This is a genomic window from Vicinamibacteria bacterium, from assembly GCA_035570235.1.
Taxonomy (GTDB): domain Bacteria; phylum Acidobacteriota; class Vicinamibacteria; order Fen-336; family Fen-336; genus DATMML01.
This window is the reverse complement of record DATMML010000059.1, coordinates 1-57,671: the sequence shown is the minus strand read 5'-3', so window position 1 is coordinate 57,671 and position 57,671 is coordinate 1. Positions and strand designations below refer to the sequence as shown.

The 57,671-nt window shown below is 67.5% G+C and carries 38 protein-coding genes (1 of these 38 running past the window's edge); 17 read left to right on the top strand and 21 right to left on the bottom strand.

What is annotated here, in order from left to right:
- The 8 genes from VN461_10875 to VN461_10840 all read left to right on the top strand — a co-directional run.
- Positions 1-2,094, top strand: the 3' portion of a protein-coding gene (locus VN461_10875; protein HXB55279.1) for a hypothetical protein. The gene continues 42 nt to the left of window position 1, outside the view; the window shows 2,094 of its 2,136 coding nt (coding positions 43-2,136); the start codon falls outside the window, past its left edge; it ends in the stop codon at positions 2,092-2,094.
- A 314-nt stretch (positions 2,095-2,408) separates the two neighbouring features.
- The gene (locus tag VN461_10870) at positions 2,409-7,934 is read left to right on the top strand and encodes an MG2 domain-containing protein (GenBank protein HXB55278.1); all 5,526 of its coding nucleotides are present in this window, start codon (positions 2,409-2,411) and stop codon (positions 7,932-7,934) included.
- 6 nt (positions 7,935-7,940) lie between these two features.
- Positions 7,941-10,391, top strand: coding sequence for a penicillin-binding protein 1C (gene pbpC / locus VN461_10865; GenBank protein HXB55277.1), 2,451 nt, complete (start codon positions 7,941-7,943; stop codon positions 10,389-10,391).
- Between the two features lie 49 nt (positions 10,392-10,440).
- On the top strand, positions 10,441-11,394 hold the full coding sequence (locus VN461_10860) for a GDP-L-fucose synthase (protein ID HXB55276.1): 954 nt from the start codon (positions 10,441-10,443) through the stop codon (positions 11,392-11,394).
- Positions 11,352-12,836, top strand: a complete 1,485-nt coding sequence (locus VN461_10855; protein HXB55275.1) for a glycosyltransferase — start codon at positions 11,352-11,354, stop codon at positions 12,834-12,836. The genes VN461_10860 and VN461_10855 overlap by 43 nt, the downstream gene beginning before the upstream one ends.
- Positions 12,837-12,847: 11 nt before the next feature.
- Positions 12,848-13,597: a class I SAM-dependent methyltransferase gene (locus tag VN461_10850; protein HXB55274.1), complete on the top strand. Its 750-nt coding sequence runs from the start codon at positions 12,848-12,850 to the stop codon at positions 13,595-13,597.
- Between the two features lie 46 nt (positions 13,598-13,643).
- A complete protein-coding gene (locus VN461_10845) occupies positions 13,644-16,109 on the top strand; it encodes a YfhO family protein (protein HXB55273.1) in 2,466 nt (821 codons plus the stop codon).
- A complete protein-coding gene (locus VN461_10840; GenBank protein ID HXB55272.1) occupies positions 16,106-16,855 on the top strand; it encodes a class I SAM-dependent methyltransferase in 750 nt (249 codons plus the stop codon). Before VN461_10845 ends, VN461_10840 begins: the two co-directional genes overlap by 4 nt.
- Here VN461_10840 and VN461_10835 read toward each other — a convergent pair.
- From VN461_10835 to VN461_10820, 4 genes are read right to left on the bottom strand one after another with little or no spacing between them, the layout of a single operon-like run.
- Positions 16,852-17,361, bottom strand: a complete 510-nt coding sequence (locus tag VN461_10835; GenBank protein ID HXB55271.1) for a redoxin domain-containing protein — start codon at positions 17,359-17,361, stop codon at positions 16,852-16,854. The two genes, VN461_10840 and VN461_10835, sit on opposite strands and share 4 nt — an antisense overlap.
- A complete protein-coding gene (locus VN461_10830; GenBank protein ID HXB55270.1) occupies positions 17,358-18,239 on the bottom strand; it encodes a hypothetical protein in 882 nt (293 codons plus the stop codon). Before VN461_10830 ends, VN461_10835 begins: the two co-directional genes overlap by 4 nt.
- Positions 18,236-18,997 carry an ABC transporter permease gene (locus tag VN461_10825; protein HXB55269.1) on the bottom strand — a complete coding sequence of 254 codons (762 nt, stop codon included), beginning with the start codon at positions 18,995-18,997 and terminating at the stop codon, positions 18,236-18,238. Before VN461_10825 ends, VN461_10830 begins: the two co-directional genes overlap by 4 nt.
- Complete coding sequence (locus VN461_10820; GenBank protein HXB55268.1) at positions 18,994-19,953, bottom strand: ABC transporter ATP-binding protein; 960 nt, start codon at positions 19,951-19,953, stop codon at positions 18,994-18,996. Before VN461_10820 ends, VN461_10825 begins: the two co-directional genes overlap by 4 nt.
- A gap of 413 nt (positions 19,954-20,366) precedes the next feature.
- Here VN461_10820 and VN461_10815 point away from each other — a divergent pair, with 413 nt between their 5' ends.
- A complete protein-coding gene (locus VN461_10815) occupies positions 20,367-22,775 on the top strand; it encodes a YfhO family protein (GenBank protein HXB55267.1) in 2,409 nt (802 codons plus the stop codon).
- On the opposite strand, the gene VN461_10810 is transcribed toward VN461_10815, so the two are convergent.
- The 15 genes from VN461_10810 to VN461_10740 all read right to left on the bottom strand — a co-directional run bounded on the left by VN461_10810 (position 22,764) and on the right by VN461_10740 (position 41,100).
- Positions 22,764-24,446, bottom strand: coding sequence for an HAD-IA family hydrolase (locus VN461_10810; GenBank protein HXB55266.1), 1,683 nt, complete (start codon positions 24,444-24,446; stop codon positions 22,764-22,766). The genes VN461_10815 and VN461_10810 overlap by 12 nt on opposite strands.
- 44 nt (positions 24,447-24,490) lie before the next feature.
- Positions 24,491-25,246, bottom strand: coding sequence for a class I SAM-dependent methyltransferase (locus VN461_10805; protein ID HXB55265.1), 756 nt, complete (start codon positions 25,244-25,246; stop codon positions 24,491-24,493).
- Entirely contained in the window at positions 25,247-26,227 is a 981-nt protein-coding gene (locus tag VN461_10800) for a glycosyltransferase family 2 protein (protein HXB55264.1), read from the bottom strand.
- A gap of 7 nt (positions 26,228-26,234) precedes the next feature.
- Complete coding sequence (locus tag VN461_10795; protein HXB55263.1) at positions 26,235-26,960, bottom strand: WbqC family protein; 726 nt, start codon at positions 26,958-26,960, stop codon at positions 26,235-26,237.
- 141 nt (positions 26,961-27,101) lie between these two features.
- Complete coding sequence (locus VN461_10790; protein HXB55262.1) at positions 27,102-28,031, bottom strand: methyltransferase domain-containing protein; 930 nt, start codon at positions 28,029-28,031, stop codon at positions 27,102-27,104.
- 359 nt (positions 28,032-28,390) lie between these two features.
- Positions 28,391-28,966: a prepilin-type N-terminal cleavage/methylation domain-containing protein gene (locus VN461_10785; GenBank protein HXB55261.1), complete on the bottom strand. Its 576-nt coding sequence runs from the start codon at positions 28,964-28,966 to the stop codon at positions 28,391-28,393.
- 230 nt (positions 28,967-29,196) lie between these two features.
- On the bottom strand, positions 29,197-29,736 hold the full coding sequence (locus VN461_10780) for a prepilin-type N-terminal cleavage/methylation domain-containing protein (protein HXB55260.1): 540 nt from the start codon (positions 29,734-29,736) through the stop codon (positions 29,197-29,199).
- A gap of 183 nt (positions 29,737-29,919) precedes the next feature.
- On the bottom strand, positions 29,920-30,513 hold the full coding sequence (locus VN461_10775) for a prepilin-type N-terminal cleavage/methylation domain-containing protein (protein ID HXB55259.1): 594 nt from the start codon (positions 30,511-30,513) through the stop codon (positions 29,920-29,922).
- A 97-nt stretch (positions 30,514-30,610) separates the two neighbouring features.
- The gene (locus VN461_10770) at positions 30,611-31,153 is read right to left on the bottom strand and encodes a prepilin-type N-terminal cleavage/methylation domain-containing protein (GenBank protein ID HXB55258.1); all 543 of its coding nucleotides are present in this window, start codon (positions 31,151-31,153) and stop codon (positions 30,611-30,613) included.
- A gap of 111 nt (positions 31,154-31,264) precedes the next feature.
- On the bottom strand, positions 31,265-32,674 hold the full coding sequence (locus tag VN461_10765; GenBank protein HXB55257.1) for a sigma-54 dependent transcriptional regulator: 1,410 nt from the start codon (positions 32,672-32,674) through the stop codon (positions 31,265-31,267).
- Positions 32,675-32,684: 10 nt separating this feature from the next.
- Complete coding sequence (locus VN461_10760; GenBank protein ID HXB55256.1) at positions 32,685-35,114, bottom strand: YfhO family protein; 2,430 nt, start codon at positions 35,112-35,114, stop codon at positions 32,685-32,687.
- On the bottom strand, positions 35,111-36,742 hold the full coding sequence (locus VN461_10755) for an ATP-binding protein (GenBank protein ID HXB55255.1): 1,632 nt from the start codon (positions 36,740-36,742) through the stop codon (positions 35,111-35,113). Before VN461_10755 ends, VN461_10760 begins: the two co-directional genes overlap by 4 nt.
- A 47-nt stretch (positions 36,743-36,789) precedes the next feature.
- The gene (locus VN461_10750; GenBank protein ID HXB55254.1) at positions 36,790-37,992 is read right to left on the bottom strand and encodes a type II secretion system F family protein; all 1,203 of its coding nucleotides are present in this window, start codon (positions 37,990-37,992) and stop codon (positions 36,790-36,792) included.
- Between the two features lie 68 nt (positions 37,993-38,060).
- On the bottom strand, positions 38,061-39,185 hold the full coding sequence (locus VN461_10745) for a type IV pilus twitching motility protein PilT (protein HXB55253.1): 1,125 nt from the start codon (positions 39,183-39,185) through the stop codon (positions 38,061-38,063).
- Between the two features lie 52 nt (positions 39,186-39,237).
- A complete protein-coding gene (locus VN461_10740; protein HXB55252.1) occupies positions 39,238-41,100 on the bottom strand; it encodes an ATPase, T2SS/T4P/T4SS family in 1,863 nt (620 codons plus the stop codon).
- A gap of 223 nt (positions 41,101-41,323) precedes the next feature.
- Between VN461_10740 and VN461_10735 the strand changes: the two genes are divergently transcribed.
- From VN461_10735 to VN461_10705, 7 genes are all read left to right on the top strand, one after another.
- Entirely contained in the window at positions 41,324-44,548 is a 3,225-nt protein-coding gene (locus tag VN461_10735; GenBank protein HXB55251.1) for a fused MFS/spermidine synthase, read from the top strand.
- 260 nt (positions 44,549-44,808) lie between these two features.
- Positions 44,809-45,471, top strand: coding sequence for a tetratricopeptide repeat protein (locus VN461_10730; protein HXB55250.1), 663 nt, complete (start codon positions 44,809-44,811; stop codon positions 45,469-45,471).
- Positions 45,472-45,536: 65 nt separating this feature from the next.
- Positions 45,537-46,541 (top strand): hypothetical protein, encoded by a 1,005-nt coding sequence (locus VN461_10725; protein ID HXB55249.1) that lies wholly within the window; start codon positions 45,537-45,539, stop codon positions 46,539-46,541.
- Positions 46,542-46,568: 27 nt separating this feature from the next.
- Positions 46,569-48,368, top strand: a complete 1,800-nt coding sequence (locus tag VN461_10720) for an acyltransferase family protein (protein ID HXB55248.1) — start codon at positions 46,569-46,571, stop codon at positions 48,366-48,368.
- 62 nt (positions 48,369-48,430) lie between these two features.
- Positions 48,431-49,573 carry a dTDP-4-amino-4,6-dideoxygalactose transaminase gene (gene rffA, locus VN461_10715; GenBank protein HXB55247.1) on the top strand — a complete coding sequence of 381 codons (1,143 nt, stop codon included), beginning with the start codon at positions 48,431-48,433 and terminating at the stop codon, positions 49,571-49,573.
- A gap of 2 nt (positions 49,574-49,575) precedes the next feature.
- The gene (locus VN461_10710) at positions 49,576-50,304 is read left to right on the top strand and encodes a glycosyltransferase (GenBank protein ID HXB55246.1); all 729 of its coding nucleotides are present in this window, start codon (positions 49,576-49,578) and stop codon (positions 50,302-50,304) included.
- A complete protein-coding gene (locus VN461_10705; GenBank protein HXB55245.1) occupies positions 50,301-50,840 on the top strand; it encodes an acyltransferase in 540 nt (179 codons plus the stop codon). Before VN461_10710 ends, VN461_10705 begins: the two co-directional genes overlap by 4 nt.
- 58 nt (positions 50,841-50,898) lie before the next feature.
- Here the strand turns inward: VN461_10705 and VN461_10700 are convergent, their stop codons facing one another.
- On the bottom strand, positions 50,899-54,030 hold the full coding sequence (locus tag VN461_10700) for a fused MFS/spermidine synthase (protein HXB55244.1): 3,132 nt from the start codon (positions 54,028-54,030) through the stop codon (positions 50,899-50,901).
- A 151-nt stretch (positions 54,031-54,181) separates the two neighbouring features.
- Between VN461_10700 and VN461_10695 the strand changes: the two genes are divergently transcribed.
- Positions 54,182-56,533, top strand: coding sequence for a hypothetical protein (locus VN461_10695; GenBank protein ID HXB55243.1), 2,352 nt, complete (start codon positions 54,182-54,184; stop codon positions 56,531-56,533).
- On the opposite strand, the gene VN461_10690 is transcribed toward VN461_10695, so the two are convergent.
- The coding region (locus VN461_10690; protein ID HXB55242.1) for a hypothetical protein at positions 56,476-57,671 on the bottom strand (1,196 nt) is incomplete at its 5' end. The genes VN461_10695 and VN461_10690 overlap by 58 nt on opposite strands.

The window sequence follows — 57,671 nt, the reverse complement described above, 5'->3', positions numbered from 1 at the left end:
TGGGGAACGCCCGGCCTCGTGCTCTTGAGCCTGGTCGTGGCCCTCCTGTTCGTGGGATTCATGCTGGCCGCCACCGACGGCCATTTCGTCCCCCAGGTCGTCGACCTCTACGTGATCTGCCAGTACGCGGGGGCCATGGCGGGGGGGCACCCCTTCCAGTACAACCCGGGCGAGCCCCCCTCTACGGGCGCCACCAGCCTCCTCCACACCGCGGTCCTGGCCCTCGCCCATGCTCTGGGAGCGCGGGGCGAGGGCCTCATAGCCTTCGTGATCACCGCCGGGGCCGGGCTCTACCTGGGCTCCGTCCTCATGGCCCGAAGGCTCGGCGCCCTGCTGGGAGGGAACCGGGAGGGCCTGCTGGCGGGGTTGCTCGTGGCCCTCGGCGGCCCCGTCGTCTGGGGCTTTCTCTACGGATCCGACATCGCCCTCTTCATGTTCCTGTCCCTTTGGCTGTTCGAGAGATGGCTAGGGGCGTGGGCGGGGAGCGGGTGGCGATCCTACGCGGCGGCGGGATCGCTGTTGGCTCTGGCTCGCCCGGAGGGGCTGCTCATCGGCCTCCTCCTAGGCTCGGCGTCACTCGTCAAAGCGTCCCTCGCCAAGAAGGAGAGCCCCCTCCGACGGGATCCTCCCAACTGGTTGCCCTGGCTGCCGGCCGCGGTCGGCCTCGGCATGCTGTTCTTCCAACGAGGGCTCACCGGGTCCTGGCTGGGCACCTCCGTCATCGACAAGTCGCTCCTCGCCAACTACACCACCAGCGACGCCCTGGCCCTCGTCGCCGAGTACGCGGTGGATGTCATCCGAGGCCTTCTCCTCGGCTTCTACCCTTCCCAGGCACCGATCGGCTTCGCCCGGGGCTGGGCTCCCTTTTTCTTCCCGCCCTTGGCCCTCCTCTTGATCCTCCTCGCCGCGGCCCACCTTCCAGAGCCGTGGCGCCGACCGGTGCGGGTGTGGCTGGGCGTGGTTGCCATTGTCTTTGGCCTCGTGGGCCCCAACATCTTCATGGGGGTCCACTTCAACCGCTACCTTATGTGGGCTTTCCCGGGCCTCCTGGTCCTCACCGCCGTTGGCCTGGGGCTCGCCGTGCGCCTCCTGGCCCGCGGCGATAGCGCCCTCGAGAGCACCCTCTTCCGCACCGGAGCCAGCCTCTTCGTGCTGCTCGGGCTCCTGTCCACCCTCCGCTTCGGGGCGCTCTACGGGGAGATGGCGGGGGAGGTCTACCGGCGGGACGTGATGACGGCCGAGTGGATCACGCACAACCTGCCGAGGGGCGTGGCCATGGCCAACATCGCCACCAGCCTCGAGTACCTCACCGGGCATCGCAACCTCAACCTACATGGCGTCACAAGCCCCGCGTTCTTCGGGAACCACACCGCGGAGCGAGAGGCCGGGGTCTTCGAGGCCTTGGGGCGGCTCCCCGCCTCGGAGCGCCCTCCCTACCTGATCACGACCAGCTCCGTCCAGGAGGGATCGGCGCTCATGCGGGAGCTCGTGGAAGGCCCTCCCCTCCACCAGTCGAGCAGCCTCGGCGACGAGCTGTTGATCTTCCGCATGCGCTACGACCTCGTGGGCAAGAACGGGCGCATCTTCCTGCCCGAGACCCTGCGGGCGGTGGCAGGCCTCCAGGAAACGGACCGGCTGAACGTCTGCGACGCTCGCGACGAAGCCAACCACGGCTACCGCTTCTCATCCCATCTAGGCAACATCCGCCTCCACGGCACGGTGCGGATCGATGCCTATGCCCTGCCCGGAGGCAGTGAGATCGTGGCGGATGCGGGCCGGGCCATCATGGGTGAGGAATCGTTTCAGATCGCCACCCAACGCGGCCGGGACCTGGTGGTGGTGATGCGCACAGCCTCCGCGGTTCAGGCCGCCAGCATGCGCGCCTCCGGGAGCGGAACCTACGAGATCGAGTTTCCCGAGGCCGGCCTGATCGTCCAATCCGGCGGGCAAACGCTGGCCCGGCTAGCCATCCGGACCCGGCCGGGCTGGAACGAATACGTGTTCCGGCTACCCGGAAGCTTCCTGGGAGAGGGGCACACGGCCCTCCGCTTCTCAGGGCGCTACGGATCCTTCTACTACTGGTTCTTCCAGTAGTTGAGCCCTCGGATGCTCTGGCCGGTGAGCGCTGCCCCCTCGATCAGCGCTCCTCTTCCTCCCCGAGTGGATTCCGTGCCGGAGCCTGGGGTCCACCATAAAACCCTCGAGTGTCCGGGCAGGAACGCCCCCGAGTGTCACCGCAGACACGAGTCGGTGGCGCGCAGGCCCTAACCTCTTCCCGACCGCGACCTGGACAGGCGACGCACAGCGCACGGATCTTGCTTCCACGAGATGACGGGCTGAGAATACCGTCTCACCGGCACAGCACGCGGGGGTGATCGATGCGCGGTCCGTCACGAGCCGTCTGGGTGGTGTCCTGCGTCCTCCTGGGCCTTGGGGGTTGCGGTCGCGGGCAGAAGAGACCGGGGACTCGCCGCGCGCTTTCCGAGGCGGAGCGCGCGACGATCGCCGCCTTCACCCAGGGGGCGATTTCCCGGGAGAGCGCCATCCGGGTCCAGCTGGCGGAAGCCGCGGTCGACCCCGCCCAGCTCAACACTCCCCTCTCGGACTCGCCCTTCAAGTTCGAGCCCGCTATCAAGGGCGTGGCGGTCTGGACCGCCCTCAACCAGATCGAGTATCGGCCAGCCGATCGGCTCCCCGACGGGCAGTCCTATTCCGCGGCCCTGGACCTGTCGCGGCTCCCCAAGGGCAAGGTGCCCCTTCCGCGCTTCGAGTTCGACTTCTCGACCATGGCCCAGTCCTTCGAGGTGACCCTTGACGGGCTGGAGGCGACCGACGCCCAGGACAACAAGAAGCAGAAGCTGACGGGCAAGCTCGTCACCGCCGACGTCGAGGATCCGGCCCGGGTTGAGCAGTTGCTGCAGGTGACCCACGACAAGCAAGCCCTCAAGGTCGAGTGGACACACGATCCGAACCGCAGGACGCACGGCTTCGTCGTCCGAGGCATCCAGCGCGGCGAGGATCCCTCCAAACTGCAGCTGCGCTGGGATGGGCACGTCATCGGGGTCGAGAAGCGGCAGGCTCAAGAGGTGGCCGTGCCCGGACTGAACACCTTCAACCTGGACCAGGCCCGGGCGGTTCAGGGAAAGGAGCAGTACCTCGAGCTGCGGTTCACGGACCCGCTCAAGACTCCCCAGAACCTCAACGGCCTCATTCAGATAAGACAACACGAGGACCTTCGCTTCGTCATCTCGGGGAGCGTGGTGAGCGTCTACAGCGCCCGCAGCTTCCGCGGGGACCAGAGCGTGCGGGTAGCGGCCGGCATCCGCAACGCCGTCGGATACCGGATGAAGGAGGGGCGCGAGCTGAGCGTGAGCTTCGAGGCCCTGAAGCCACAGGTCCGCTTCCTCGGGAAGGGCGTGATCGTGCCGACCTCCACCGGCCTCACCATCCCCATCGAGGCCGTCAACCTTCGCGCGCTGACCGTGGAGGCCATCCGAGTGCCCGACGTTGCCCTGCCCCAATTCTTCCAGGTCAACGACTTGCCCGGGGATCATGAACTGAACCGGGTGGGCCGCGCGGTCTGGAAGAAGACTCTTCCTTTGGACATCACGCCCGACAAGGAGAATCGCGCGGTGTCGGTGGGCCTCGACCTCACGCCCCTGACCAAGGCCAGCCCCGGTGGCCTCTACCACCTGACCCTGTCCTTCCGGCGCCCCGACATCCTCTGGCCGTGCGAGGGTCCCGCCGCGACCCTCCCCGAGCCTCCGGACCGAGCCCCCTCGACGGACGCCGAGGAGGCGAGCTTCTGGGACTCGTGGGAGGAGGGGGGGGACTGGAACAGCATGTACGAGAACCGGGACAACCCCTGTCACCCCGCCTACTACCGCCCCTTCTACGACCACAACGTCAGGGTGGGCCGCAACGTCCTGGTGTCCGACATTGGCCTCTTGGCGAAGGGGGGCGAGGACGACCTGTTGACGCTGGTCGCCACCGACCTTAGGACCACGGCACCCCTCTCCGGGGCCGAGGTCACTCTGCGCGACTTTCAGCAACAGGTCGTGGCCACAAGCAAGACCGGTAGCGACGGGATGGCCCGGCTCAAGACCGAGCGCAAGCCCTTCCTGGCCGTGGTTCGCAACGGCGACCAGACCGGGTACCTACGCCTGGACGACGGCACCGCCCTCTCCATGGCCCACTTCGACGTCGCCGGCGCGAAGGCTCCGAAGGGGCTCAAGGGTTTCCTCTACGGTGAGCGGGGCGTCTGGAGGCCGGGGGACACCCTGTACCTGGGCTTCATCCTCGTCGACCCCGGGAAGCGATTGACGGGAGCCCACCCTGCCCGTTTTGAGCTGATCAACAGCCGGGGTCAGCTCGTGAAGACCCAGACCCGGCCGGGCTCCTCCGACGGTTTCTACACCTTTGAGGTCGCGACCGCCCCCGACGCGCCCACGGGGACCTATACCGGCCGCGTCACCGTGGGCGGCGCGACCTTCGACCGGGCCCTCAAGATCGAGACCATCATGCCTAACCGGCTGAAGATAACCCTGGACTTCGGAAAGGACTCCTTGAGCGCCGGATCGCGCCTGTCCGCGGTCCTGAAGTCCATCTGGCTTCACGGGGCCCCCGCTCGGAACCTCAAAGCGGACGTGGAGCTGACGCTATCCACCACCACCACGCGCTTCCCGCGCTTCGCCGACTATGCCTTTGACGACCCCACCCGCAAGTACGAGACCGAGAAGCAAAAGGTCTTCGAAGGCCAACTAGACGACACCGGAGCGGCCAAGGTCGACGCCTCCATCACGGCCGAGAACGTTGCTCCCGGCAAGCTCACCGCCAACTTCGTGACCCGCGTCTTCGAGCCGGGGGGGGCCTTCAGCCTCGACCGCTTCAGCATTCCCTACTCCCCCTACAAACGCTACGTCGGCATCCGCGCCCCCAAAGGCGATCAGGCGCGCGGCATGCTTCTCACCGACACCCGGCACGTGCTTGACGTCGTCACCGTGGACGCCGATGGCCAACCCAGCGGCGACGGCGAGGTCGAATTCAAGCTCTACAAGCTGGGCTGGCGCTGGTGGTGGGAGAAGGGGGAAGAGGATCTCACGACCTACGCGGAATCCAGCGTCCAGACGCCCCTGCAATCGGGGGTCGTCGCGCTCAAGAACGGCACCGGGAGCTGGGGTTTCGAGATCAAGTACCCTGACTGGGGACGCTACCTCATCACCGCCCTGGACCGCGAAGGGAAGCACCGCACGGCCAAGGTCGTATACATCGATTGGCCAGGCTGGGCTGGCCGCGGGCAGAAAGAGATGGCGGGGGGGGCCAGCGTGCTCGCCTTTGCCGCCGACAAGCAGGAGTACAACGTCGGGGACACGGTGACGCTGGCCCTGCCTACCCCCAAGAAGGGGCGCGCCCTTGTCAGCCTCGAGTCGGGCTCGCGGGTGCTGCGCATGGCGTGGCTCGAGGCTACGGGCACGGACACACGCTTCACCTTCCTGGCCACCCCCGAAATGGCCCCCAACGTCTACGCCCACGTCACTCTGCTTCAGCCGCATGCCCAGACCGGGAATGACCTCCCCATCCGCCTCTACGGAGTGGCGCCGGTGAAGGTGACCAACTCCGACACGCGCCTCAAGCCGGTGCTGGAGTGCCGCGATGTCTGGTCTCCGGAGGCCACGGCCGCGGTCACGGTTCGGGAGGCCACGGGCCGGGCTATGACCTACACCCTGGCCGTCGTCGACGAGGGCCTGCTGGGGCTCACGCGCTACTCCACCCCGAACCCGTGGGATTACTTCTATGCTCGCGAGGCCCTGGGCGTGAGGACCTGGGACCTCTACGACCACGTGGTCGGAGCCTACGGGGCGGCCATGGAGCGGATGCTGGCCATCGGCGGAGGCGACCAGGGGACGCCGGCCAGCGCCAAGCGCGCCAACCGCTTCCCGCCCATGGTCCGCTTCCTGGGCCCCTTCCCGCTGGCCCGCGGGGGCACGAACAGCCACGCCATCGAGATCCCCAAGTACGTGGGCGCGGTGCGGGTGATGGTCGTGGCCGGGCACGAGGGCGCCTTCGGGGCGGCCGAGAAGTCCATCTTCGTCCGCCGGCCCCTCATGATCCTGGCCACCCTCCCCCGGGTGCTCGGCCCCGAGGAAGACGCCGCCCTGCCCGTTTCCGTCTTCGCCCTGGAGCCGAGCGTCAAGGACGTCACCGTGACCCTCACGACCTCCGGCCCCCTCACGGTATCCGGCCCGGCGACGAAGAAGGTCTCATTCAAGGCCCTGGGTGACGAACTCGTTACCTTCCGGATCAGCACCAAGCCGGCCCTGGGGGTGGGGAGCGCGGTGATCCGCGCCGTGGCCGGCGCCGAGCGCGCCCAGCAGACCATCGAGCTTGACGTGCGCATGCCGACCCAGCGCACGGTGAGTGTCATCGGCTCCACGCTGAAACCCGATGAGACCTGGCGCCCGGCCATCGTCCTTCCCGGCCAGCCCGGGACCAACGAGGTGACCCTGGAGGTCTCGCGCGTGCCCCCCCTGGATCTCGGGCGCCGCCTCGAGTATCTCGTGCAATATCCCCACGGCTGCATCGAACAGACAGTCTCCGCCGTCTTCCCGCAGCTCTTCCTCGGCAAGCTCCTGGAGTTGTCGCCGGAGAAACGGGCCCGCACCGAGGCCAACGTGAAGGCAGGCCTTGAGAGGCTCAAGCAGTTCCAGACCTCGGTCGGCGGCTTCGGTTACTGGCCGGGGGACAACGACCCCAACGATTGGGCCACCAGCTACGCGGGGCATTTCATGCTAGAGGCCCAGAAGGCCGGCTATCTCGTCCCCGCGGGCGTCCTCGATCAGTGGACGGGGTTCCAGCGCCGGCGCAGCCGCGGCTGGGTCGCCGGGCCCGGCCAGGCGGAGTTGACCCAGGCTTATCGGCTCTACACCCTGGCCCTCGCGGGGGCGCCGGAGCTCGCCGCCCAGAACCAGCTTCGCGAGCGGGGCGAGCTGGCGGTCACCGCCAAGTGGAGCCTGGCCGCCGCCTATCAGCTGGCCGGGCAGCCAGAGGCGGCGCGGGCCTTGGCCCGGGGCGCGGGCGTGACCATCCGGCCCTACCGGGAGCTCGGCTACACCTTCGGCTCGGACCTGAGGGACCGGGCCATGGTCCTGGAGGCCCTCGTGACCCTGGGATTGGCCGAGCAGATCGGGCCCCTCGTCAAAGTCCTGTCGGAGGCGCTCAGCAAGAACGAGTGGCTGAGCACCCAGGAGACGGCCTATGCCCTCCTCGCCCTGGCGCGGGCCACCGGCGACACCCGGGGCGGCCCTCAAACCACGTTCTCCTACGCCTGGAACGGCGGGGCTCCCGTGGTGGTGACGTCGGGCTCGCCTCTCGTGCAGCGCGCCCTCGTCTCCGGAGGAAAGCCGGAGGCGACCCTCGTGGTCCGCAACACGGGCCCCGGCCAGCTCTATCCCCGTCTGATCCTCTCCGGCCTGCCCCTGGTCGGTCAGGAAACGTCGGCCAGCAACGGCCTCAAGCTCGAGGTCTCCTACCTGTCCCCCGCGGGGACGGCCCTCGACCCCACGCGTCTCGAGCAAGGGACCGATCTCAAGGTGGTCGCCAAAGTCACGAACTTGGGCTTGCGGGGCGACCTCCAGGAGCTGGCGCTCACCCACCTTTTCGCCTCCGGGTGGGAGATCCACAATGAGCGGCTGGACACCTTCCGGCGCAGCCCCCCCTCCCCCTTCGAGTTTCAGGACATCCGGGACGACCGCGTCTACACCTACTTCGGGCTCAAGGCCGGCGAGACCAAGACCGTCGAGGTCACGGTCAACGCGAGCTATCTCGGGAAGTACTACTTGCCTATGGTCGCCGTGGAGGCGATGTACGACGCGAGCCTGAACGCGCGCGTCCGGGGGCAGTGGGTGCAGGTCGTGGCCGCGGGTATCAACCCCTAGCCGACGGTGGAAAACCGGACCATCCTCGTGGTCGGACGGCGGGCTTGGGCGGGGCTGCGCCTGCTCTCGGGGCGGCGTTCCGGGAGGCTGGTCGGGGCTGCCCTCCTCGGCCTGGCCCTCTTCGGGCTCGTGCCCGTGGTCCAGTTCACCGACCCCCTTTCCACCGTGATCCTGGATCGCGACGGCGAACTCCTGGGTGCCTCTTTCGCCGCGGACGGACAGTGGCGCTTCGGGCTGGCCCGAACGGTCCCCCCGCGCTTCGTCACCGCCATCATGCGCTACGAAGACCGCCGCTTCTTCTACCACCCCGGCGTGGACCCCCTGGCCATCGCCCGCGCCATCGTTCAGAACCTTAGGAGCGGCGGGGTCGCCAGCGGGGGCAGTACGCTGACCATGCAAGTGGTCCGGCTCTCGCGAAAGGGTCAGCCCCGAACGTATCTCGAGAAGATCATCGAGGCCGTCCTCGCCCTCCGACTGGAGACCGCCCTCTCGAAGGAGCAGATCCTGGGGCTCTACGCGGCCTACGCGCCCATGGGGGGGAACGCGGTGGGGATCGATGCCGCTGCCTGGCGGTACTTTGGCCACGAGGCCGCGCGCCTGTCCTGGGCGGAGACGGCCATGCTCGCCGTCCTCCCCAACTCCCCGGCCCTGATTCACCCCGGTCGAAACCGCCCGCGGCTGCTGGCGAAGCGCAACCGTCTGCTGGAATCCCTGCGGGATACGGGCAACATCGACGCCTTGGGCTGCGAGCTGGCCAAGCAGGAGCCCCTTCCGCCCGCCCCCCAGCCCCTCCCCACCCTGGCGCCGCACCTGCTCAGCCGCGTCCAGGCTGCCTCGGCCTCGCCCACCAGACGGTGGAAAACCAGGGACGCGAGCCCGTGGGTCCATACAACCCTCAAGAGAGACGTGCAGGCGCGAGCCGCCGAGATCCTGGCCCGACATCACCGGGCCCTCGAGGAGAACGGGGTCAGAAACGCGGCCGCCCTCATCGTCGAGGTGGAGACCGGACAGGTAGTGGCCTACCTCGGCAACCTCCCCCCCGCCGAGGGGGACGACCACGGAGAACACGTCGACGTCATCCCGGCACCGCGCAGCACGGGAAGCATCCTGAAGCCTCTCCTCTTCGCGGGCCTGCTCGAGGCCGGTGAGGTCCTGCCGGGTCAGCTGATTCCCGATGTGCCGACCCACGTCGGGGCATTTCACCCTGAGAACTTCGATCACGCGTACTCGGGCGCGGTGCCCGCGGAGCGGGCCCTGGCGCGCTCCTTGAACGTGCCCGCCATCCGCATGCTGCGCGGCTACGGGGTCGATCGGTTCTGCGCCCTGCTCCGGCGCCTCGGCATGACGACCTTGAGCCGGCCCGCACGCGACTACGGCCTGGCTCTGATCCTGGGCGGCGCCGAGGGCAGCCTCTGGGACGTGACCGGCATCTACGCCGGGCTGGCCCGCGCCGCGAACGGCTCCGCCCCCGGCCCGACGCGGGCGGCCGTCTTTCGGCCTCCTTCCTATCGGGCGGGGGGCAGGGGTGAGGTCCCCTCTCCCGGGAACGACGAGCCCCTGCATGCGGCCGCGGCCTATCTCACCCTCAACGCCATGCTGGAGGTGGAGCGCCCGGGGGACGAGCAGGCTTGGCGGGCCTTCGCGACCTCCCAGCGGATCGCATGGAAGACCGGCACCAGCTATGGGTTCCGGGACGCCTGGGCGGTGGGGGTCACGCCCCGCTACGCGGTCGGTGTGTGGGTGGGGAACGCGGATGGGGAGGGGCGGCCGGGCCTCACCGGTTACTCGGCGGCCGCGCCTATCTTGTTCGAGCTGTTCAACCTGCTTCCCCCCGCGGGCTGGTTTCCCGAGCCCACGGCCGGGCTCGCGGTCGTCGACGTCTGCGCGCAGAGCGGCATGCGGGCGGGGCCCCACTGCTCGTCTTTGCGTGCGCAGCTCGTCCCCCACCTTGGCCTCGGCTCGCCCCCCTGCACGTACTGCCGCCTCTTGCACCTCGATGCCGGCGGGTCATGGCAAGTCCACGCCGACTGCGAGCCCTTGGCGTCGATCCACAACCGGGCTTGGTTCGTCCTGCCCCCTACCCTCGAGACCTACTACCGGCGGCGACACGCCGACTATCACCCACCCCCCCCTTTCCGGCCCGACTGCCGGGCCGCCCTCGACGCCGCGGGGAGCGCCTCTTTGTCCCTGGTGTACCCCCGGGAGAACGGGCAGATATACGTGCCCGTCGAGATGGACGGCGCCCTCGGGCGCGTCGTCTTCGAAGCCGCCCACCGCGATCACGAGGCCCAGATCTTCTGGCACCTGGACGACGAGTACCAAGGCGAGACGCGCGACGTGCACCAGATGGCACTGGCGCCGCCGCCGGGCCGCCACGTTCTGACCCTCGTGGACGAGACGGGGGAGACCGTGCGCCGCAGCTTCACCGTGCTCTCGAGAAGCGGACCGGGGCCCTGAGCAGTCGCGTTGTCACGTCCTAGGGCCCGTGGTACTTTCAAGCCGCGGCATGAACCTCGCAGGAAGGCGCATCGTCGTCACGGGGGGCGCCGGCTTCCTGGGAAGACATGTTGTTGCTGAGCTGGGGCGGCGCGGGGTCACGGAGGTCGTGGTTCCGCGGCGGAAAGACTACGACCTGGTGGAGCGGGAGGCGGCGCGGCGGCTGCTCCAAGAGACCCGCCCCCATCTCGTGCTGCACCTGGCCGCGCGGGTGGGCGGCATCGGCGCTAACCGCGAGAATCCGGGCTCCTTCTTCTATGACAACCTGATGATGGGGGTGCAGCTCCTGGAGGAATGCCGCCTGCAAGGGATCGAGAAGGTCCTGACCGTGGGCACGATCTGCGCCTATCCCAAGTTCACCCCCGTGCCCTTCCGGGAAGAGGATGTCTGGAACGGCTACCCCGAGGAGACCAACGCCCCCTACGGGCTGGCCAAGAAGATGCTGCTCGTGCAGGGCGAGGCCTACCGCCAGCAGTACGGGCTGGACGTCATCCACCTCCTGCCCGTCAACCTCTACGGTCCCCACGACAACTTCGACCCCGCGTCCTCCCATGTGATCCCCGCCCTCATCAAGAAGTGCGAGGAGGCCCTCGCCCAGGGGGCGGGCGCCATCGAGGTGTGGGGAACGGGCAAGGCCTCGCGGGAGTTCCTGTACGTAGAGGACGCGGCCCGTGGGATCTGCATGGCGGCCGCCGACTACAGCGGCCCCGAGCCGGTCAACCTGGGAGCGGGATTCGAGATCACGATCAAGGACCTCGTAGAGCTGATCGCGCACCTGGTCGGCTTCAAGGGCCAGATCCGTTGGGACCCCAACAAGCCCGACGGCCAACCCCGCCGGTGTCTCGACATCTCGCGCGCCGAGCGGCACTTCGGCTTCCGCGCGACCACCGGCTTCGAGGAAGGCCTACGGAGGACCATCGAGTGGTACAGGAGAGAGCGCTTCTCCCCGACCCCCGGGCCCTGAACGATCCCCTCCTCGAAGAGGTGCGGCGTTTCTACGAGGAGAACCACGAGGGGATCGAGGCCTCGCGCGAGCGGCACCGCTACTACTATGAGTACCTGACGCGCGTGCTGCGGGTCCGCATCCCCGAAGGCCAGCGGATTCTCGACCTCGGCTGCGGATCGGGACACCTTCTGGCCGCCCTCAAGCCCTCGCGGGGGGTGGGAATCGACATCTCCGCCCCGGGCGTGGAGGCGGCCCGCCGCGCCCACCGCGGCCAGAACCTGCATTTCTTCGAGGGTGACCTCGCCGACCGTCGGCTTCTGGCCCAGGTGGGCGGGCCGTTCGACACGGTATTGCTCCTGAACGTCGTCACCCACCTGAGCGACGTGCAGCGGGCGCTGGAGAACCTCCACCCCCTCTGCCATCCCCGCACCCGGATACTCATCTACAGCTACAGCCGGCTCTGGCAACCCTTCCTGAGGGCGGCGGAGGCGATGGGCCTCAAGCACCGCCAGCCCCCGGAAGCCTGGCTGCCGCCCGAAGAGATCAAGAACATGTTGTCCCTCGCCGATTTCCAGGTGGTGCGGGACGACATGCAGATTCTTTGCCCGGCCGGCATCCCCCTCCTCGCCGACGCGGTCAACCGCTTCGTGGGCCATCTGCCCTTGGCCGATCTCTTCTCCTTGATGTTTGGCATCATTGCCCGGCCGGCCCCCGACCGCTTCCGGCCCGCGCACACCTCCGAGCCCAGCACCAGCGTGATCATCCCCTGCCGCAACGAGGCCGGACACATCCGGCCCCTAGTGGCGAGCCTGCCCCGCCTGGGACCCAACAGCGAGTTCATCTTCGTCGAGGGCAACTCCCAGGACGACACGGAAGCGGTGATCCGGGAGGTCATCCAGGAGAATCCCGCCCTGCCCCTCCGCCTCCTCAAGCAAACCGGCCGGGGCAAGGGCGACGCCGTGAGGCTGGGCTTCGGCCAGGCCCGGGGCGAGGTCCTGGCCATCCTGGATGCGGACATGGGGGTGGCCCCCGCGGACATGCTCAAGTTCGTGGAGGCCCTGGCCCGGGGCAAGGGCGAGCTGATCAACGGCTCCCGCATGGTTTATCCCATGGAAGGCCGCGCCATGCGCTTCCTGAACCTGCTCGCCAACAAATGCTTCGCCCTTCTCTTCTCCTGGCTCCTCGGCCAGCAGGTCCGGGATACCCTCTGTGGAACCAAGGCCCTGTACCGTGAAGACTACGAGCGGATCTCGGCCAACCGCGCGTTCTTCGGGGACTTCGACCCCTTCGGGGACTTCGACCTCTTGTTCGGGGCCTCCCGCCTCAACCTGCGGATCGCGGACCTGGCCGTGCGCTACCACGAACGCCGCTACGGCGAGACCAACATCTCCCGCTTCCGCCACGGCTGGCTCCTCCTCCGCATGAGCCTCTTCGCGGCCCGGAAGCTGAAGTTCATCTGAGGGGGTTGCCCGTGGGCCCAAGCAAAGACGCGGACGGGCGCCTCGCGCGGGAGATCGAACACCACCGCAAGATCGCGGAGAGGGCGGAGATCATCTGGAACTGGGACAGCCCGGCCGGACGACGACGTGCGGAACGAAGGGCGGCCCTGTTCATACGCCACGCCCAGCTGGAGCCGGGCCGCCGGGCCCTCGAGCTCGGTTGCGGAACCGGGGTCTTCCTGGAGCGGGCCGCGCGGAGCGGGGCCGAGATCCGGGGCATCGACCTGTCCGAAGACCTGCTCGCCAAGGCCCGGGCCCGCCTGGCCAGCTGCCCCAACGTCGCCCTGGACCAGGGCAACGCGGAGGCCATGCCCTATCCGGACGCTCACTTCGACGCCGTGTACGGCAGCTCCGTGCTCCACCACCTGGACCTCGACCAGGCTCTCCGCGAGTCCCACCGCGTTCTCAAGCCGGGGGGGCGAGCCGTCTTCGCCGAACCCAACATCCTCAATCCCCAAGTGGCGGTTATGTTTCACCTCGGGCTCACCAAGGAATACTTCGGGGTCTCGCCGGACGAGATGGCCTTCTCCCGCTTCCGGGCCCGGGCCAGCCTGCAGAGGAGCGGCTTCTCCGAGATCCAGGTGGATCCCTTCGACTTTCTCCATCCTGCCACCCCCGCCGCTTGCCTCGGGTGGGTGGATGGGCTCGGTTCTCTTCTCGAACGCGTGCCCCTCGCGCGCGAGGTCGCGGGATCGCTGCTCCTCCGGGCCCGGAAACGCTGATGGCGGCAGGGCCCGGTCCCGACCGCCCAAAGCTGCCCCGCCGGCCGTGAGGGACGACCTGCCCGTCGGGGGGGCCGAGGGGGAAGCCGCCACCTTGAGGCGGCCCGGGGTCGTAGGGGGCGGGGAGAGCCCACCCCTGGCCGCGCTGGCCCTTCTTGGCCTTGCCCTCTGGCTCTTCCGCGAAGCCGTTTTCCTGGGCGGTGTCCTCTATAAGCGGGACATCCACCTCGTCTGGCATCCCCAGATCGAGGCCTTCGCGCGGGCGGTAGTGGCGGGCTCCTGGCCCCTCTGGGACCCCGGCCCCGCTTTCGGTCAGCCCCTTCTCGCCGACCCCGCGGCGCAGATCCTTTACCCCTTGACCTGGCTCAGCCTGCTCCTTCGGCCCTGGTGGTACTACACGGCCTTCGCCGTGGTCCACGTGGTCGGCTCTTCCCTGGGCATCTATGCACTCTGCCGCCATTGGAGGGTCTCCCGGGCGGGCGCGCTTCTGGCCGCCGCGGTGTGGATGCTCTCGGGGCCATTTCTCTCCCTCATCGATCTCTGGCATCACTTCGCGGGCGCCTGCTGGATCCCCGTCGTGGTCCTCGCCGCCGATATCGCATTCGAGTCCGGACAAGCCCGGCCCGTGCTCTACCTGGGCCTCGCCCTCGCCGCCCAGATCCTCGCCGGCTCCGCCGACATGTGCGCCATGACCGTCCTCCTCTTGGCCGGCCTCGCTTTGGCCCGTCATCTACGCGGGCCGTGGTCTTCCCGGCGAGCGCTCGCCATAAGGGCGGCCATGGCTTACATCCTCGCCCTCGGCCTCTCCGCGGGCTTGTGGCTGCCCGCTCTCGACGTGCTCACCCGCTCGGCGCGCCGCAGCCTTCCCCTGGCCGTGCGGACCTATTGGTCGGTCCACCCGCTGGGGCTCCTGGAGACGCTCGTGCCTGGCCTGTGGAGCAGCCTCCCCCTTCGGGCCGACTGGAGGGCCCTCCTCTTCGAGTCCCGCGAGCCCTTCCTCAGCTCCCTCTACTTGGGGCTGCCCGCCCTGGGGCTGGTCGGAGCCGCGGCTGCCGCCGCCCGCCCCTCCCTCCGCCGGCTTCTTCTCGCCGTGCTGGGAGGGACCCTGCTCCTGGCCCTGGGCCGCCACACGCCCGCCTACGACATCGCCCTGACCCTGCTCCCCCCCCTCAAGATCCTTCGTTACCCGGTCAAGGCCATGACCGTGGCCGCCTTCGCCTGGGCCCTCCTCGCCGGCCTTGGCTACGACGTCTGGCGCGACCCACGTCTGGCCTCTCCCCGTCGGTGGACACTCTTCGTCGTCGCTCCCGCTGCCCTTTTCCTCCTCCTCGACCTGGGCCTGGTCCTCAGCATGCACTTCCAGTCCGCGGCCTGGATTGCTCGCCTGCTTGATCCCGCTCTGACCTTTCCCCCCTCTTCCCCCCTGGCCGCCACGGAGGCCAAGCTCGCGGTGGGCGTGGCCCTGGCCCTGGTGTTGGTGGTCCTCTCCCTGTTCCCCCGCCGCCCCCCGGCGCTGGCCGCGGGCCTGGCCCTCCTGGCCGTCACGGAGCTCGCTCTCTATCATCGTCATCCCGTCGCCGTCGCGCCGGTCGCGCTTTACACCCATCGCCCGGAAGTCCTGGCCGCTCTGGGCTCAGGGTCGGCGACGCGGGTCTACGTGTACGACTACAGCCTTGGGAAGAGCGGTGCGCCGGGGGAAAGGGAGAGCGAGCTGCGAGCGCTCGAGCGGGTCCCCGCGGGATGGACTCTGGACGCCGCCTCCGCGCTGGGGATGCAGTTGGCGCTCGCCCCGCAGACCGCGGGGCGATGGGGACTGCGCTCGGGCTTCGAGATTGACTACCGGGGGCTGCATCCGGAACCGCTCCGCCGCTTGACCCTCGCCCTTCGACAGGTGGAAGGGACCGCGGCCCAGACCCGACTCTTGGAGCTCGGCAGCGTCACCCACGTGGTGGCCTCCCACCCCGAGGCCTTCGCAGCCCTGACGCCGGGGCCCGTCTTTCCGGGCCTCTTCAAGGGGCCGATCCGGGTGTTCCAGGTACCCGACCCCCTGCCGCGGACGTACGCGGTCGGAAACGCGCGGATCACCCAAGATCCCGAGGGCCTGCCCGCCCTCCTGGACCCGAGCTTCGATCCCCGTCACGAGGTCATCTTGCCGGAGGGCCTCCCCTCCCGGGCCCTCGCCTCCTTCTCGGGCGTGAGCCGCATCGTTCAGGAGCGGCCGGACCGGGTCCTCATTGAAGCGGACCTCAGCGAGCCGGGCTTCGTGGTGCTCGTGGACTCCTACGATCCCGGGTGGCAGGCGTGGCTGGACGGGCGCCCGACCCGGGTCCTGCGCGCGAACACGTCCTTCCGGGCGGTTCAGGCCCCGGGGGGCCGCCACCGGATCGAGTTTGTCTACCGGCCGTGGGCGGTTAAGGTGGGCATCCTCCTCGCCGGAATCTCCCTCGCCTCCACCGTGGCCGCCCTCGTGGTTCTCCGCGGGGAGTCCTCCAGCCGAGAGGCCAGCTCGTGAGTCGCGAACGCCTCGAGGAACACCGGCGCGTGTGGGCGGACAAGCCCGTTCTGGCCCAGGTGTACGGCGTGTGGTTCGAGGCCCTACTCTCCGAGCTGGCTCCGGGACGGGCCCTGGAGGTCGGGGCCGGGCCCGGCTTCCTCCGCGAGTATGCCCGCCGCCAGAGGCCAGACCTCGCGTGGATCGCCGCCGACCTTATCCCGGCCCCGTGGAATGACTTGGCCGCCGACGCCCTGGGGCTGCCGCTTTGCGGGGGCACGGTGGGGAGCGTGGTCGGTCTCGACCTCATTCACCACCTGGCCTCGCCCCGCCGGTTCTTCCAGGAGGCAGCCCGGGTGTTGAGCCCCCGCGGGCGCATTGCCGTGGTCGAGCCTTGGGTGACCCCGCTCTCGTTTCCCATCTACCGGTGGCTTCACGAAGAGGGATGCACCCTGGGGCTTGATCCCTGGGACCCCTTCCACCTCAAGGAAGGAGAGAGCAAGGTCGCTTTCCAGGGCGATGCGGCCGTGGTCCGGCGTCTCGTGGTGACCACCTCCCCAAAAGAGTGGCTGAGCCTGGGGTTCCGGCCTCCGCGGCTCCGGATCTTGAACGGCTTTGCCTACTTGCTGAGTCTGGGGTTCAAGAAGGGATCGATGCTGCCCCGCCGCGCCACCCCGTTTCTCCTCCGGCTGGACGAGGGGCTGCGGGCGGTGGCCCCCCTCTCGGGCATGCGCGCGCTCGTGGTCTGGGAGCGGGCGGCCGCCTAGCGCCGGAAGAACTCCCCCAAGCGGATGGGGTCGATGACCCCCAGCGCGAGGTCGTCTATTTTGCCGCCCTGACTCACCCGCAAGGTGAGGGGTGCCCGATTGACCTTGAGGCTCTTGAGAAACTCGCGCCCGGGCGCGCGGACGACGGGGAAGGCAACCTGGACGGCGGTGAAGAAGCCGGGCGGCTCCTGGTCCATGAGCACGCCCACAACCCGCAGGTGGGGCGGCCGGCGTTCGAAGGCCCGGTTCCACTCCGGGATCATCTTGTGGCAGCTGGGGCATCCGCTCAGGAAGAAAAGCAGGACCGTGCTCGAACCCCGGGGGAAGTCCAAAAGCTGGGTGGAGCCGTCGATGCCGTCGGCGGAAAACGTGGGGATCACGTCCCCCACCGAGGGCGCGGAGGGCGGAGCGGACGCGGGGGGACTCGGGCTGAATTGGGCGTTCCCGCTCCCCGATAGGAGAGCTAAGGTGAGGCCTGCCCAGGCAAAAATGGTCGCGGTCCTCATGGCGTTCTCCGTGGCTGGAAGTCCGTCCTCCAGAGGGGGGACTCTTTAGAGACAGTGACCTGCCCCTTCTCAGAATCATAATCGAAGGCGAGCCCGGCGGGATCACGGCGGGACGCGGGCTCGACGCCCAGCGCCCCGAGCTCTCCCAGTGACCGCGGCCGCCTTCCTGCTCGTCGCTCGAATTCCTGGACCATCGCGGTCAGGCGATCGGCCTGGTCCAGGGCATCTAGGATCTGGAGGCGGATGAAGGCGTTCGATTTGATGACCCCTTCTTCCGCCTGGTCATACATTTGCTTCCACATTCGCCGCGACGTCTCCCGGTCCCCTCCCTTCGCGAGGAGATCGGCGGCCAGGGTCCGGAACCAGAACGGCGCCCCCGGGATGTGCGAGGCCTCGTCCAGGATGTCCGCGGCTTTGTGGGCGTCGTGCAGGTAAAGGAAGTAGAAGAACCCCAGATCCTGGCTCAGCCTCCAGACGGTGGGGAGGGCCTTTGTCCCGCGCTCGAGAACGGCGATCCCCTGCTGCGGGTTGCCCGCCCCCATCGGGGGCGGCTCGGACAGGAAGATGGCGCCGTAGTGGTACGCGATCTCCAGTCGCTTATCGAGGGTGGTCGTGATGTCGATGAGCGGGTAGAGCAGGTCGAAGCGCTTCCCGCGCTCGAAGATGTGCTGGCCGCCAAAATACTGCACGGTCCGCAACCAGTAGATGTCGGCCGCCAGGGCTTCGAATCCCGGAAAAAGGCGGCGCACCTGCTTGCCCGACCACAAGTAGAGCACTTCTTCCTGGGCGCGAAATCCACCCGTGAGGGAGTCGAGCCGATGCTGGGCCAGCGGGACCGCGGGCAGGAGGGCGAGAACGAGATACAGGCGCAGCTTCAAAAGTCTCGGGACCGAAAGACCTTGAGGCCCAGGCCGAGCACGAGACCAATGTAGGCCAGGGCATAGAGGGTCACAAAGCCCAGGACGCCCAGAGGCACGGGGTCGCCGTAGGCCACGCTGTCCTTGAAGTCGAAGTTCCGAAAATTGGGAAGCCCGTAGTACAGCGCCTCCGTCAGCCAGGTCGGCGCCCCGGGAGCGACTTCCTTCATGTTACGAATGACGTCGGAGAAGCGGCCCGTGACCACCAGGGCCAGGGTGCAGACCGCGGCCAGGGTCGAGGAGGTCAGGGTCGAGAACAGCAAGGCCAGGGAGGTGACCAGGAGAAGGCCCAGGTAGATGGGGTAGATGGCCTCCAGGAGCCGGGGCTCCGGCCGGCGACCGGTCAGGAGCAGGGTCAAGTACAGCCCCAGGGCCATGGTTCCCAGGTTCACGAGGAGGGTGAAGCCGAGCCCCACGAATTTCCCGAGAAAGAGTTCATCCCGATTGAGCGGCTTGGCCAGGAGAGGATAGAGCGACCGACGCTCGATCTCCTTGCTCACGAGTCCGACCCCGATGAAGATGGCAATCAGGGTCCCAAAGATGTCCATGGCGGCCAGACCGATGTCCTTGATGATCTTCTCGTCCTGGCGTATGGAGAGTTCACCGAGCAGGAGCCCGGAGAGGGTCATGAGGATGGCGAAGAAGACCAGGTTGTAGAGCACGCGCTCGCGCACCGTCTCTCGAAAGGTGTTCGCGGCGACGGCGATCAGGCGGTTCAATCCCCGAACCCTCCTACCGGCACCTCGTGGTCGGCGGCCATCTCCTTGAAGAAGTACTCCTCCAGGGACTGCCGGATGGGCGAGACGCCAAGGATTCTGCCCCCCGACCGCTCCACCGCCCCCACGATCGCCCCCAGCCGGTCCTCGGCCACCTCCAGCCGCCAGCGTTCCCCGACCGCACTCTTGGCCACGAGTCCAGTCTGCGCCTCCAGGACGCTGCGGTCGACTCCGGTCACCAGGACCTCCATTGCGGAAGTGGTCAGCTCGAGTATCTCGTCGAGCCGACCTTCCCGCAGCAGCCGCCCCCCCCGGAGAAGAGCCACTCGATCGCACAGGGTCTCCGCGTCGGACAGGATATGGGTCGAGAAGAAGACCGTCTTACCCCGTTGCTTGAGATCCAGGATCAGGTCCCGGACGAGCCTCCGGCCCATGGGGTCCAGCCCCGACATGGGCTCGTCCAAGAAAACGAGGTCGGGCTCGTTCATGAGGGCCTGGGCAATGCCCGTCTTCTGCACCATCCCCTTGGAGAACCGGCGAAGGGGCAGGTCGGCCGCGCGCGCCAAGCCGAGAAGGTCCAGGAGCTGCCGGGCTCGATCCCGCCGGACGGCGGCGGAGAGGCCGAAGAGACGCCCGATGTAGTCGAGGTATTCGTGCGCGGTCAGATAGTCGTAGAGATACGGGTGCTCGGGAAGGTACCCCACGCGATAACGCCATGCTCGCTCGGACAGGGGCGACCCCAAGATGAAAGCCGAGCCCCGGTCGGGGTGCAGAAGGCCCATGAGAACCTTGAGGGTCGTGGTCTTACCCGACCCATTGGGTCCGAGATAACCGAAGACCTCTCCCTGCTCCACCTTCAGCGACAAGTCCAACAGGGCCGGCCGATAGATCGGACGAAGGTGCCCCACCCGATACGATTTGCTCAGGCCTTCGATCTCGAGGACGGTTGTCCCGGGCATTGTCTTCCGGCCCCGGCTAGGGGAGCCGGGGGCCGATCGGGTGGAGGGTGACCCGATGGCGCGCCCGGCGCGACGTTTCTTCGGGTGCGTCCGGCCGCGGCCCCACGAGTCTTCGTGTGCCGGGCCGGTGGTGGTGGCGATGGCGCGGCACCCGTAGCAGGTTCGGCCTCCAAAAAAAGGCGTGGAGCTGAGTATAGCGTGAGCGAAGAATGGCGCCAAACCGTCGTCCAGCAAGGCACCGTCTCATAGTTTGGTAGACTGACACGCCACCGGTGGCCCGCGCTTCCGGCCATGTGCGATGTGGTGTGCGTTGTAACGTGGCCTAGTGTCCGGTGGCTCGAGACATGTCACCGCGGACGGTCACTCTGGCCGCGGTGGATCGGAAGAGTCCCCGGAGGTCTCTGGCTTGATCGATGCTTCCACGACTCCCCAAGGGTGAGACGCTCCTTTCCAGGGTGGGGACGGCCGCGGTGGTCGGCGGCGTATCCTTTCTCCCCTTCGTTCAGGGAGTACTCTCGGGCCGGAGCTTCTACTTCCGAGACCTGTCGCTCCATTTCTTTCCCCTGCGCCGTTATTCGGTGGAGGGCCTACGCGGCCTGGAGCTGCGCTTCTGGAACCCCTTCGTGCACCAAGGAGTTCCCCTCACCGTCCCCACCCTCTCCTATCCCCTCGACCTCCTCCAAGCCCTCCTCCCCGACGAACGCGGCTTCTCCCTGCTCCTCGCCCTCCATGTTCCGCTCGCGGCCCTGGCCTTTCTGGCCCTGGCCCGCGGTCTCGGCCTGTCCCGACCGGCAGCCGGCGGCGCCAGCATCGTCTACGCCCTGGGCGGCTTCTGTCTCTCGGCCCTCAACCTTTACGCCTACTTGCTCGCGGTGGCCTGGGCTCCGCTTGTCATCCTCGCCTTGCTCCGCGCTTCGCAGGGCTCTGCGCGGCACGTTGCGGGAGCGGCGCTGCTCGTGGCCATCATTCTTTCCACCACCGCGCTCGAGGTCGTCGCGCAGGCTCTTCTCTTCGCCCTTGTTCTCGCCGCCTCCTCTCGGCCGCGCCCGGGATGGCTGCGGATCGGATCGGCCCTGATCCTCGGAGGGGGTCTGGCCGCACCGACCCTCCTGCTGATGAACGACCTGATGAAGGGTAGCGCGCGCGGCGCGGGGTTCCCGATCGACGTCGTGCTCGCCCACTCGATCCACCCTCTGACCCTCGTACAGGTCGTCATCGGAAATCTCTACGGCGACCTCGGCAACTTGGCCAACCACTGGTGGGGGCAGAACTTCTTTCCCCTCGGGTTTCCCTATCTGCTCAGCCTCTACCTGGGGCTGGCCACGCTCTGCGCGGCGGCGGTGGGCGGGCTCTGCGGCCGGGCGTATCGCGGCCGGATCCTGATCCTGGCCTTTCTGGCCCTCGTCGTGAGCTTGGGTCGCTGGGGGGGCCTTCGGCTCCTGGTGGAGGCGGTACCCGTTCTGCACCGCGGGCGCTATCCTTGCAAGGCCTTCTTCACTGTTCATCTGGCGGTGGCCCTCCTCACCGCCCTCGGACTCGAAGCCCTCGCTCGCGGAGAGCGGCGGGCCTGGCGGGCCCTGGCGGGACTGGCGGGGGGGCTGGGGGTCGTTTTTGTGGCCCTGCCCGCGGTGTCTTGGGCCCGGCCGGACTGGGCCCGGTGGTTTCTCGGCGGCTTCTTCCCTCCCGACTACGCCTGGGCGCTCCGGGTCGACCGCCTGCGGCTGATTCTGCACGACGCGGCCCTCGGGGGGTCGGTGTCGCTCGCCGCGGGTCTCCTGGCCGTGTTGGTCTTGACCCAGCGGCTGGCCCCCCTTAAGGGCGTCCTGGCCGCGGGCGCCCTCATCGCCGCCGACCTGCTGCGGACGGGCGCGGGCCTGAACCCCATGGTCACGCCCGCCTTCTACGAGCCGAGTGCCCAGGTCGCGGATCTGGCCCCCCTCCTGCGCGCAAGGGGACGCCTCTTTACGTGCAACGTCGGAGAGAGCCCGGCCTACCCTCGGGCCCGCGCGGAAAGGCCGGAGGACCACGAAATCTGGACCTTCGCCACCCTCCGGGACACCCTGACTCCGAACTTCAACCTCCGGCTTCTCGTCCCCACGGCCTTGAGCCCCGATCTCACGATGTCCGTGCCCGTGGACCGGGCTCTCTCACCTCAGGCCGAAGGCTGTTTCTTCCTTCCCGGAATCATCGACCGGCTGCGAGAGGCGGGAGTCGCCCACGTCCTCAGCCTCGACCCCCTCGAGCATCCGGCGCTCGAGCCACGCGCGCTCCTGGCCCCCGAAGCCATTAGGCCCCTGGAGATCCATCTGTACTCGGTGCGGGACCCTCTCCCCTTGCGCTTCGTGGCTCACCGCGTCCATCCCTCGAGTACGCGGGAGGAAGCGGAGCAGTGGGCGCGCGGGCCCGGCCTGCAAATCGAGGGGGCGGTAGCGGTGGAAGGGAGGGGACTCGAGACGCCCCAGGCGGAGGGCCGCATACTCTCCATCCAGGAATCCTCGGAGCAGATCGTCATGGAGACCGAGGCCGACCGTCCGACGATGGTCGTGGTCCGGGATGGATACGCGCCTGGTTGGACGGCAACGGTGGCCGGCTCTGCGGTCCCCGTCCTCCGGGCCAACGGACGGTACCGAGCGGTGGCCATACCGGCGGGCCAGAGTCACGTGGTGATGACCTATCGGCCCCCCTCTCTCCGGAGGGGGCTGGCGGTGGGCCTGGCCGCGGCCCTGGTCATTGCCTTCCTCGGATGGCGGCCATCGTCCTCCCGACCCCCGGCGCCGGAGGCAGGACCGCCGTCGGGGATCCGCCCGGACCTATCCCGATAGGCCGGCCGGCGACGCCCCCAGAAAGGGAAGGAGGCCCTGCAGGGTGTCAATGACCCGGAACTCTGGGCCGTCCTCGGAGAGCTCTTTGAAGATCGAAGGATCGAAGTTGAAGAATCCGCCCGCCCGGCGCAGCAGGTAGCAAGCGCCGTAGCCCGCCCGAGCCGCGCCCAGGACGTCCCGGTAGGGATTGTCCCCCACCATGACCAAGGCCCGGGCCGGGATCCCCAAGCGCTCCGCGACCACCGCGAAGCCCTCCGGGCTCGGCTTCTCTGCCCCCGCCTCCCGCGAGTAGACCACGACGTCAAACCAAGCCGAGAGACCCGACGCCTCGAGCTTCAGCCGCTGGGACTCCGGAGGGTTGTCGGTCAGGACGGCGAGCTTGAGACCGCTCCGCTTCAAGCTTGCCAGGGTTGGCGCCACGTCCGGGAAAACCGGAGGATGGTGGGGGACGCTCGCTCGATAGAGTTGAACCAGCTGGGCTGTGAGGTCGGGTCCCAGCGCGAAGCGTGCCTTCAGCTCGTCGAAGAGCTGGGCGCGGGGGCCCTCTTCCACGAGCCGGGCCGCCTCCAAGAGAAAAAGCCCCCGCTCCGGCAGCTCGTCGGGGAAGGCCTCGTGGAGGCGCTCCAGCTTGCCGAGGATCCACCTCTTGTGGTGGATAAGGGTGTCGTCCACGTCGAAAACGACCGCTCTTGCCGGCTCGACCGCGGCCGACACGGGGTCGATCCAGAACTGATCCAGGTAGCGCACCATCCGCCGGCCCGAAGACGGGGGCGGGCGCAGGCCTTCCCGGAGCCGACGATCCACGAAACCGCAAAGATGGAGGGCGGGGTTGAAGCCCGTCCCACACCAGTGCACAGCCGAAGTGCCGATCCGCGGGTTGACATCCGAGAAATAGAGCTTCCCCCGCTCCCGGATGAGCTGGACGTTGAAGAGCCCCCGGGCTCCCTTGGTCTTCACAAGCTCCGTGAACCGCCGCATCAGCGTCTCCACCGCGGGGTCTTCCGCGGTCTCGCTGATCACCGCGAACCCCCCCGAAGTGCGAGCCCTTCGCCGTACGCCGAATCCAGAGTCCTCGCCCGCGCCGTCGAGAGCGAAGTCCACCGACAGCTCTTCGAACCGCTCCAGATAGGGCTGCCAAAGGTGGCTCTCTGCGACCTCGTCCACCTCCCGGCCCTCGAGGTCCCGCTCCGACCGCAGCACCAGGGTCCCCCGGCTGCCCCACCCCGCAATCGGCCGCCCGATCAGCGGAAAGGGGCGGGCCTCCCGGCGCAAATCGACGACGGGCAGGGTGGGCAGCCCCGCCCCGCCGAGAAACTCGTAGAGCTCGCGCTTGTTCCCGGCCAGCCGCAAGAAGCCGGGATCCGACACCCCCACAAAGACTCCCCGCGCCGCGAAGGGCTGCCGGCCCTCGGCCAGAGCTAGGAGCTCATGCTGGGTGGAGGGAAGGACGATACGTACCCCTTCCCTCTCGCAAATGCCGAGGAGCGCGGCCAAGAAGTTCTGGGTGTCGGCGATCCGCGGTACCGGATGGAAGCTGTCCGCAAAATACCGGCTGATGCTCTCCTCAAAACAATCCGCGAGCACAACCCGGACGGCGGCCGACTCGCGGAGGCAGCGGATCAAGCCCAGGCCCTGGAATCCTCCGCCCGACACGACCAGGGCGGAGAACATGCCTTCCCCAGCTTCTGGAGCTCCCCCCCCGCCTCCCCTCTCCTTCAAAGGCTGGTCTCGAGATAGATCGCGTTCGAGATCTCGGGATAGGCGACCCCGACCCTGAAGAACGCCTCCCGGACCTCCGGGCTGAGCTCCAGGGCCTGCAGTTGGGCGGTGGTCAGACATTTCAGAAAGACGCCCTCGGTTCTTCGTATCCGAAGCCCGGCATCCTTCACCAGCGCGGTAATCGAGTCGAGATCGAAGTACCGCCGGTGTCCGAGCTGGAGGTCGTAGGGGCTCAGCTGGTGCACGTCGTCGAGGAGACCGGCCGCGTTCCCCAGCATCCGATGCAGGGACCGGGCGTTGGGCACGACAATGATGATGGTGCCGGGCGGCTTCAGAAAGCGCGCGTAGCGGCGGAGGACGAGCAGGGGGTCTTCCACGTGTTCGAGGACAAAGCCCATCTCCACCGCGTCCACGGGGGAAGCGGGCTCGTACTCCTCGAAAAGGGCGTTGACCACGGCCGCGTTCGGCGGCAAGGGCGTGCTCTCCCGAAACTTTTGGATGCTCGCCGGGGAGCCCTCCACGATCGTGTACTCACGGAGGCCTCGCCCCAGCGACTTGAGGATGGCCCCGCTGACCACCTGGTGGCCGATGCCCAGGCTGACGAGGGAACGCGTGTTCTGCGTCTCCAGCGCCCGCACCATCCGCTCCGCGTACCACGAGAGCATCCAGAGGTTCTCTTCGTGGAACCTGAACGCGGGACCGTACGCGCCTCCGAACTGGTCGAGCTCGTGCTTCCCCATGTCCGCCGGCAATCACCCCTTCCCAGGGGAGGGGGCTCCCGTCTGGCGCTCTACCCGGCGCACAACGTAGAGGGGCCGGCTCTTGGTCTCGTTGAAGACCTTGGACAAGTAGAGCCCGATGACCCCCAGGAAAGCGATGATGACGCCCCCCAGGAACCAGATGGAGACCATGAGCGAGGGCCAGCCCATGGAGATCGCCTCCGGGCGAAGCAGCTTCCAGGCGGTCAGGGTCAGGCCGGCGAGGAGGGCGGTGGCCGCGATCCCCACCCCGACGAGGAAGATCAGCCGCAGGGGGTAGCTGGTGAAGGAGGTTATGGCTTCCACGAAGAGGCCGATCAAGCGGGAGGGCGTATATGTGGAGGGCGTGGATCGCTGGCCCTTTTCGACCGGATAGGGCACCTGCGTGAAGCCGAGCCAGGCATAGCTACCGGCCAGGAACAGGTTTCTCTCCGGAAGGGTGAGGAGGGCGTCCACGTATTTCCGGCTCATGAGCCTGATCGTGCAAGGGTTCTCGGGAACATGGGTATCGGAAAGAACGTTGAAGAGCTTCCAGAAGACGGCTCCCGCGTACCTCTTCAAGGCGCTGCCCTTGCGGTTGGTGCTCACCCCGAAGACCACATCCGCCCCCCGGCGGTCGAACTCCGCGGCAAAGTCGGAGAGCCATTCGGGTTGCTCCTCGAGGTCGACGTCCAGGATGAAGATCCTCTCTCCCCGCGCGTAGCGCAGCCCCGCGACCGCGGCCGGGTGGTGCCCGAAGTTGCGCGAGAGCTCCACCAGGACCACCCGGGGGTCCAGGCGCTGGATCCCCCTCGCGATCTCGGCGGACCCATCGGGGGAGCCGTCATCCACGAACACGATCTCGAAGGACCTGCGGAGAGCCTCCCCCGCGGCCACCGCCCGGCGGTGGAACTCCGTGACCGTCGCCTCGGAGCGGTAGAGGGTGGTCACGATGCTCAACTCCGGAGCGCGGCCGGCGATCTCTGGCTCCGTCAATTCCGCCTCACTCATCGCCCCAGATGTACCGCGGCGCCTCCGGCCCCTTCATGAAGAGCAGGTCGAGCAACGAGACGTAGGGGTCGTAGGGCGGGTGCAATTGCTCGTAGGCAGGGTACTCGTAGCTCATGTACTCCAGAGTGACGCCGGCGGCCCGCACCTTCTCTTCGTCGATGTAGTCGCGGGCGGAGGGCCCACTGATGTAGTGATCCGCACCAACCTCGCTCAGAAGGGCGAGGAGCCGGTCCGTCTTGGTGCCGGAAACCTTGAGTTCCGTCGAGCGTAGGAAGCGCGTGTGCTGGATGCCCAGCTCCCGAGCCAGGGCTACGGTGGTGTCGATCGTGAAGTCGGCGAGGAACTCGTCGCGCCGACGGTAGAACGACTCGACCAAGGGGGCGTATTTCTTGAAGTAGGGGGCCCGCCCGTACGCGTGGAGGAGGGTCGTCCAGTGACTGTGCGCCCAGGGGCGGTCCCAGCACATCCTGACGTCCCGGATCGGGGTTTGTTCGGCGCGGAGCCCCCGCTTCAGCACGGGGACGGTGAGCCACTGCACTCCTTTCGCCGTCTTGACCCGGTTGCGGTTGCGCCAGCCCCGCTGGTCATACTGGACATCGTCGAAGAACATGAAGACGTTGGCCTTGTGAATCTGATGGAAGTAGCCACGCCAGGGGATGTATGAGGGCTGCAGAATAACGCACTTAACAGAGGTGCCGGTCCCACCCCCCGCGGACATGCTAGCCGGCCGCCTTTCCGCCCGCAATGCCCGACGGGCGGGCGGCGGGGGAAGGATGCTCCGCTCCGGGCGGGTTCCGGGCCCACCGTTCGCCGACGCCCAGATCGTGCGCCGAACCCGCTCTCGTGACCCCCAAGGTCGTCATCGTTCGGCAGGTCGCGTGGCTATCGCCACCAGAGACGACCCGAAGGGCAAGGGAAGCATCCGCAACCAGTAACGCTCCAGGCGAAGGATCGTGCGCAGCAGGTCGTTGAGGACGGGCACGATGGAGAGCTCCGCACTCCGCCGCTCCATGACCGCCTGCCTCCCGCCCCGGAGTCGGCGTCCCAGCCAGCGCAGCACCACCAGCATGGGGACGAGGGTGGCCATGAAATGACTGATGAGCTGGGTCTGGAGGCCCGCCTTTTCCAGCTTCTCGCGAAGTTCCCGCCGCCGGTAGCGGCGGCGATGATGAGCGATCTCATCCGTCTCATCGAAAAGGAAGGGGTGGGCGGGCACGGTGAGCACCAGGGCGCCTCCCGGCTCGAGTACGGAAGCCACCCAGTCCAGGGTCCCTTGATCGTCATCAATATGCTCGAGGACGTCGAACATCCCGATCATCGGCTGGCCGGGCCCCAACGGAGGGAGCCGTCCCTCGTCCACGAGGAAAAAAGGCAGGTCGATCCGCTCACGCGCAAGTTGAAGCCCTTCCAGATAGGCATCGCAGGCCCCCGCAACGGGGACCCCGGCCTCGGAGAGGAAAGCCAGCAAGCCCCCGCTTCCGCAACCGATGTCGAAGAGGGGCCGGCTTCGAAGGTCGGGGACGGTTCGCGTCAGGGCATCCAGGATCACCTCGCGCCGGACAACGAACCAGAAGTGCTCCTTTTCTACTTGGGAGAGCAACGGGAAGTAGTGGGGGTCAAAGCCCGGAGTGGCATTGGCCCCCGAAACGAGGCGTAGGATGCCGTCCTTCTGCGCGAAACGGGCCCTGCAGTGGCCGCACTCCACGTCTCCGGCTTGGGGGTAGGTGAGAGAGGCCCGGCAGCTTGGGCAAACGAGGGGTATGCTCGCGATCGACCTCCGTTCAGCCATGCCGGCCAGCCTCCCCAAACCCGATTGGGGCCCAACTCCGGGCGCGAGCGAGGTGGCCGCACGAGCCTCGGCCGTTCGTCCGTTCCGGATCAAAGGGGCTCCAAACCGATGCTGCCTGAACAAGTCCGCGGTGAAAGCCTCTCCGGCGACAGGGTACCTGAGAACGCTACCCGGTACACGATACCGCTCGTGGCGGGGAACGGGGGGCGACCGCGAGGGGCTACCATCCCCAACGGAAGAATTCTTGGGACGAGAACGGAGCCGCCCCAGCTCCCGATACCAGGGCGGTTGGCTCGCAACAAGCAGGGAATAACTCACCAACCGACCATCGGTGACCGGGGCCGGGCCGCCGCCCCTCTTTACTGGAGGGGCGTGCAGGTGGTGATGTTGATCCCGGGGCCGGCCACCTGTCCGGGCATCGCGCCCGACGGGGTGTAGCACAGCAACCCGCTGGAATCACCCATGAAACCTCGAACGCCCGTCTGCCCGACGCTCACAGGCGTAGCGCCGTAGACGTAAGCGGCAGCGCTTGTCGGCGAGGCCGTCGGGGGCAATGGAGCCGGCACTGCGCTCGGGTTATAGCTTCGGGTGTAACCCGACTTGGGGGTCACGGCCGCGATCTGACTGTCGATGAACGTCGGCGCGTTGCTCGGATAGCTGGGGATGCAACCGCCGCTGGGCTTCACCAGACACGTCAACTTACCATCGTAGAAGCCCGCGTTGGACGACTGGTAAGCCGCCTGAGCGGAGATGAGCGTCCGTGTGTCGCCGATCGTCGCCGACTCGTTGGCGGATACGCGAGCCCTGAGCAAGCTGGGGATGGCGATCGCCGCAATAATTCCGATAATCGCGACGACGATCAACAGCTCGATCAAGGTGAACCCTGCTTCCCTCTTCTTCCTCATTGCGCTCCTTTTCAGGCTGGCGACCAGCACGACCTCTGACTCCTGCAAGGACAATGCCCGCGGAGGATGCCCGTAAGTCATTGATTCGCAGCGACCTGATATGGCGAGCGGCGCCACGATTGTGACATTTTTTGACGAGGCAGTAAACACACCGATTTTCGGTGGCTGGCTGAGCCAGCCCTGGGTGGGCCGGGCTGGCGTTGGAAGGGAGGGAGGGGTGTGAGCCCCCTCCCTCCCTTTTTTGGACTGGTGGCGCCCGCTTACTGGAGGGGCGTGCAGGTGGTGATGTCTATCCCGGGGCCGGCCAACTGGCCAGGCATCCCGCCCGACGGTGTGTAGCACAGCAGGCCGCTCGAATCGCCCATGAAGCCCCGGACGCCCGTCTGCCCGACGTTCACCGGGGTAGCGCCGTACGTGTAGGCAGCAGCGCTGGTCGGCGAGGCCGTCGGGGGCAGAGGAGCCGGCACCGCGCTTGGGTTATAGCTTCGTGAGTAACCCGATTTGGGGGTTGCGGAGGCGATCTGGCTGTCGATGAACGTTGGCGCGTTGGTCGGATAGCTAGGGATGCAACCACCGCTGGGCTTCACCAAGCACGTCAACTTCCCATCGTAGAACCCCGCGTTGGACGACTGGTAGGCCGCCTGAGCGGAGATGACCGTTCGTGTGTCGCCGATCGTCGCCGACTCGTTGGCGGATACGCGAGCCCTGAGCAAGCTGGGGATGGCGATCGCCGCGATAATCCCGATGATCGCGACAACGATCAACAGCTCGATCAGAGTGAATCCTGTTTCCTTCTTCACTGGTACCTCCTTCTCTGAAAATGCCGCATAGCACGAACTCCCGCTTTGCAAAGACAATGCCCCTCAACCAGAGCCGTAAGTTGTTGATTCAACGAAGCCGCGCCGAATTTCGGAACTCAGGGCCATGACAATTTGTGGCCAGGGCAGGGGTCTCCACCTGCCAAGTCGCGGCATGACGACGGCCTACTGAAGGGGGATGCAGCTCGCGACGTTAAGCGTGCCGTTGGCCAGCACCGCCGGCGCTGCTCCCGAAGGGGTATAGCACACCAGTCCGCTGGAATCGCCCCCAAAGCCCCGTACCCCACTCTGACCGACGACGAGCGGAGTACCGAAGTAGGTGAAGCCGGTGGAGCTGGAGGGTGAGGAGGTGGGGGGCAGCGGAGCAGGAACCGGCCCGGCGACAAAACTACGGGTGTAACCGGTCTTGAACGTGAAAGCGGCGATCTGGCTGTCCAGGAACGTCGGCGCGTTGGTCGGATAGCTGGGGATACACCCGCCACTGGGCTGCACGAGGCAGGTCAACTTGCCCTCGTAGAAGCCGCCATTCGAGGATTGATAAGCCGATTGAGAAGAGATGACGGTCCGGATGTCGCCGATCGTCGCCGCCTCGTTTGCGGACACGCGCGCCCGGAGCAAGCTGGGGATGGCGATTGCCGCGATGATCCCGATGATCGCAACCACGATCAAGAGCTCGATGAGGGTGAAACCCGTCTCCGCGGTGACGGTGCGCAGCTTGAAATTGTGGAGGGCGTCGTCGTCCGCGGCTAGCCAGGACATAACCTTCCCCATGGCCCGGAACTGGGCCTAGCGAGCCCGAATGAGAGGGAGGGGCGTCTGAACCCCTCCCTCTTTGTGAACTGGTGAGCGCCCCCGCTTACTGGAGGGGCGTGCAGGTGGTGATGTCTATCCCGGGGCCGGCCACCTGTCCAGGCATCCCGCCCGACGGTGTGTAGCACAGCAACCCGCTGGAATCACCCATGAAACCTCGAACGCCCGTCTGCCCGACGCTCACAGGCGTAGAGCCGTAGACGTAAGCGGCCGCGCTTGTCGGCGAGGCCGTCGGCGGCAATGGAGCCGGCACTGCGCTCGGGTTGTAGCTTCGGGTGTAACCCGACTTGGGGGTCACGGCGGCGATCTGACTGTCGATGAACGTCGGTGCGTTGGTCGGATAGCTGGGGATGCAACCGCCGCTGGGCTTCACCAGACACGTCAACTTACCATCGTAGAACCCCGCGTTGGACGACTGATAAGCCGCCTGAGCGGAGATGACCGTCCGTGTGTCGCCGATCGTCGCCGACTCGTTAGCGGATACGCGAGCCCTGAGCAAGCTGGGGATGGCGATCGCCGCGATAATTCCGATAATCGCGACAACGATCAACAGCTCGATCAGGGTAAACCCTGATTCCCTCTTAGTCATTGTTCTCCTTTCGAACATGGCGAACAGCCAACCCCCAACACTGCAAGGACAGTGCCCACTAGCAGGACCCGTAAGTGATTGAATCAACTGGACTAGATGTGTTGCGGTGGTTCAACTTTCCGACATTTTCTTGCCCGAAGCGTCAATTTTTGTCACCGGGGCCGTTCCCGGGCCATGCTTGCTTACCAGATAGCGCAGCGAGCGACGCGTGATTCCGAGCAGCTTGGCGGCGAGCGCCCGGTCTTCCCCCGCCTGGCTCAGGGCGCACCGCAGCAAGTCCGCCTCGATCGACCGCAGGTGGTCGTCGAGGCTGAAGCCATCCCCCAGCGACTGGGCGGGGAGGTTCGGAGAGCGCGGTTGAAGCAGGTCGAGAAGACGTGCGTGCTGGACCTGAGCCGTGGTTTCCAGGGCCACGACCCGCTCGATGACGTTCTCGAGCTCGCGAATGTTGCCGGGCCAGTCGTAACGGGCGAGGAGGGCCATGGCTTCGTCCGCGATCGACGTCACGGGCTTACCCATGTCCCGACTGAAGCGCTTCAGGAAGTGGTTGGCCAGGAGGGGAATGTCTTCGCGGCGTTCCCGCAGGGAGGGGATCCGCAGGGGGATGACGTTCAGGCGATAGAAGAGGTCCTCTCGAAAACGACGCTCCCGCACCAGGTCCTCGAGCGAGTGGTTGGTGGCGGCCATGACGCGCACGTCTACCTCGACCTCGTCCGTGCCGCCCACCTTCCGGATCTGTCGTTCCTGCAAGGCCCGCAGGAGCTTCACCTGCATCGAGGGGGGGGTCTCCCCCACCTCGTCTAGGAACAGAGTGCCGCGGTGGGCCGCCTCGAAGAGGCCCTTGCGAGTCTGGTGGGCGTCGGTGAAGGCTCCTTTCACGTGACCGAAGAGCTCGCTCTCCAGGAGGGCCTCCGGCAGGGCGCCGCAGTTGATGGAGACGAAAGGCGCGTCGCGCCGCGGGGAAAGGGCATGAATGGCCTTGGCTACCAGCTCCTTGCCGGTACCGCTCTCGCCGGTGATGAGGACGGTGGAGTTGGTCCCTGCAACCGCCTTCGCCATTTCCAGCACGGCCGCGAGGGCGGGGGAGGTGCCGATGATGCGCTCCAGGCCATGGCGGCTCCGAAGCTCGGCCCGGAGCCGGATGTTCTCCTCCTGAAGCCGTTGTTTGTCGAGGGCGTTGCGAACGACGATCTTCAGCTCCTCGACGTCGAAGGGCTTGGTGAGATAGTCGTGAGCACCGAGCTTCATGGCGCCCACCGCCGCCTCCGTCGAGCCGAAGGCGGTCATGACGATCACAACCGTGTCCGGGGTCGCCGCTTTGACGTGCCGCAGGATCTCGATTCCGTCGCCGTCGGGAAGCCGGATGTCCGTGATCACCATGTCGACCGGATCCTGGGCGAGGACGGAGGCGGCCGTGGTTCGGCTCTCCGCGAGCACGACCTCGAAGCCCTCCCGGCGCAACATGATCGCGAGCAGCTCCCGCATCGACTGCTCGTCATCCACGACCAGTATGCGCTTCACGCCTTTGCTCTCATGCTGGGGGCTCTGATCCTATCCCCAGGAGGGGGCCCGCCTCAACCCTGGGGCCGCGTCCGCGACCCTGCGCCCGCCACACCGTCACCCCGGCCAGCAGCCCCGCGACGGAAAGCGCCGCTCCGCGGAGCACGGAAGGCGGCCGGTAGCGGAAGCCCACGCGGTGCCGGCCGGCGGGGACCCGAACCGCCCGGAAGAGGAGGTTTGCCTTCAGGACCTCCACCGGCTGCCCATCGACGGTGGCCCGCCAGCCCGGGCCGAACGCTTCGACTAGGACGAGCATGGCGGGGGCGCTCGCCTCCACTTCCAGCTCGAGCGCGTCCGCCCGGCGCCAGACGAACTGTGCGCTCCCTTGCGAACCCGGGGTGGCACCGGAGGTCGCGTTCCCCGGAGGCAACAAGACCTCTCGGGCGGGGTCAAAAGCGGGATCGAGAAGCAGGGTCAGCGCCTCCGCGTCGGATAGCGATCGCACGCCCCCCACCACATAAGCGCGGGGCAGCGGCTCGGGTACGCGAAAGAGCCGCAGGGGACACGCAAAGGCCGAGGGCTCCCCGAGCAAGGGCGTGAGGCCGGCCAGGTCGCGTTCCCCCACCGAAACCACGTGCCCCACGTTGCCGATCTGGAGAAGGCGGAGTCCCGCCGACGTCAGTTCGGTGCTGCGCATGAGCGCGGTCACGGGCCAAAACGCCGCCGGCGCCAAGCCCGAGAAGTCGCCGTCGTAGCTGCCGAAGAGCCCCCAGCGCGCCCCGATCGGCGGATAAAGCATCTCCTCGGTGCCTCGAGCCCAGCTCCAGTTCGGGTCCCACCCCTGGGGGCCACGGACCAGCCGCGCGCACTCTTCGGGAAAGGTCGCCACGTAGATCCGGTAGTCGGGGGCGACGCGCAGGCGATCCACGAGGGGCGGTCGGAAGGAGAGTAGCTCGGGGGGGCCCAGGGAGTTGACGCTCCGACCCACCCACCCCAGGTCACCCGCAACCAGGAGCGTTAAGCCGGCGGTCAGCCATTGCGGGGGGAGGGATCGGCGGGTCCGGGCCCACGCCAGGAGGCTGACCAGAAAGGCAAGGGTTCCCGCTCCCAAAAGCTTTGAAGCCACGGCCTCCCCGAGAAGCGGCGTCGCGATGGCCGAGCTCCATGGCCAGAGCCGATCGAGTTGCGCCGGTTCGCGCTCGATCCAGAGCGCGGCCAGGAGAAGTGCCAGCCCCAATAGCCAGAACAGACTGCCCAATCCGAGGCCGCGACGCTTCTCCACCGGTGTCCATGCACGGCGCCAGGCTTCCGCCCCCACGCCCACCAAGAGCGCCCAGAAGAGCGCGGTGGGAATCGCGTATTTCGCCGGATAGCGTAGGAGGCCGATGCCGGGCACCCGAAGAAGGAGCGGATATAAGGGTGTGTAGTGACCGAGGGCCGCAGCCAGAAACCAAGCGAAGCCCAGTCCGCCGAGAATCCGCAGGGGTCCCCCCAAGAGAAGCCCGACCCCCACCAGGAAAGCCGAGGACAGGCCCAGATACAGACAGGCCAGCAACGGCTCCCGGGACTCGAAGAGGGCGGCGCGCAGCTCCGGCGTGAGGGGTAGATCGCTGACGAGGCGGGGCACGAGCATGTCCACGATCGTGGCCGGGTGCACAGACCAGTACATGCTCGTGCTGGGGGGCTGTTTCGGACGCGAACCGGAGCGGACGACCTCCAGCGTGGGCCACCACTGGATCGCGCTGAGGCTCAGGGCGAGGGCGGCGGAGAGGGCGGCCAGACGAATTCCCCGCGGGAGCCGTGCTACGGCCGCTCGCGGGTCGTGGATCGCGACGACCAAGAGCCGCAGGCCGACCGCCATCCCCGTCATCAGGCACATGTCACCGGAGCCGGCTAGGATCTGGCCCGCTCCCGCCGCCCCCAGGAGGATCGCGGCCCGCCCCGAGGGCTTGGCGAGCAGCCCTTCCAGGGCCAGCAACACCCAGGTGATCCAGGCTGCCCCCGCAAAATGGTGGAAGAGGCTGACCGCGGACAGGAGAGGCCCCGATAGCGCCCACACCGTCGCGGCCAGAAATGAGGAGGCCTCCGTCCAACCCCAGCGGCGGCCCAGGAAGTACAGCCCCACCCCCGCGGCCCAGACGTGAAGGAGCACGAAGAGCTTGTAGTAGGCGGCCGGGAACATGATGAGGTTCAGCCAGGTCAGGGGGTAAGCGACCTGGACACTCGCGTCGGCCAGAAGAGGACCGCCGAACCCGACGTAGGCGTTCCAGAGCGGCCAGGCGCCCTCCGACACCGCGCGCACGAAGACCTCGATGTGCGGATACCAGTAGGTATAGATGTCGCGCTGATAGAAGACAGCGGAGGTGAAGACCGCCTGGGAGAAGACCGCGACCACGACCAGGAGCAGGCCCGCCACGGCGAGGAGGTCCCCCGTCGCCGGGCGAAGCCGCGCTCCCCTCAAGCCTGTACCGTGGCCGACACCAGGGGCAGGCGAACTTCGACCTCCGTCCCGAAGGAGGGAAAGCTGCGCACCACGATGTCCCCCCCGTGCTCGCGGACGATCCGATAGACGATGGCGAGACCGAGGCCCGTGCCCACCCGGCTTCCGGACTGGAAGGGCTGGAACAAACGTCGCTGCTCCTCCCGGCCCATTCCTCGGCCCTGATCTCGTACGGAGAGGACGACCTCGTCCTCCGAGCGTCGCAGGGTCACCTTCAGAACGCCCCCTTCGGGCATCGCTTCGAGTCCGTTTCGTGCGAGGTTCCAGAAGACCTGAGCGATCTGGTCGCGGTCCGCCAAGCAGAGGAGGGGGCCTTCATCCGAGACGAACTCCACCACCCTCTGGAGACCGACCTCCGGACCGTTGCGGAGCAGGGTCACGGCCTCCGCGACAACCGGACGGATGTCCACCGGGCCCGAGCGCTCCGAGGAGCTCTTGGCCTGGAAGAGAAATTGGTTCAGGGCGTCCGAGAGGCGCTTGGACTCACGGGTGATGATGGATAGCAGCCTCTCCTGCTCGGGAGAAAACCCCCGCTCCGCCAGCAGAACCTGGGCCGAGCCGCTGATCGAGCCCAGCGGGTTGCGGATCTCATGGGCCAAGTGGGCGGCCATTTCCCCGACCGCAGCCAGTTTTTCATTGATCCGGGCCTCCTGCTCGAGCCGCTTGATCTCGGTGAGATCCTGGAAGACGAGTAGAAAGCCCCCGCTCTCCCGCTCCCCGGAGGACAGGGGCGAGACCGATACCCCGAGGACAAACGTCGTGCCGTCCGGACGCTCGTAGTCGAACTCCAGCCGCGCCAGCTTTCGGTCGGCGGCGCGGGCGTGGAGGGCGGGGGGATCGAAGAACCAGGAACCGAGGATCTCGCGGAGAAGGCGGCCGCGGATCTCCCCCCGCCGCCGCCCCAACACGTGCTCCCCGAAAGTGTTGACGTGCAGAATGTGCCCCCCTCCGTCCACGGTGAGGAGGCCGCTGTGGATGCTGTCTACGATGACCTCGTTCAGCCCGCGGAGGTCGGCCACCTCCTCCACCGCCTCCTCGAGCCTCTCTCCCGCATGGCGGAGGCTCTCCGCCAAATAGGAGCCGATGAGGGCCACCGTCCCGCAGGCCACCCCCGTGACGAAGATGGAATAGAAGAGCGCCTTAGCGGAAAGGAAGGGGACGTCGGAAAGACCCTGCGGGGGGACCAACCCGAGCCGGACCGCCCACAAGGTGCCGGCGTAGAAGAGGGTCGCGAGAAGGGCTAGGAGAAGGCCCCCGCGTCGGGAGAGGAGAAGGACGCTGCCGGAGAGCACGGAGATGGGGTAGAGGAGTATGAAACCCGCCCGCACTCCCCCCGTGGTGTAGACGAGCCCGGTGATGATCAGGAGGTCCGACACCACCTGGCTATAGACCTGGGGCTTGAGGGCGGTCAGGAAGCGCAGGGCCAGGGCGTGGAAAACGGTGAGGACGTAGGTGGCCGCGATCAGGAAGTACAGGGGGTTGACGGGGAGGAGGTTCTCCGACACCGCTTCCAGGTAGGAGGCGATGAGCAGGAGGGTGGTGACCATGACCAGCCGGAAGGCCATGAGCTTCTTGAGCCGTAGCTCCATCGAGCTATCCACGGCCACCACCACGCCGGAAGGACCGCGGGAGAGGCTCAGCTCAGCTTGCTGATGAGGTCGAAGAGGGGCAAATACATGCTGATGACGATGCCCCCCACGGTGATCCCCAGGAAGAGGATCATCACCGGTTCCATGAGGGTCAGGAGGTTGGCCACTGCTTGGTCCACCTCTTCCTCGTAGAAGTCGGCGATCTTGCTGAGCATGGCATCGAGGGCGCCCGTCTGCTCGCCCACCCCGATCATCTGCACCACCATGGGCGGGAAGACCCCGCTCTCCTTGAGGGGCTGGGCCACGGTGAGGCCGCTTTCCACCCCCTTGCGGACGGCCATGATCGCGTCCTCGATTATGGCGTTGCCCGAGGTCCGGGCCGTTATCTCAAGTCCGTCCAGGATGGGCACGCCGGAGGAGATGAGGGTGGCCAGGGTGCGGCAGAACCGGGCCACCGCGATCTTCTGCAGGATCAGCCCCAGGATGGGTAGACGGAGCAGGGTACGGTCCACTGTCCGCCGACCCCCGTAGGTCGCGTAGTAGCGACGGAAGAAGAACACGGCAAGCACGATGCCCAGGACGAGGAAGGGCAGCAGGCGGACGAACCAGTTGGACGCGGAGATGACCAGCCGGGTGGGCAACGGCAGCTGGGCCCCCAACCCCTCGAACATGGAGGCGAAGGTGGGGATGACCTTCCAGAGGATGACCGCGATCACAAGGCCGGCAATCCCCAACACGGCGACGGGATACACCATTGCCCCCTTGACCTGGCTCTTGAGCTTGACCGCCTTCTCGATGTAGGTGGCCAGGCGCTTGAGGATGGTGTCCAGGATACCGCCCGCCTCGCCGGCCGCGATCATGTTGGTGAAGAGCTCATCGAAGGCCTTGGGATGCTTGCGCATGGCGTCGGCCAGGGTGGACCCGCCCTCGACGTCCATGCGCGTGGTCTGCAGGATCTTGGCGAAGTTCTTGTTTTCCTGCTGGCTCCCGAGGATCTCCAGGCACTGCACCAGGGGCAACCCGGCGTCGATCATGACCGAGAACTGACGGACAAAGATGGCCAGGTCTTTGGCGGCGACACCGCCCCCCAGCTTGGGGAGCGCCATCTCCTTGCCCTTCTCTTTGACCGAGGAGACCAGGATCTGGTCCCGGCGGAGAAGGGCCAACACGGCTTCCTTGTTGTCGGCCACCCGCTCGCCCGAAACGACCTTGCCCTCCCGGGTCTTGCCCTTCCATACGAAGGCAGGCATCGGCTTCTCCTATCTGGACGCAGCACCCTGAGGGTGTCGCGCGCCATTGACCGCGGGCCCACGGGCCCTCATCGGGCCCCCGGCCGCACGGGTGGACGGCCCCCGCTTTGGGGCGTGGCCAGGCCGGCACCGCGGTTGATCATGTCCTGGAGCTCGTCCGCCATTGAGCTCATCCCCAGCGCGGTCTGGAGGCTGATCTGTTTGGCAAAGTAGAGGCTGGCCAGACTCTGGTTGAAGGTCTGCATCCCGTACTTCTCTTGGCCCGTCTGCATGGTGGAGTAGATCTGGTGGATCTTGTCTTCCCGGATCAGGTTCCGGATGGCGGCGTTGGGGATCATGATCTCCAAGGCCAGGCAGCGCCCGGTTCCGCTCGCCCTCGGGAGCAGGGCCTGGCACATGATTCCTTCCAGGACCAGCGAGAGCTGGGCTCGGATCTGGGACTGTTGATGGGCGGGAAAGACGTCCACGATGCGGTTGATGGTCTGGGCCGCGGAGTTCGTGTGCAGGGTGGCGAACGTGAGGTGGCCGGTCTCCGCGATACGCAGGGCGGCTTCGATGGTTTCCAGGTCCCGCATCTCACCGATCAGGACCACGTCGGGGTCCTCCCGGAGCGCCGCCCGCAACGCGTTGGAAAAGGAGTGGGTGTCCGCGTGGAGCTCCCGCTGGTTCACCAGGCACTTCTTGTGGGCGTGGAGGTACTCGATTGGGTCTTCCACGGTGATCATGTGCTCGTGGCGCTCAGCGTTGATCTTGTCCAGCATGGAGGCAAGGGTGGTGGACTTGCCGGAGCCGGTGGGGCCGGTCACGAGCACGAGACCGCGCGGCTTGTCACAGATTCCGGCCACCACCGGAGGCAGGCCCAAATCCTTGAAGCCGCGGATCTCGTAGGGGATCGTTCGGTAGCAGGCGGCCACCGCGCCCCGCTGCATGAAGACGTTGGCCCGGAAGCGGGCCAGCCCCTTGATGCCGAAGCTGAAGTCGAGTTCTAGGCTCTCCTCAAAACGATGCTTCTGGGCGTCGGTGAGCACGCTGTACGCAAGCTGCTTGGTCTCCACCGCCGTCAAGGGAGGGAGGTCCATGGGCCGCAACTTGCCGTCCACCCTGATCTGGGGGGGTGAGTTGGTGGTCACGTGCAGGTCCGTCCCTTGCATCTCCGTCATGCTCTTGAGCAGCTGATGAAGACTGACCGCCACTATGAACCCCCCTCGTGCGCGGCCGCCGGCACCGCGCCTTTCGAGACACCCGTTAGAGCACGGTCTCCCGGAGCACTTCCTCTATGGTCGTGATCCCGGCTCTGATCTTCTCGAGGCCGCTCTGGCGCAGGGTGAGCATCCCCTCCTCGAGGGCCTTGCGCTTGATCTCCACCGCCGTCGCGCCCACCATGATGAGGTCGCGGATTCCTTCCGAGATCTCCATGACCTCGTAGAGACCGACCCGGCCCTTGTAGCCCGTCCCGTTGCAGACCCCGCATCCCCGGCCCTTGTACAGCTTGAAGGCACCCACCTGCTCGGGGCTGAAGCCCACTTCGATCAGCGTCTTGGAGGGGATGTCCGTGACCTCGCCCTTGCAGTTGTTGCAGACCCGGCGGATGAGGCGCTGGGCCTGGATGAGGTTCACCGCCGTTCCCACCAGGAAGGGCTCGATGCCCATGTTCACGAGACGGGAGACGGTGGAGGGCGCGTCGTTGGTGTGCAGGGTGGAGAGCACCAAGTGGCCGGTGAGGGCGGCCTTGACCGCAATCTCCGCCGTCTCGTAGTCCCGGATCTCCCCTACCAGGATGATGTTGGGATCCTGGCGGAGGAAGGACCTCAGGGCGGCGGCGAAGTTGAGGCCTATGTTGTCGCGGATCTGGACTTGGTTGATGCCGGGCAGGTTGAACTCTACCGGATCCTCGGCGGTCATGATGTTGGTGTCGGGCTTGTTCAGGGCGGCGATGGCGGAGTAGAGCGTGTTGGTCTTGCCGGATCCGGTGGGGCCGGTGACGAGCACGATCCCGTAGGGCTTCGCGATGGCCTTCTTGAACCTGTCCAGGGAATCCGTTTCGAAGCCCAGCTTGGTCATGTCCAGCATGAGCTTGGTGCGGTCGAGAAGGCGCAGGACGATCTTCTCGCCCCAGAGGGTGGGTAGGCTGGAAACCCGGAAGTCCAAGTCCCGGCTCCGGTCCTCGACCTTCATCTTGATCTTGATGCGGCCGTCCTGGGGCAGGCGCTTCTCCGAGATGTCGAGCTTGGCCATGATCTTGATGCGCGAGATCAGGGGATCCTTCAGCTTCATGGGCAAGGCCATGACGTTGTAGAGGACGCCATCGATCCGGAACCGTACCCGGAACTCCTTCTCGTAGGGCTCGATGTGGATGTCCGAAGCCCCCCGCTTCAGGGAGTCTATGAGGAGAACGTTGCTGAGCTTGATGACAGGGGCCGCCTCCGAGGACTTGGCGAGGTTCCCGAGGTCGATCTCGTCGTCCTCGGTCTTCACCGTCTCCACGTCCGCCTCCGCATCCGCCATGGAGTCGAGGTCCACTTCGGACAGACCGACCGAGGCCATGTCGTCCATGGTGAGGCCGGGGCTGTCCATCACGTCCTTCAGACTGGGCGTGTTCCCGCCCAGCATGGGGTAGCCGCCGCCCCCGCCCCCACCCCCGCCCCCGCCCCCACCTGCCTCCCGCCGCAGCTCCAGCGAGCGGGTCGAGCCGTAATACTTCTCGATCGCCTCGTCGAGGGAGGTCTCGGAGGCCACCACCGGCTCCACGTTGTACCCCGTCATGAACTTGATGTCGTCCATGGCGAAGACGTTGGTGGGGTCGGCCATGGCAATGGTGAGGGTGGCCCCGGAGCGAGAAAGGGGAAGGATCTGGTATTTCCGGGAAGTCTCCGCAGGAATGATCTTTATGATGGCGGGGTCCACCTCGAAATGATCCAGATTGATGGAGGGGACTCCGTACTGGCGCGAGAGCAGGCTCGTGATCTCCTCGTCCTTGACGTAGCCGAGGGACACGAAGGCTTTGCCGAGCTTGCCCCCGTTCATTTTCTGGTGACCGAGCGCTTCCTGGAGCTGCTGCGGTGTGACCATGTTCTCCTTCAGCAGCAATTCGCCGAGCTTAACGGGCATCAGACCTTTCCGGAAAACCTAAGCGTCTCTAGCACTTAGTCGGGTGATGCTAACAGCGCGCCTGCCGCCCTGTCAAGTCTTGCCGGGCCCCTCGCCGGGCCTCGAGGGCCCGGGAGGCGCCCTAGGGCTTCCGGGGCCGGGGGTGCTTCTGTGGTAGTCTACTCGCGCCCGTCCCCTTCCCGAGCGTGGGTGAGGTAGCCAGGATGTTCGTCGACCAACCGGCATGACCTCGGCGGCCTGGCGGGTCGCTCCCCTCCTGTTCCTGTCCGGCCTGTGCGCCCTCGTCTATCAGATTGCCTGGCTCCGGGAGTTCCGGCTTATCTTTGGGGCGTCGACGGCGGCCTCGGCCGCCGTGCTCGCGATCTTCATCGGGGGCCTGGGGCTGGGGGGCCTGCTTCTGGGTCGCCTCGCGGATCGCCACCCCCGACCGCTCTGGCTTTATGCCCGCCTAGAGACCCTCGTGGCCCTGTCCAGCGCCGTCACCCCGGGTCTCTTTTGGCTGGTCCGCCAGGCCTACGTCCGCCTGGGGGGCACCTTGGCCCTGAGCGTTTGGGGGGGGACGGCGGTCCGATTGGCCCTCGCCGGCCTCGTGCTCGCCATACCCACCCTCCTCATGGGAGGAACCCTCCCCGCCGCCGCCCGCAGCGTTGCCACTGCCAAGGATGAGGGGCGCCTGAGCCTGGCCCTGCTCTATGGTGTGAATACCCTGGGCGCGGTCGCCGGATGCTTCATCGCGACCTTCCTCATGCTTGAAGTCTTCGGCACCCGCTCGACACTCTGGCTGGCCTGCCTCGTCAACCTGGCGGTAGCGGTGCTCGCCCGGCAAGTGGCCAGGACGCAACCGCCCGAGGGCGCCTTTTCCGAGCGTGAGGAGGTCCCTCTGCTCCCCCCCGCCCCGGTCGGGTTCGTCCTGACCGCGGCGGCGGTGGTCGGCTTCGCGTTCTTCCTGATGGAACTCGTCTGGTACCGGATGCTCGGTCCCATCCTCGGGGGTAGCGTCTACACCTTCGGGCTCATCCTGGCCGTGGCTCTCCTCGGCATCGGTCTGGGAGGAACGGCCTACTCCCTCCTGGGCCGCGCGGGGCCCGCCACGCTGGTCGGGTTTGCCTACACCTGCGTCCTGGAAGCCCTCTGTCTGGCCCTGCCCTACGCCTTGGGCGACCGAGTGGCTATTCTGGCCCTTCTCCTCCGCCCTCTGGGCGCAGTGGCCCTGTTCTGGGGCCAGGTCCTCGCCTGGAGCGTGATCTGCCTGCTCGTGGTGATGCCCGCAGCCTTCGTGGCCGGGATCCAGTTTCCGATGCTGGTGGCCCTCTTGGGCAAGGGGAAGAAGGACGTCGCCCGGCAGATCGGTTTGGCGTATGCGTGGAACACGATGGGCGCCATTGCCGGCTCTCTAGCCGGCGGCTTCGGGCTGGTCCCCCTCCTTTCGGCACCCGGAGCCTGGCGCGCCACGGCCGCAGGCTTGGGAGCCTTCGGCCTCGTGGCCGTCGGCGTCGCGGCGCGAAAGGAAGGCGATCGACGGCGCCTCCTGATCCCGGTGACCCTCGCCATCCTCGTGGGCGTGATGCTCCAGGGAAGGGGCCCCACGGCGGCGTGGCGCCATAGCGGCATCGGCGTCGGACGGAGCCTCCAGACATTTGACTCCCCCAACGAGCTCCACCGGTGGCTCAATTACCAGCGCCGCATGGTGCTGTGGGAGGCAGACGGGGTCGAGAGCAGCGTGGCCCTCGAGGCCGGGAATCCCGGCCTCGCCTTCGTGATCAACGGGAAAGTCGACGGCAACGCGCGGGGCGATGCCCCGACCACCGTGATGAGCGCCATGGTGGGGGCTCTGCTGCATCCCCGCCCCCGGCGATCGATGGTCATCGGGCTCGGAACGGGCGAGACCGCCGGCTGGCTGGCTGTCGTGCCGAGCATGGAGCGAACCGACGTGGTGGAGCTCGAGCCCCGCCTCCTGGACGTGGCCCGTGCCTGCCGCGTGGCGAACCAAGACCTGATGGCAAATCCCAGGGTCCACATAACCGTTGGCGACGCTCGCGAGACCCTCCTCGTGTCTCGGGAAAAGTATGACCTCGTGTTCTCCGAGCCGTCGAACCCGTACCGAGCGGGCATCGCGAGCCTATTCACGAGGGAGTACTACGACGCCATCTCGCGCCGCATGGACGAGGAGAGCATCTTTCTCCAGTGGGTCCAAGCCTACGACGTGGACGCCAGAACCGTACGAACGATCTACGCCACCCTCACCTCTGTCTTCCCCCAGGTGGAGACTTGGCAGGTCGGCGGAGCTGACTTGCTGCTCGTGGCTTCCAAGAAGCCCTTGGTCTATGACGCCGCCTCCCTCCGGCAACGCCTCGCGCAAGAGCCCTACCGGTCGGCCGTGCGGTCTACCTGGCGCGTCACCGACCTGGAGGGCTGGCTTTCCTTCTTCGTGGCCACCTCCTCCTTTGCCCGCTCCGCCGCGGCCGGCGCGCACGATCTGATCAACACCGACGACCTGAACCACGTCGAGTTCGGCTTTGCGCGCACCGTGGGGCGAGCGGGCCTCTTCAGCATCAACGAGCTCAGAGACCTCGCGCGCGCCCGGGACGAGGATCGGCCCGAGGTCGGAGGCGGAGTGGACTGGCAGAGGGTGGAAGACGCTCGGCTCGCCTTCTATCCGCGGCCGGGCCAGGCTCCCTTCATCCAGGGCCGGCTCAGCGCGGAGCAGCGGCGCTTGGCGACGGCTCTTGCTCACTATCAGGGGGGTGACATGACCTCCGCCCTGGCATCCTGGCGGGCCACGGGACGCGACCCGCGGTCCCCCGACGAGCTGGCCCTGGTGGCGAGCGGCCTGGCGGAGGCGGCAGACGATGGAGCTCTCCCCTACATTGCGGGCCTTCGGGCCTTTCAGCCCGTGGAGGCCGATGGCATCCTGGCCCGTCTTCTGGCGCGACAGGGCCGCGGGGAGGAGGCGACGCGGGCCCTAGAAGCGGCCCTAGGGCGATTCCATGAAGACCCCTGGGCGTCGCCCGTGCTCACCGTCGCCTCCCTGCGGTTGGCCACCGAGGTAGGGAGCCAGGATCCCGCTCTTGCCTCGCGTTTGTTCCAGAGGGTCCGGGAGCCCTTCGCGCTCTATGCCGACGAAGACGACCGCCTGCCGACCATGGCTGCGCTCCTTTCTCGCCTGAGCCTGACCTCCAGCTGTGCGGAAGCACTCCGGCCTCTCGAACCTCATGTCCTCTGGAACCTGAATTGGCTCCTGCTGCGCCGCGACTGCTATGCCGCCACCCGGGATCCTCTGGCTCGAGAGGCGGGCATCGACCTCGCGGAGTACCTGCGTTATGAGCCTGTGAAGTTCGCCATCGACCGCGTTCAAGGAGCAAGCGGGCCGGGAGCGAGTCCCCTCCCCACCGAGCGGCGCGAGTTGCCGGCCGACAGCGGCGGGAGTCCGGCGGACGCCCGTCGCTGAGCGCGTCCTTCAGCGGACAGTTGCGGATGGTCGGGCCGAGGCTCTCGACCCCGATCCGCGCGCCCATCCGCGACCGCGGCGCGCCAGATCTTCTCCGGAGCCCGCCTCTCTGAACCTCCGCTTAGTTCGCTAGCATCGTCCGACGGTCCACAGGCGGCGGGGACGCGTGCGCGCCGCCGACCACCGCCGGCCAAGCGCCCGCCTTCCCCTCAAGCACGATATACTCGAAAAGCAAGACGGGTAGACTTAAGGGGATCTCGTTGAGACTAGCCTGGTCGACCCTTTGGGCGCGCGCGACCGAGCCTTGGCGAGCGGGCGCCTCCAACCGACACGGGGTCTACGATCTCCTCTTCGTGCTTGGCCTCGCCGCCCTCGGCTGGTCATTCTTGGTGGGGACACGTGAGTTGGTGGCCGCAGGGGGTCTTCCTGAGTTTCTGCCCAACCCGCTCGCTCAAGCGAGCCGCCTAGCCGAGCGCGGCCTGCTCGACCGCGCGGTGGGCCAGGGCCGCATGGCAACCCTCATCGACCCCTCGTCTCCGACTACTTGGTACACATTGGGCCAGTTCCTCACCAAAACCGGCCGCTACGATGACGCGGAGCAGGCTCTTGAGCGCGCCCTCGCAATCGACCCCGGGCTCGCGGAGGCCTGGATCGCTTGGGGCGATATCGCCCTGGACCGGGATCGCCCGCACGAAGCCGTAGAGCGCTATTCGAAGGCCGTCGCCCGAGAGCCGCGAAACGTGGCCGCCCACAACGGCCTCGGCATCGCCCTGGACTCTCTGGGCCAGTTGGACCTCGCGATCGATCACTTCGCGACCGCCGCAGCCGCGACTAGCGATCCTGCCATCCGCGCCAACCTGGAGCGCGCGAGGGCGAGGCGGCTCCAAGGCACGGCCAGCCCCCTCTCCACTCCCCAACCCTAACGATGGCCACTGCCATAGAACCCGGTCAGGGGAAGCGCTGGCCCCTCCAGTTGGGGCGCACCTTCGTGCATCCTCTTTTTGACTATCTTGTGATCGCGGGCGGCTTGAGCCTCCTGGTGACGGCGGCGGTGTTCTGGGGGGTCCCCGGCTTCGCGTGGGGAGGGTCCACGGTGACCCTGCTCGCGGTGCTGGTCCTCGTCTCGAACTCCGCTCATTTCGCGGCCTCGACGGTGCGGCTCTATACCAAGCCGGGCGCATTCCGGGACCTGCCCTTTCTGACCCTGGGTCTGCCCATCGTGACGGTGGCAATACTGACCCTGACCATCGCCTTCGCTCCCCTGCTCGGGCGCCACCTCCAGGCGCTCTACTTGACCTGGTCGCCGTACCACTACGCCGCCCAGGCCTACGGCCTGGCCGCGATGTACTGCTATCGGTCCGGCTGCCGGCTGGAGGGGGGAGACAAGATATTGCTGCGCTTGGCTTGCCTCGCCCCGTTCCTTCATTCTTTTCTAGGGTCTCCGAGTATCGGCATCGAATGGTTCGTCCCCGCCTCCGCCCTGGGCGCCCCGGCGGTGGCGGCCACGCGCGAGGTGCTCGTGCGCGGATTGGCGACGGCGAGCCTGGCCTTGCCGGCGGTCTGGTTCGTTGTCATGGGCTCCCGGGGTAGAGCCGTTCCCGCGATCAGTTTGCTGGTCGTCCTCACGAATGGAGTGTGGTGGATCGCCCTCAACTACGTCCACGCCTTCTTCTGGGCCACGGTCTTCCATGGCCTGCAATACCTGGCGATCGTGATCATCTTCCACGTCCGTGACCGGGAGCGCCTGCCTGGGAACCTCCACGGCTGGGCATACCACTCCGCCCTGTTTTATTTCGCCTGCCTCCTTCTCGGATTTCTCCTCTTCCAGGTCTGGCCGTTCGCCTACGTGGCTGCCGGGTTCGGGTGGGCCGAGAGCCTTCTCCTCGTGACGGCCGTGATCAACATCCATCACTTCGTCGTCGACGCCTACATTTGGCGGCTACGGCGCGACCCGAATTATCGGATCGTCACGGAGACCGCGCCGGCGACTTGACGGCCCTCCCGCTCTGCATCCCGCCCCATGTCGGATAGCGCGGGGCCGAGACCCGCCACCGGGGGCGACTACCGACCATCGCTGGACGGTCTGCGCGCGATCGCCATCCTGATGGTCATCGCCTATCACGACTACGCGCTCAGGGGGGGCTTTCTCGGCGTCGACGTGTTCTTCGTCTTGAGCGGCTTCCTCATTACGTCCATCCTGCTTCGGGAATGGGCCACCTCGGGATCGATTCAGCTTCCGAGGTTCTACCTCCGTCGCTTCCTCCGGCTGGCCCCGGCCCTGTGCCTCTTTGTCTTCGTGGTCTGGGCCGTGACCCACTGGATCCAGCCAGGGCTGTCTGGGCTACTCAGCGGGCGGTGGGCGGTCCTGGCCCTCCTCTACATCTCGAATGTGGCCATCGCCTTCGGGCGCGAGTACCCCCTGGGGGAAGTTTCGATCTGCTGGTCCCTGGCCCTCGAGGAACAGTTCTACCTCCTCTGGCCACTGAGTCTGCGGACGCTCCTCCGTCGGCGTCTTTCCCGGAATGCCATCGCATTGATCCTTGCGGCATTCGTGGCCGGCGCCCTCGGGCTCCGCTACCTACTCCTAGCCAGTCATCCGGGGGACCCCGGCCTGTGGCTTCGCGTCTATTTCGGCCCCGACACGCGGGGGGACGGGTTGCTGATGGGCTGCATGCTGGCGCTGCTCTTCCGCCATCCGCCCTCCGGTCGTCTGGCCTCGGCGACGGTGTTGGGCGGGGCGGCCGGCGCCGGGGTCCTGGCCTACCTCGCCTTCACCCGGGACATCGCGGACTTCGTGGCGCACCCCCTTCTCTTCTCGGTGAGCGCTGCCGCCGCCGTCCTCGTTATCTTGGGCGCCCTCACCCCTGGCCTCCTGAAGCGAGCGCTCGAGCTGCCGCTTCTCGTCTGGGTCGGCCAGCTCTCTTACAGCCTGTACCTGTGGCACTCCGTGAGCATCAGCATCCTCGTGCGTGAGGGCCCGATGCGCCAACACGCCCTCATGTTCGGTCTGGCCGCGGCCTCCCACTACTTGCTCGAGCGCCCGGTTCTTGACCTCAACCGTCGATTCGGAGCCTTGCGACGCCCGCATCCGCGGTTCTTTCCGAAGCGCGGGGCGGATCCCGCCGAGCCTCGGCGGGACGACAGAGGCCCGCTCCTACCCCTCGCGGCGGGAACTTTGGGGCTGGGCGTGGCCCTGGCTCTGGGGTTCGTTCGTTTCAGCGGGCGCCCGTTGCCGGGCCTCGAACTGAGCCCCTTGGTGCAGGCCCGCGAGCGGATGGATGACGGTGAGAACGCCCGCGCGGTTATGCTCTATCGTGCGGCCGTGTCCCTTGATCCCGGCGACGGGAGCGTGTTTGCGGAGATGGCGGATGCGATGTCCCGGGCGGGTGATGCCGCCGGAGCGGTCGCCGCCTCGCGCCGCGCCCTGCTTGGACGCCCACGGGATCCGATGCGCCACGTCGGGCTGGGACGCGCGCTGGCCGCGGCGGGCAGTCGCGAAGAAGCCCGCGGCTCGTTCCTCCGAGCCCTTGCGCTCGATCCGCGCCAGGCGGACGCCCACCTCGGACTGGGATCGCTGGCCTTGGATCAGGAGCAGCTAAGGGAGGCCATCCAGGAGCTCTCGCTCTCGGTTGCCCTCCGCCCGGAAAACGCGGTGGCTCAGAGCGAGCTGGGCGTAGCCCTCGCCCTCGCCGGTGACTTCGGAGAGGCCATTCGGCATTTCTCATTGTCCCTTGCCCTCCGGCCCGACCCCGCGGTGGAGGCAAACCTCGAACGGGCTCGGCGTGATCTTGCGGGGCCGCGCGCGTCACCATCGCCCTAGACAAGCGACACCCAAGTCCTCGCTTGACCCGCGGGAGGGGCGCGCCAAGAATACCAATGAACATGAGTCGCTCCGGCTCTGGTGTGGCCTTCCACGCTCCTTGGTTCGACGAGTCCGAGGAGCAGCGCGTCCTCCAGGCTTTGGGCGGCCGCATCGCCGGTGACGGGCCGTTCTGCCGCCGGGTCGAAGAGCGGCTGGCCCGGCTCTTGGGGGCTCGGCGCGTCCTCCTCACCACATCCTGTACCCACGCCCTCGAGCTCGCCCTCCTGGCCTTGGGCATTGGTCGCGGTCAGGAGGTCATCTGTCCCTCCTTCACTTTCGTCTCCACCGCCAACGCCATACTCCGGGTAGGGGCGAGGCCCGTGTTCGCCGACATCGAGGACCGCACCCTGGGCCTCGACCCGGGGGATCTAGAACGCCGCCTCAGCCCCCGCACCGCCGCTGTCCTTCCCGTGCACTACGCCGGCGTCGCTCCCGATATGGATGCCATTCTCGCCCTTGCCCGCGCTCACCGCCTGCGGGTGGTGGAGGATGCGGCGCAGGCCCTGGGGGCGTCATTCCGGGGCAAGGCCTTGGGAACTCTGGGTGACGCGGGCTGCTTGAGCTTTCACGAAACCAAGAACATCACCTGCGGAGAGGGCGGGGCCCTGGTCCTCGACGAGGCCGAGACGGCGGCGCGGGCGGAGATCATCCGGGAGAAGGGCACGAACCGGAGCGCTTTCCTGCGCGGCGAGGTCGACAAGTACACCTGGGTCGCGGAAGGGAGTAGCTACATCCTCTCCGAGGTGCTGGCCGCTCTCCTGGATGCCCAGTTGGACAAGTTCGCCGAGATCCAGGCCCGACGAGCCAAAGTGGCCGCTCGCTACCAGGCCGGCCTCGAGACTTGGGCCCGCTCGCACGGCGTTCGGCTTCCCACCCCGGTCCCCGAGCGCCAGGGCAACCATCACATCTTCTACCTGCTCTTTCCCGACGAGGCGAGCCGAGACGCGTGCCTGCAGGCTCTGCGCGCGGGGGGTGTGATGGCGTCCTTTCACTACGTGCCCCTCCACTCTTCGCCCCATGGTCGCGCTTTGGGCTTGGACCGAGGGGACCTGCCCGTCACGGAGCGCGTAGCCGGCACCCTCCTGCGGCTGCCCCTTCACCCCCTCCTGGCGGACGAGGACGTGGACCGGGTCATCGCCGCCGTCGTCGCCAGCTCGGCCTGAGCATGGCTCTCTCCCCGAAAATCAGCGTGGTGCTGGCCTGCTACAACGAGCAAGAGACTCTGGCCGCCAACTTCATCGAGATTCGCGACACTCTGGATGGCCTTGGCCAGCCCTATGAAGTCCTCTTCGTGGACGACGTCAGCCAGGATGGAACGCGCGAGCTCATCCATTCGATTGTGAAGGATCATTCCGACCTTCAGTTTCAAGTGCTTCTGCACGAGGTCAACCAGGGCCGGGGCGCCACGGTGACCGACGGATTCCGGGCCGCGCGGGGGGAGATCGCGGGCTACCTCGACGTAGACCTCGAGGTTCACTCGCGCTACATCCCTTCTCTGGTGCGGGCCATCGAAAAGGGCGCCGACGTGGCGACGGTGCGGCGGATCTACGCCTTCCAGGTCCGCAGCCTGGACCGCTACCTCATGAGTCGCGGATATTCCTTCCTGGTGCGGCGGATGCTCGGCGTCTCCGTTCGAGATACGGAGACGGGTTACAAATTCTTCCGCCGCCTCGCCCTCCTTCCCGTTCTGGAGGAGATTCGGGACCCGGGATGGTTCTGGGACACCGAGTTCATGGTGCGTGCTCAGCGGCGGGGTCTGCGGATCGAAGAGATCCCGGGCGCCTACATCCGGCGCTTCGACAAGGCCTCGACCGTCCGCGGGTTGCACGATTCCTTTAGATACTTCGCCAAGCTCCTGTCCTTCCGACGGGAGTTGAGGGGCGCTGGGCATTGAAGGCTCTCGATGAGATCGGTTGGGCTCGGGCGACGCGGTTTGCCTTCTTCAGTGTCGCCTTCCTTCCCTACCGACTGGCCCTCTTTCCCCCCCTTAGAACCGCCTGGCTCCGCCTTCTGGGGGCAAGAATCGGGGCCCGCGTGGTCCTGCACGACGTCCGCTTCTTCAATCTCTATCGTCGCGGGATCCGTGGCTTCACGGTGGGTGACGACTGCTTTCTGGGCGGGGAGTGCTTGCTGGACCTCGCCGAGGGCATCTGCCTGGAGGATCAGGTCACCCTGGCCGAGCGGGTTCTGATCCTCACCCACACCAACGTGGGCTACCGTGACCATCCTCTCCAGCGCCACTTCCCGCCGGTGGCGGCGCCGGTCATCATCGGCCGCGGGTCTTTCCTCGGCGCCAACGTGACCGTACTGCCCGGGGTCCGCATCGGCGAGGGCTCGTTCGTGGCCGCGGGCAGTGTCGTGACCGCGGACGTGCCGGCGCACACGCTGGTGGCGGGCATACCCGCAAAGGCCCTCCGGACCCTCGAGTGATGGGCGGGCGCGCCAAGGGGCAGGGCTGGCCCGCGGCTCGGCCTCGCCCCCGGGGTGCCTAGAGCGAACCCAGCGCGCTGAGGAGGCGGGACGCCTCGGGATTGCCGCGATCCGACCGATCGGCCCGCTCCGCCAGCCGTCGCGCCTGGTCCAACCGACCCGCCTGGACCTCCAGCTTGGCCCCGAGGAGGAGAAGCCGAGCGCGCTCCCGGCCGCCCAGCCGATCCAGAACGCCCTCCGTATCCAGGGTTTTCAAACGCACGAGGGCCGGAGCCGTGGCCCCCGCCGCGGCCAGGCCCTCGAACAGCTCCAAGTGGAGCTCCTCCGCCCGGCCCGGGAACTCGATCGCACAAGCGTCAATCCTCGCTTCGAGGTCCCGTGTGGGGGGGGGAACGAGCACCGAGGCCGCCCCCCGGAGAGCCTCCGTGGCCACACGCAAGTAGTCGGCGCACAGCTTTCCCCGGCCGGCGGAGGAGGGGCGGTCGAGCTCGGCGGCCAAGGCCCGGGTTAGGTAGGCCTTGGCCACCACTTCGTCCGCCAACGGCAGCACCTGGCCGGGGTCTTCCCGGCCCTCCAAGATGGCGTTGGCGGCCAGCGATCGCGCGAGATGAGCATAGCCCAGGGAGAGCTGGCTGAAAGACGTGATGATGCGCGCCTCCTCCGGTTCGTCCAGCGGAAAGCGGCTCAGATACTCCTCCAGGAAGAGCCTTTCGTGTGCCGTGCGGTGGAGCCGCTCGTCGAGGTCGTTCTCCACCGCATAGGTGACGCCCTGAAACTGAGCCCGCGCGGCCGCAAACTCCATGCTCGGGAAAAGGTCGTGAAGAGCGGGCGCGCTGCCCGCCGGCCACCGGAGCCGAAGGGCTTGGTCGGTGGCAAGCTGGCTGGCCAGGATCACGAGGGGGTCGTCCAGAAGCGCCACCATCCCGTTGGGAGACGAGAAGCCCGATCCCGCCCGCACCTGCTTCACGCGCTCCCCGAAGGCCCGGGGCTCGAAGGGGGGCCGCTCCCGGCCGGCGAGGAGGATCAGATCCGCGTCGCTGACGATCCACGCGCTCACGAAGGGGAAGACCTCGGTCAGCGAGCGCACGACGGTCGCCACGATGCGGGGATCCCCGGAGTAGAGTTGGAGCCACTGGGCGAAGAGCCCCCCGGGCTCCAGCCGCGCGCGGACCACGGTGTAGAAGTCTTTGGTAAAGAGGGACGCCACTCCCGGGATCCATACGTTGGTGGGCTCGCTCACGATGACGTCATAGCGGTTGCGCTGGAGGAGAAGGAACTCGCGGGCGTCCAGAGGGAAAAGGTGAAAGCGAGGGTTCCTGAGCGCGCCATCGTTGATGCGCTCGAACCGCGCCGCGGCCTCGACCACCTCCGGCGAGATCTCCGCGACATCGACGCTGACCCCCGGGTGGCGAAGCACGGCCCCCACCGTGGCCCCGCTGCCGAGGCCGACCACCATCACCCGCTGGGGATGGGGGTGGAGAAACATGCCGATGTGACCGACCAGCAACTGACTGGGAAGATCGGTGACGGAGGTGGCATCCGGCTTGCCGTTGATCCGCAGGACCAGGTCGGGGGGGCCGGCGGGCACGGAAACGCTCTCCACCGTCACCGAGGCATGGGCACCGTCCCGAGCGTAGAGAACCCGCGCGCCGGCGCGGCTGGCCGTGAATGCCTCCCAGGAAGGGAAGTCATACTTGCGCTCCCAGCGGTAAAGACCGAACTGCATGAGCCGGGCGTCCCAGCTCGGATAGGACCACAGTCGGAAGGCCCCGAGCAGGATCATTCCGGCCAGGACGAGGGGCCACAGGGAAGGTCCGTCCGGCGCGGACCCGGGTCGGGCCGCCTCCACCAGGGCCCTCCATGGGGACCCTCTCCCCCCCGGACGCCAGGCCCAAAGGATGATCACCGCGAGCAAACCGGACAGGAGCGAGCCCACGATGAGGGTGCGCTCGAGGCCGAGGCGGGGCAGCAACAGAAATCCCGTCACCGCCGCCCCCGCCACGTTGCCGAGGGTGTTCGCGGAAAACACGCTCCCGACCTTGCGGCCCAAGGTCTGGAACTGGTCGATGCACACGCGGGTGGCCAGGGGTAGAGCGGCCCCCATCAGGGTGGCGGGAACGAGCATGACGATTCCCGCCCAGACGACCGCGAGCAGGAGATAGAGGGGATAGGTGTCGGGCGTACGCGCCACCGCCGAGGAAAGCCGGTAGAACGCGTAGGGTAGCGCCTGGTAGCGGGACAAGGGGATCAGCACCGCCCCCGCGATCCCGAGCTCGCAGAGGCCGAAGAGGGCGAGGGCGTTGCGGCCTTTTCGGAGCAGCCAGCCCGCCAGGGCGGCCCCGAGGGCAATGCCCGCGATGAAACCGATGAGCATGGTGCTGAAGGAGTGGACCGTCCCCCCGATGGACAGCACCAGGATCCGCACCCAGGCCAGCTCGTAGAGCATCGACAGCGCACCCGCCACGGCGATGCACCAAAACGCCGTCCGGGCCTGGATCCCGGAGTAGACCTCCCCCGCCTCCGGGGGTGAGGGCGCGGGGGGAGCGGTTGCGCTGGGGCCCCGGGCTTGCTTGTAGAGAAGGTAGCAGACTCCCCCGATCCCGATGTTCAGAAGGGAGGTGCCTACCATTCCGAACTCGAGCCCCAGGTGCTCGATCACGTAGAAGCCACCCAGCGCGCAGCCCACCACCGCGCCGGCGGTGTTGATGAAGTAGAGCCAGCTGAGACGCGCCCCCAGCCCGGCCAAGGATTCCACCGCGTACTTCACGAGCACGGGAAGGGTGCCCCCCATAAGCGCACAGGGGACAAACATCGAGGCCACTGTGAGGCCGGTCTTCAGGAAGGGATTCAGGGGCGATGTGAGGCCGGTTCGACTCCCCACCGCCAGATAGATATCGGAGAGCCAGACGAAGAGGGTGGGAAAGGTGAGACAGAGTAGCCCCACCCCCGTTTCCAGCAGGGCATAGAGAAGGAGCTTGTCCATGCCCGCCCGGTCAGAGAGGCGGCCGAAGGCCCAGTTGCCGAAGGCCAGCCCCCCCATGAAGGTGGCGAGCACGATCGTGTGCGCGAACGACGTGCCGCCCACGAAGAGGGTCAGGTACTTCGACCAGACCACCTGATAGACGAGAGCGCTAGCGCCCGAAACGAAGAAGGCGACGTAGAGGATGCTGTGCACCAGGGAGGAGCGCATCAGGCGGACGCACCTTAGCCCTCCCCTCCGGTGCTGTCAACGACTCCTCCGGCGACGCCGCCGCGCGCGGAGCCGCCTCCCATGCGATTCCAAGGGGAAGGGGTGTGGTAGCATGGAGTCCGCTCCGCGATCGCGCACCCACGGATTTTGCTTGGGCCGGCGTCCCCTCTACCTTCTCGCGCACCTGCTACCTCCGCTCTGGTTGTTCGGGGGCGGCTTGGCCCATCGGGTCCCCTACTTCCGGGACATCTCCACCTACTACTTTCCGAACTTGGTGTTCCTGGCCCGTTCCCTGAGCCAAGGAGTGTGGCCTCTCTGGAATCCCACCTCCGACGGCGGGGCGCCGTTTCTGCTGACCTATCCAATAGACCTCCTCCTCGTGCTGGGGGGGGGTGTCCGCACCGCCCTCACCCTCGGTCCGCCCCTCCACCTCTTCCTCGCCATGGCGGGGGCCTCTCTCCTGGCCCGTCGGCTGGGAGCCCGTGACTGGTCGGCGTGGGCCACGGGAGCGATCTACGGCCTGAGCGGGTTTGTCCTATCCTGCGTGAATCTGGTGCCTCTCTTGCAGGCGGCCGCCTGGGCACCCTGGGTTGTCCTGGCTTTCCTCTCCCTGCTGGCCGAGCCCTCCTGGAGGAGGGTGGCCGTGCTCGCCGCGCTGGCCGCCCTCCAGGCCAGCACCCTGGCCGTAGAGATCCAGTTCCAGACCGCGGTCGCGGCCCTCGTCCTGGCCCCGGATGGACGCTGGCTTCGGGACCGTCGGCTCGGCCGGGTGGCGGCGGCGGGGGTCCTGGCCGCCCTGATGGCCACGCCCGTCCTCCTGGGGATGCAGACCGTCCTGGAAGGGACGGCGCGGGCGGCTGGCTTCACCGCCGCCGAGGCTCTTCACTACTCGGCGGGTCCCATGGTCTTGCTCGAGGCCGTGCTGCCGAAGCTCTTCGGTGACGTTCACGCCTTCTCCGACCTGGGTTTCTGGGGCCAGCCCTTTTACACCCAGGGCTACCCCTATCTGCTCAGCCTCTACCTCGGCCCCCCCGTGCTCCTGCTGGCCGCGCGGGCGGGGAGAGCGACCCGCCTCTACCTCCTCGTGCTGCTGGGCGTGGCTTTGGGGCTGGGCGCCTACGGCCCGCTCGCCCTCCTCCCCCCTCACGCCGCTCTGCCCTTCCGCCATCCGGTGAAGTTCCTTTTCCTGGCCACCCTGGGCATCAGCCTCCTCGCCGGCCGCGCCCTCGACGTGATGGGAAGGGCGCGGGGCTTGCACTGGGCCCTTCTCCTCGTCCCCGGCCTGCTCTTGCTCTCGGCTTCGGCCGTTCTCCGGTGGTCTCCGGACGCCCCCGCGCACCTCCTGGGCACCCTCGCGCCGCTGCTGGCGGGGCCGTCTGCGCGCGGCGTCGCGGCCACGGGCTGGCCGGTCGCGTTCGAGGTCACCGGTTTCCTGTCCCTGGGCACGGGCCTTTTGCTCGGGCTGGGCGGCCGCTGGTCACGGGGCGCGGCCGGATTCGCCGTTCTCGACCTGCTGATCGTGAACGCGAGCCTCAATCCCCTGACCGAGGCATCCTTCTACGACCTCCGCCCGGAAATGAAGGGGGCGGTAGCGGAGGCCTCCGCGGAGGGTCTCTATCGCTGGTTCTCCTATGGCGTCGCCAACTCGCCCGGCCTGGCTTGGAATGCCCAGACCGCACTTCGTGGATCGGACGTTTGGCTCTACTACCTGGACCGCCAGTCGCTTCTTCCCCGTACCCACGTCCTCGACGGCCTCGAAGGAGCTTTCGATGTCGACCGCACGGGCTGGGCCCCCCAAGGCTCGACGCTTCCTGTGTCCGAGGTGTCTCCTTCATTCTTCCGCCAGCATCATGCCCGGCTCCGCCTGGCCAACGTGCGCTGGGTTCTCTCTTTTGCCCCCCTGCCTTCGGACCTGGTGTCGCTCCGCCGCACCCTGCGCTTTCCGGAGCTCAAGGAGCCTTTGCAGCTCTACGAGATCCGCGATCCCCTGCCCCGCGCCCTCTTTGTGCCCCGCCACGAGGTGGAGCTGGACACAAAGCGCCTGCGCGCGCGCGTGGAGGACCCGGCGTTTGATCCCCAGAAGGCCGTCCTCCTGGCGTCGGCTCCCCCCGCCCTGCCCGTAGCGTCGCCGCTCTTCCCCGAGAGCTCGCGCGTGGCCTACGAGCGCATCGATCCCCACACGATCAGGATCCGGTCCTCCACCCCGCCCGGCTATATCCTGGTCCTGGACGGCTATCACCCCGGTTGGAAGGCCACCTCAGAGGGGGTCCCCGTCCCCTTGCTCCGAGCCGATGACCGCGCCTGGGCGCTGCCCACCCCGGGAGGCGACCGCGTCTATCTGGTCCGCTACCACCCCTCCGGGGCCACTCTTGCCCTAGCCCTCTCCTTGAGCGCCTCCTTGGCGTCGATGCTGCTGTGGGCGAGGGGGAGGCCTGGCGGGCGGAGTCAGGACGAGCCGATCCGGGTCGGCTCGGGGGGCAGCGACCACCCGACCACGAGGTAGACGGGCACCGCCGAGAGCAGCAGCGCGCTGACTCCCCAGGTCATCGAGAGCGCCACCGCCAGGACGGGAGCGAGGACGGAGAAGGTCCCGTTAACGCCCCAGGCCCAGGGCACAAGCGCGGCCTGCTCGCCCTTCAGGTGCTCGAGCCCGGTGGGCAAGAAGGTGCCCAAGAGGGCCCCGAGGGGCGCGAGGAGGAGGCAGACGATCGCGCAGCGGAGGGGGAACGGCCAGTCCACATGCGGGAGCACTCCGGGCAGGGCGAGCTCATACTCGGCGAGGATGAGCGCCCCCACGGCATAGCCCACGAAGCGCACGTGGCCCGCCGCCCCCACGATGGCGGCGGAGTATTGGGAGCCGATCCCGCTGGAGAAGAGCAGGGCCGCCAGTACCACGGAGAGGGCGTAGTTGGGGTGGCCCAGGAACAGGCTGAACTTCTGGAGGGCGGCAATCTCGACCGCCATGTAACCGAGCCCGGCCCCCGCGAAGAAGACGCCGTAGCGCGAGACCGGGGAGCGCCGCCCCTCGATTCGGGCCAGGTGCCTTAGGGGTGCCCAGACGAAAAGAGCGGCCGCAAGCGCGATGAGGGCGAGGAGCAGGCAGAGGCCGAGTTCCATCAAAGGGACCTCGGCCCAGATGGCGGGATCGCTGGGGAAGAGGTGCCACCAGAAGGAATAGCGGAAGAAGAACGGTCGATCGTCGGTGGCGGGCGCGATATCAAAGGGGTAGGCGGAAACAAAGGCCGCTTCCTCCCCGGGCCGATTGAGAGCCAGGAATTCCTGGAACAGGCTCGGCCGGTCGGGCTCCCAGCGCGGCGCGGCGGCAATCCCGAACCGACGGCTGCCCTTTGCCCAGGCTCGGATCCGCTGCAGTTCTGGATCCGTGAAGGGGCTCCCCTTCACGAGCATGGCTACGAAGTTTCCGCTCGTAGCGGACACCATCACAATGTGGTCCGCCGGGCGAGAGGCGCCCCTCCGCCGCAGGGCCCCCACCGCGGTCGTGAGGGCCTTCAGCATCTCGCGGGGCGGAGAGTACTCGGGGCGCATCATGTTCATGACCCCGCCTTCGGTCAGGCGGGACAGGTAAAGATCGAAAGCCTCGGCGGTGTAGAGATAGTTCTCGGTGAAGACGTGGGCCGCGG

What these genes read in the sequence shown, in the direction of transcription:
- VN461_10860 (HXB55276.1), top strand. Translation starts at nt 10,441, where the DNA reads ATGAACCTCGCAGGAAGGCGCATCGTCGTCACGGGGGGCGCCGGCTTC.
- VN461_10835 (HXB55271.1), bottom strand. Translation starts at nt 17,361, where the DNA reads ATGAGGACCGCGACCATTTTTGCCTGGGCAGGCCTCACCTTAGCTCTC.
- VN461_10820 (HXB55268.1), bottom strand. Translation starts at nt 19,953, where the DNA reads ATGCCCGGGACAACCGTCCTCGAGATCGAAGGCCTGAGCAAATCGTAT.
- VN461_10815 (HXB55267.1), top strand. Translation starts at nt 20,367, where the DNA reads ATGCTTCCACGACTCCCCAAGGGTGAGACGCTCCTTTCCAGGGTGGGG.
- VN461_10810 (HXB55266.1), bottom strand. Translation starts at nt 24,446, where the DNA reads ATGTTCTCCGCCCTGGTCGTGTCGGGCGGAGGATTCCAGGGCCTGGGC.
- VN461_10795 (HXB55263.1), bottom strand. Translation starts at nt 26,960, where the DNA reads ATGTCCGCGGGGGGTGGGACCGGCACCTCTGTTAAGTGCGTTATTCTG.
- VN461_10790 (HXB55262.1), bottom strand. Translation starts at nt 28,031, where the DNA reads ATGGCTGAACGGAGGTCGATCGCGAGCATACCCCTCGTTTGCCCAAGC.
- VN461_10775 (HXB55259.1), bottom strand. Translation starts at nt 30,513, where the DNA reads ATGTCCTGGCTAGCCGCGGACGACGACGCCCTCCACAATTTCAAGCTG.
- VN461_10770 (HXB55258.1), bottom strand. Translation starts at nt 31,153, where the DNA reads ATGACTAAGAGGGAATCAGGGTTTACCCTGATCGAGCTGTTGATCGTT.
- VN461_10755 (HXB55255.1), bottom strand. Translation starts at nt 36,742, where the DNA reads ATGGAGCTACGGCTCAAGAAGCTCATGGCCTTCCGGCTGGTCATGGTC.
- VN461_10750 (HXB55254.1), bottom strand. Translation starts at nt 37,992, where the DNA reads ATGCCTGCCTTCGTATGGAAGGGCAAGACCCGGGAGGGCAAGGTCGTT.
- VN461_10740 (HXB55252.1), bottom strand. Translation starts at nt 41,100, where the DNA reads ATGCCCGTTAAGCTCGGCGAATTGCTGCTGAAGGAGAACATGGTCACA.
- VN461_10735 (HXB55251.1), top strand. Translation starts at nt 41,324, where the DNA reads ATGACCTCGGCGGCCTGGCGGGTCGCTCCCCTCCTGTTCCTGTCCGGC.
- VN461_10720 (HXB55248.1), top strand. Translation starts at nt 46,569, where the DNA reads ATGTCGGATAGCGCGGGGCCGAGACCCGCCACCGGGGGCGACTACCGA.
- rffA (HXB55247.1), top strand. Translation starts at nt 48,431, where the DNA reads ATGAGTCGCTCCGGCTCTGGTGTGGCCTTCCACGCTCCTTGGTTCGAC.
- VN461_10710 (HXB55246.1), top strand. Translation starts at nt 49,576, where the DNA reads ATGGCTCTCTCCCCGAAAATCAGCGTGGTGCTGGCCTGCTACAACGAG.
- VN461_10700 (HXB55244.1), bottom strand. Translation starts at nt 54,030, where the DNA reads ATGCGCTCCTCCCTGGTGCACAGCATCCTCTACGTCGCCTTCTTCGTT.